The organism is Limosilactobacillus sp., assembly GCF_051873035.1.
Taxonomy (GTDB): domain Bacteria; phylum Bacillota; class Bacilli; order Lactobacillales; family Lactobacillaceae; genus Limosilactobacillus.
Genome location: NZ_JBJEEL010000043.1, coordinates 1 through 44,228, shown reverse-complemented (window position 1 = coordinate 44,228; position 44,228 = coordinate 1). Strand labels below are relative to the sequence as shown.

Annotated in this window: 40 protein-coding genes and 1 other RNA gene; 32 read left to right on the top strand and 9 right to left on the bottom strand. The window is 47.4% G+C overall.

Translation table 11 applies throughout. The features are described 5' to 3' along the window. Positions 1-474: 474 nt before the first annotated feature. Genes ACI31H_RS03980 through cydC form a run of 4 tightly spaced genes read left to right on the top strand, consistent with a single transcriptional unit; the run spans position 475 to position 6,382 of the window. Positions 475-1,908 (top strand): cytochrome ubiquinol oxidase subunit I, encoded by a 1,434-nt coding sequence (locus ACI31H_RS03980; RefSeq protein WP_439770704.1) that lies wholly within the window; start codon positions 475-477, stop codon positions 1,906-1,908. Beyond that, positions 1,909-2,925, top strand: coding sequence for a cytochrome d ubiquinol oxidase subunit II (gene cydB / locus ACI31H_RS03975; RefSeq protein WP_439770703.1), 1,017 nt, complete (start codon positions 1,909-1,911; stop codon positions 2,923-2,925). Beyond that, positions 2,925-4,634, top strand: coding sequence for a thiol reductant ABC exporter subunit CydD (cydD, locus tag ACI31H_RS03970; protein ID WP_439770702.1), 1,710 nt, complete (start codon positions 2,925-2,927; stop codon positions 4,632-4,634). Before cydB ends, cydD begins: the two co-directional genes overlap by 1 nt. Beyond that, positions 4,634-6,382, top strand: coding sequence for a thiol reductant ABC exporter subunit CydC (gene cydC, locus ACI31H_RS03965; protein WP_439770701.1), 1,749 nt, complete (start codon positions 4,634-4,636; stop codon positions 6,380-6,382). Before cydD ends, cydC begins: the two co-directional genes overlap by 1 nt. Positions 6,383-6,690: 308 nt before the next feature. Here the strand turns inward: cydC and ACI31H_RS03960 are convergent, their stop codons facing one another. Continuing rightward, positions 6,691-6,774, bottom strand: a complete 84-nt coding sequence (locus tag ACI31H_RS03960; protein WP_439770707.1) for a polyprenyl synthetase family protein — start codon at positions 6,772-6,774, stop codon at positions 6,691-6,693. 200 nt (positions 6,775-6,974) lie between these two features. On the opposite strand from ACI31H_RS03960, the gene ACI31H_RS03955 reads away from it, so the two are divergent. From ACI31H_RS03955 to ACI31H_RS03945, 3 genes are all read left to right on the top strand, one after another. Continuing rightward, entirely contained in the window at positions 6,975-8,195 is a 1,221-nt protein-coding gene (locus ACI31H_RS03955) for an NAD(P)/FAD-dependent oxidoreductase (protein WP_439770700.1), read from the top strand. A 642-nt stretch (positions 8,196-8,837) separates the two neighbouring features. Beyond that, complete coding sequence (gene deoC, locus ACI31H_RS03950; RefSeq protein WP_439770699.1) at positions 8,838-9,479, top strand: deoxyribose-phosphate aldolase; 642 nt, start codon at positions 8,838-8,840, stop codon at positions 9,477-9,479. 160 nt (positions 9,480-9,639) lie between these two features. Further along, positions 9,640-10,578 carry a sugar-binding transcriptional regulator gene (locus ACI31H_RS03945; protein WP_439770698.1) on the top strand — a complete coding sequence of 313 codons (939 nt, stop codon included), beginning with the start codon at positions 9,640-9,642 and terminating at the stop codon, positions 10,576-10,578. A gap of 134 nt (positions 10,579-10,712) precedes the next feature. On the opposite strand, the gene ACI31H_RS03940 is transcribed toward ACI31H_RS03945, so the two are convergent. From ACI31H_RS03940 to nrdH, 6 genes are all read right to left on the bottom strand, one after another. Further along, the gene (locus tag ACI31H_RS03940; protein WP_439770697.1) at positions 10,713-11,003 is read right to left on the bottom strand and encodes a hypothetical protein; all 291 of its coding nucleotides are present in this window, start codon (positions 11,001-11,003) and stop codon (positions 10,713-10,715) included. Positions 11,004-11,172: 169 nt separating this feature from the next. Further along, positions 11,173-11,544 (bottom strand): large-conductance mechanosensitive channel protein MscL, encoded by a 372-nt coding sequence (gene mscL, locus ACI31H_RS03935; protein ID WP_439770696.1) that lies wholly within the window; start codon positions 11,542-11,544, stop codon positions 11,173-11,175. Between the two features lie 279 nt (positions 11,545-11,823). Further along, complete coding sequence (gene adhE, locus ACI31H_RS03930) at positions 11,824-14,457, bottom strand: bifunctional acetaldehyde-CoA/alcohol dehydrogenase (RefSeq protein WP_439770695.1); 2,634 nt, start codon at positions 14,455-14,457, stop codon at positions 11,824-11,826. A 420-nt stretch (positions 14,458-14,877) separates the two neighbouring features. Further along, positions 14,878-15,897, bottom strand: coding sequence for a class 1b ribonucleoside-diphosphate reductase subunit beta (gene nrdF, locus ACI31H_RS03925; RefSeq protein WP_439770694.1), 1,020 nt, complete (start codon positions 15,895-15,897; stop codon positions 14,878-14,880). An 86-nt stretch (positions 15,898-15,983) separates the two neighbouring features. Next, a complete protein-coding gene (gene nrdE, locus ACI31H_RS03920; protein WP_439770693.1) occupies positions 15,984-18,155 on the bottom strand; it encodes a class 1b ribonucleoside-diphosphate reductase subunit alpha in 2,172 nt (723 codons plus the stop codon). A 91-nt stretch (positions 18,156-18,246) separates the two neighbouring features. Continuing rightward, positions 18,247-18,468, bottom strand: a complete 222-nt coding sequence (gene nrdH, locus ACI31H_RS03915) for a glutaredoxin-like protein NrdH (protein WP_439770692.1) — start codon at positions 18,466-18,468, stop codon at positions 18,247-18,249. A 271-nt stretch (positions 18,469-18,739) separates the two neighbouring features. Between nrdH and tadA the strand changes: the two genes are divergently transcribed. The 19 genes from tadA to tsaD all read left to right on the top strand — a co-directional run bounded on the left by tadA (position 18,740) and on the right by tsaD (position 34,954). Continuing rightward, the gene (tadA, locus tag ACI31H_RS03910) at positions 18,740-19,213 is read left to right on the top strand and encodes a tRNA adenosine(34) deaminase TadA (RefSeq protein WP_439770706.1); all 474 of its coding nucleotides are present in this window, start codon (positions 18,740-18,742) and stop codon (positions 19,211-19,213) included. A gap of 41 nt (positions 19,214-19,254) precedes the next feature. Beyond that, positions 19,255-19,341, top strand: an RNA gene (ffs, locus tag ACI31H_RS03905) — signal recognition particle sRNA small type. A 156-nt stretch (positions 19,342-19,497) separates the two neighbouring features. Further along, complete coding sequence (dnaX, locus tag ACI31H_RS03900; protein WP_439770691.1) at positions 19,498-21,336, top strand: DNA polymerase III subunit gamma/tau; 1,839 nt, start codon at positions 19,498-19,500, stop codon at positions 21,334-21,336. A gap of 22 nt (positions 21,337-21,358) precedes the next feature. After that, complete coding sequence (locus ACI31H_RS03895) at positions 21,359-21,667, top strand: YbaB/EbfC family nucleoid-associated protein (RefSeq protein ID WP_439770690.1); 309 nt, start codon at positions 21,359-21,361, stop codon at positions 21,665-21,667. Between the two features lie 4 nt (positions 21,668-21,671). Continuing rightward, positions 21,672-22,271, top strand: coding sequence for a recombination mediator RecR (gene recR / locus ACI31H_RS03890; RefSeq protein ID WP_439770689.1), 600 nt, complete (start codon positions 21,672-21,674; stop codon positions 22,269-22,271). Positions 22,272-22,273: 2 nt separating this feature from the next. After that, a complete protein-coding gene (locus tag ACI31H_RS03885) occupies positions 22,274-22,522 on the top strand; it encodes a YaaL family protein (protein ID WP_439770688.1) in 249 nt (82 codons plus the stop codon). A 10-nt stretch (positions 22,523-22,532) separates the two neighbouring features. After that, positions 22,533-23,192: a dTMP kinase gene (tmk, locus tag ACI31H_RS03880; protein ID WP_439770687.1), complete on the top strand. Its 660-nt coding sequence runs from the start codon at positions 22,533-22,535 to the stop codon at positions 23,190-23,192. Between the two features lie 5 nt (positions 23,193-23,197). Then, positions 23,198-23,521, top strand: a complete 324-nt coding sequence (locus ACI31H_RS03875; RefSeq protein WP_439770686.1) for a cyclic-di-AMP receptor — start codon at positions 23,198-23,200, stop codon at positions 23,519-23,521. Between the two features lie 17 nt (positions 23,522-23,538). Next, entirely contained in the window at positions 23,539-24,552 is a 1,014-nt protein-coding gene (gene holB / locus ACI31H_RS03870; protein ID WP_439770685.1) for a DNA polymerase III subunit delta', read from the top strand. Positions 24,553-24,565: 13 nt separating this feature from the next. Further along, positions 24,566-24,925, top strand: coding sequence for an initiation control protein YabA (locus ACI31H_RS03865; RefSeq protein ID WP_439770684.1), 360 nt, complete (start codon positions 24,566-24,568; stop codon positions 24,923-24,925). A 5-nt stretch (positions 24,926-24,930) separates the two neighbouring features. Continuing rightward, on the top strand, positions 24,931-25,800 hold the full coding sequence (gene rsmI / locus ACI31H_RS03860; protein WP_439770683.1) for a 16S rRNA (cytidine(1402)-2'-O)-methyltransferase: 870 nt from the start codon (positions 24,931-24,933) through the stop codon (positions 25,798-25,800). 2 nt (positions 25,801-25,802) lie between these two features. Then, entirely contained in the window at positions 25,803-26,579 is a 777-nt protein-coding gene (locus ACI31H_RS03855) for an acyl-[acyl-carrier-protein] thioesterase (protein WP_439770682.1), read from the top strand. A gap of 130 nt (positions 26,580-26,709) precedes the next feature. Further along, positions 26,710-28,224 carry an exopolyphosphatase gene (locus ACI31H_RS03850; protein WP_439770681.1) on the top strand — a complete coding sequence of 505 codons (1,515 nt, stop codon included), beginning with the start codon at positions 26,710-26,712 and terminating at the stop codon, positions 28,222-28,224. Between the two features lie 2 nt (positions 28,225-28,226). Then, positions 28,227-30,482 carry an RNA degradosome polyphosphate kinase gene (locus ACI31H_RS03845; RefSeq protein ID WP_439770680.1) on the top strand — a complete coding sequence of 752 codons (2,256 nt, stop codon included), beginning with the start codon at positions 28,227-28,229 and terminating at the stop codon, positions 30,480-30,482. Then, positions 30,466-31,410, top strand: a complete 945-nt coding sequence (locus tag ACI31H_RS03840; protein ID WP_439770705.1) for a Ppx/GppA phosphatase family protein — start codon at positions 30,466-30,468, stop codon at positions 31,408-31,410. Before ACI31H_RS03845 ends, ACI31H_RS03840 begins: the two co-directional genes overlap by 17 nt. Positions 31,411-31,528: 118 nt before the next feature. Next, the gene (gene galE, locus ACI31H_RS03835; RefSeq protein WP_439770679.1) at positions 31,529-32,524 is read left to right on the top strand and encodes a UDP-glucose 4-epimerase GalE; all 996 of its coding nucleotides are present in this window, start codon (positions 31,529-31,531) and stop codon (positions 32,522-32,524) included. Positions 32,525-32,653: 129 nt separating this feature from the next. Further along, on the top strand, positions 32,654-33,379 hold the full coding sequence (tsaB, locus tag ACI31H_RS03830; RefSeq protein WP_439770678.1) for a tRNA (adenosine(37)-N6)-threonylcarbamoyltransferase complex dimerization subunit type 1 TsaB: 726 nt from the start codon (positions 32,654-32,656) through the stop codon (positions 33,377-33,379). Beyond that, complete coding sequence (gene rimI / locus ACI31H_RS03825; protein ID WP_439770677.1) at positions 33,363-33,929, top strand: ribosomal protein S18-alanine N-acetyltransferase; 567 nt, start codon at positions 33,363-33,365, stop codon at positions 33,927-33,929. Before tsaB ends, rimI begins: the two co-directional genes overlap by 17 nt. Further along, entirely contained in the window at positions 33,929-34,954 is a 1,026-nt protein-coding gene (gene tsaD / locus ACI31H_RS03820) for a tRNA (adenosine(37)-N6)-threonylcarbamoyltransferase complex transferase subunit TsaD (protein WP_439770676.1), read from the top strand. Before rimI ends, tsaD begins: the two co-directional genes overlap by 1 nt. Positions 34,955-35,012: 58 nt before the next feature. Here tsaD and proC read toward each other — a convergent pair whose 3' ends face one another. After that, the gene (proC, locus tag ACI31H_RS03815; protein WP_439770675.1) at positions 35,013-35,783 is read right to left on the bottom strand and encodes a pyrroline-5-carboxylate reductase; all 771 of its coding nucleotides are present in this window, start codon (positions 35,781-35,783) and stop codon (positions 35,013-35,015) included. A gap of 385 nt (positions 35,784-36,168) precedes the next feature. Here proC and ACI31H_RS03810 point away from each other — a divergent pair, with 385 nt between their 5' ends. From ACI31H_RS03810 to ACI31H_RS03800, 3 genes are read left to right on the top strand one after another with little or no spacing between them, the layout of a single operon-like run. Next, a complete protein-coding gene (locus ACI31H_RS03810) occupies positions 36,169-36,954 on the top strand; it encodes a carbon-nitrogen family hydrolase (RefSeq protein WP_439770674.1) in 786 nt (261 codons plus the stop codon). A 21-nt stretch (positions 36,955-36,975) separates the two neighbouring features. Beyond that, complete coding sequence (locus ACI31H_RS03805; RefSeq protein ID WP_439770673.1) at positions 36,976-38,154, top strand: pyridoxal phosphate-dependent aminotransferase; 1,179 nt, start codon at positions 36,976-36,978, stop codon at positions 38,152-38,154. A gap of 22 nt (positions 38,155-38,176) precedes the next feature. Beyond that, the gene (locus tag ACI31H_RS03800; protein ID WP_439770672.1) at positions 38,177-39,139 is read left to right on the top strand and encodes a ketopantoate reductase family protein; all 963 of its coding nucleotides are present in this window, start codon (positions 38,177-38,179) and stop codon (positions 39,137-39,139) included. Positions 39,140-39,336: 197 nt separating this feature from the next. On the opposite strand, the gene ACI31H_RS03795 is transcribed toward ACI31H_RS03800, so the two are convergent. Next, on the bottom strand, positions 39,337-41,277 hold the full coding sequence (locus tag ACI31H_RS03795) for an ABC-F family ATP-binding cassette domain-containing protein (RefSeq protein ID WP_439770671.1): 1,941 nt from the start codon (positions 41,275-41,277) through the stop codon (positions 39,337-39,339). 263 nt (positions 41,278-41,540) lie between these two features. Here ACI31H_RS03795 and ACI31H_RS03790 point away from each other — a divergent pair, with 263 nt between their 5' ends. The 3 genes from ACI31H_RS03790 to groL form a co-directional block, all read left to right on the top strand. Further along, positions 41,541-42,188, top strand: coding sequence for a redox-sensing transcriptional repressor Rex (locus ACI31H_RS03790; RefSeq protein WP_439770670.1), 648 nt, complete (start codon positions 41,541-41,543; stop codon positions 42,186-42,188). A gap of 251 nt (positions 42,189-42,439) precedes the next feature. Beyond that, positions 42,440-42,724 carry a co-chaperone GroES gene (gene groES / locus ACI31H_RS03785; RefSeq protein ID WP_439770669.1) on the top strand — a complete coding sequence of 95 codons (285 nt, stop codon included), beginning with the start codon at positions 42,440-42,442 and terminating at the stop codon, positions 42,722-42,724. Positions 42,725-42,787: 63 nt separating this feature from the next. Next, positions 42,788-44,228, top strand: a 1,441-nt coding sequence (gene groL, locus ACI31H_RS03780) for a chaperonin GroEL (protein WP_439770668.1), incomplete at its 3' end; no start/stop codon positions are given.

Here is a 44,228-nt window from a genome sequence, read left to right as displayed (position 1 = left end):
CCTTGATGGGTTTTTCCGTCCACTTAATGTTCAACTTAAATTTTACAATCTGCCGAAAGTAAAAGGGGCGTCGGGCCTGGATAGCTATCCTGGTAAACTGAATAGTCATCTTTTCAAGCAACCAAATGCTCCTTCAGCACAAGCCCAATTTTGGGTACTTAGGTTTATCAAGTAACTTTCTTAGTTTTAACTTATCTTACTCCTAAAATTGAATGTGATCGTGCATTTACTTATAGACCGTTATCCATTGATTGATTGACTTTAACATTAATCAGCCTTTACTGCCTTATTTTATAATGCTTTATCAAGTCCATTTGTTATAAGAACCATATAATAATTAATTAAATTAAGGCCAATTGATGCAAAAACTAATTGGCCTTGAAAGAAAGCGCTTCAAGATGTACACTAAGCTTGTAAATAGCAATTATCGTTGAACACGTGATAAATGAATTACTTGCTGGGAGGGGATTAACAATGGATATTGTTAGTTTAGCTCGTTTCCAGTTTGCAATGACAACGGTTTTTCACTTTTTCTTTGTTCCGTTTTCAATCGGAACAGTGTTTGTCGTTGCAGTGATGGAAACGATGTATGTCCGTACCAAGAACGAGTCATACAAGAAGATGACCAAGTTCTGGGGTAATATTTTTATGCTGAGTTTTGCGGTTGGTGTTGTTACCGGGTTAATTCAAGAGTTCCAATTTGGAATGAATTGGTCTGATTATTCACGGTTCATGGGAGACATTTTCGGTGCCCCACTGGCCTTTGAAGCACTTCTTTCATTCTTTATCGAATCGACCTTTATTGGACTCTGGGTTTTTACCTGGGACCGGGTTAAGAAGGGACTCCACCTCTTCTTTATCTGGATGATCGTCTTCGGGACGATGACTTCAGCCCTGTGGATCTTGACCGCCAATTCCTTTATGCAACATCCAGTTGGCTTTACCATTCGTAATGGTCGGGCCGAAATGGTTAACTTTGGTGCCTTGCTTTCTAACCCACAGGTGATTTTTGAACTGGGTCACGTTTTAATGGGTGCTTTATTGACTGGTGCCACGATTATCGCTGGCTTGACCGCCTTCCAGTTACTAAAGAAGCGGCCTTTGTCGGATGAAAACAAGACAATCTACCACAAGACAATGCGGGTTAGCTTATGGCTGATGCTAATCTTCTCACTGGGTTCCATTACGGTTGGTGATATGCAGATGCAGTACCTAATCAAGGAACAACCGATGAAGTTTGCTGCTACTGAAGCAGTTTATAAGACCACCAAGAGTCCTGCACCATGGACGGTAGTTGGGATTGCCGACTCCAAGACCCATCAAGTCGATGGTAAGGTTGAAATTCCAATGATGTTAAGTGTCCTTTCCTACCATAAGACTTCCGGCTCAGTTACCGGGATGGAAGAGGTTAATGCTCAACTAGAAAAGAAGTACGGCACCCATATTGATGGCCACAAGATGAACTATTACGTTCCAGTTAATACCCTGTTTTGGAGTTTCCGGGTAATGGCCGGTTTTGGTGCGCTATTAGCGCTAGTATCAATTGTTGGCCTGATCATGACCAGAAAAGGCAAGGAGACCCTGTACAACCACCGGTGGGCTTTGTGGGTAATGGCCATTTTGACCTTTGCCCCATTCCTCGCTAATACTGCCGGCTGGCTGATCACTGAGCTTGGTCGGGCGCCATGGACCGTCTATGGTTTATTTACGATCCAACAAAGTGTTTCGCCAAACGTCTCTGTTGCATCGCTATTAACTTCAAATATTATTTACTTCGTTCTCTTTGCCAGCTTAGCGGCTATCCTAATTTATCTGATTATCCGCTTCCTGCGGAATGACCCGGTTGAATTAGAAGCTGCTCAGGCCGACAAAAAGGCAACGGATCCGTTTGCAAAGGGGGCCTTCTAAATGTCATTTCTACAAGCCTTATGGTTCTTATTAATTGGCGTGCTATTTTCTGGCTTCTTCTTCCTCGATGGATTTGACTATGGTGTCGGAATGGCAGTTGGTACGCTTGCCCATAATGAAGGCGAACGTTCCCAGATTATTAGGACGATTGGTCCGGTGTGGGACGGTAATGAGGTATGGTTAATTACCGCCGGTGGTGCCATGTTTGCCTCCTTCCCATACTGGTATGCAACCTTATTTTCTGGTTACTACTTAATCTTGCTATTTATCTTGGTTGGCCTAATTCTGCGGGGTGTTTCATTTGAATTTCGGGCAAAGGGTCCCAATTCTAAGAAGCCAATTTGGGATAAGATTCTAGCATTTTGCAGTTTTTTAGTACCATTCCTCTTTGGGGTAATGTTCATCTCCATGATTAAGGGGATGCCGATTGATGCCGCTGGTAACATCCACGCCCACTTTTTTGACTACTTCAACTGGTTCTCAATTGTTGGGGGGATTGCACTGGCACTGCTAACTTACCTCCATGGTTTAAACTACATTACCCTGAAAACTAAGGGGCCGGTTTCTGAACGGTCACAAAATTACGCCCACGCCTTCTACTGGGTACTATACCTTGGTGAAATTATTTTTGCGCTATTACTACTATTCCAGACCGACTTTATTAAGGTTCACCCGGTCGCAACATTACTTTGCTTAGTATTAATTGTTGGCTTTTCAGTTTGGGCCCACGTCGCAACCTTCCAAGATAAGCAGGGCGTTGCCTTTGCTGCTAGTGGGTTGACGCTGGTTTCACTGGTTGCATTGATCTTCTGTGGACTTTTCCCACGGGTAATGATTTCTTCAATCAGCAGCAAGTTTGACCTGGTAATTCAGAGTGCATCATCATCAAATTACACTTTAATTGTAATGACGATTGCGACTGTTATCTTAGTACCATGTGTACTTGCCTACACAATTTGGGCGTACTGGATTTTCCGAAAACGGATTGAGATGCCTAAGGTTGGGGAGGCTAATTAATGATTGATCCAGAGCTATTTCAACTCGCGGGAGCTAAATCAGTCAGCAAAAGGCTTGCGGGACTTGATGTTCTGCAAGCTTTTTTGATTATTGGCCAAGCACTCGCGTTAAGTGCAGTTGTTACCCATTTGTGGGCGGGGCACCCACTCAACTGGCCAATGCTAGTCGCGTTTGCGGCCTGCTTTACGGGCCGGCAATTATTAGCCTGGCTTAGTGATCGGTGGTTGGATAATTATGCCGGAAAGACTGCCCAGAACTTACGGCAGGCACTTCTTGAAAAACTATTTAAACTAGGACCGGCCCTCGTCCAAAAGCAGGGGACCGGTAGTATGATCACGATGGTCCTCGATGGAATTAGCGAAGTCCGTGAATACATCAAGCTAACCTTCTCAAAGGTGATGACGATGATGATCGTCCCGCTCCTCGTACTAATTGCGACCTGCTTTTTAGACTTACGGTCAGCGGTCATTTTACTGATTATGTATCCGTTAATTGTGATGTTTATGATTATTCTGGGAAAAGCGGCCCAGGCGAGGGCAGAAAAGCAGTTTGGTAACTTTCAGAAATTATCTAATAACTTTATTGATTCGTTACGGGGGATTGATACGTTAAAGTACCTTGGCTTGAGTAAGCGGTATTCGAAGAGCATCTTTACTTCCAGTGAAACTTTCCGGGAGCGGACGATGCGGGTCCTTAAGGTTGCTATGCTATCAACTTTTGCCCTTGACTTCTTCACCACCCTATCAATAGCTGTCATTGCCGTCTATCTTGGCTTTGGCCTGATTAACGGTAAAATCACCCTTTTCCCGGCCCTCGCCGTTTTAATCTTGGCGCCAGAGTACTTTTTACCAATTCGCAACTTTGCGGGTGACTTTCACGCTGCTTTAAATGGGAAAAATGCTTTTAAGCGGATTCACCATCTAATCAATGAGCCAGCAGTACCAGTTGCTGACGTAGAAGTGCACGAATGGCAACCAGATGACCAGCTCCAGCTAACTAACCTTCAATTTAAGTACCCCAATGGGGTGGCAATTAAGCCCCTTTCGTTGCGGATCAAGGGAAATCAAAAAATTGGGATTATCGGGATGAGCGGGGCTGGGAAGACCACTCTTATCAACTTGCTCAGTGGATTCTTAACGCCGACAGCGGGGAAAGTTAGGATCCAGGGACGGTCAACCACGACGTTAGATATTCCTGCTTGGCGGCGTCAGCTACTTTACATTCCCCAAAATCCGTATGTTTTTACCGCCACGTTGCGGGAAAACATTGCCTTTTACACCCCGGACGTCAATGATGACCAGGTATTGAAGGCAATCCATGTTGTTGGCTTAGACGACCTGCTGAAAGACTTGCCGGAGGGCCTTGATACCGTTATCGGTAGTGGCCGCCGGGTACTATCTGGTGGGCAGGCGCAGCGAATTGCATTAGCCCGGGCCTTCCTTGACCAGCAACGGCGGGTGATGATCTTTGATGAACCAACCGCCCACCTCGATATTGAAACAGAAATGGATTTAAAGGAGCGGATGCTGCCGTTAATGGATCACCGGTTAGTCTTCTTTGCTACCCACCGTCTTCACTGGATGAAGCAGATGGACTACATTTTAGTAATGAATCATGGTGAGCTAGTTGAACAGGGGACCTTTGCAGAATTGCAGAAAAAGAATGGTTACTTTATGCGGTTAATGAAGAAAATGCGGGGTGAAAATTAATGTTTAAAAAGGTCCCATTATTACGAGCACTCAGGCATGACCAGTGGGTACGGCCCTACTTACGGCATTACCGGAAAACACTAATCCTCGCAATTACGATTGGGGTGGTGACGTTTGTCTGTGGTGCCGGCTTGATGTTTAGTGCCGGCTTCTTGATTAGCAAGTCAGCCATGCGCCCCGAAAACATCCTCCTGGTTTACGTGCCAATTGTTTTGACCCGGGCATTTGGGATTGCCCGGCCGGCCTTCCGGTACTTAGAGCGGATTATTAGCCATAACTGGGTTTTAAAAATGACCTCCCGACTGCGGCAGAAGTTATATGATACGCTGGAACACGATGCAACGTCATTTAATAGTAAGTACCAGCTGGGTGACATCCTGGGGCTACTGTCAGATGATATCCATCATATCCAGAATCTATACCTCCGGACAATGTTCCCCATGTTTGTGAGTTGGGGATTGTACGCAATCATTGTGGTCGCCCTCGGTATTTTGTCACCATTGATGGGGTTATGGATGCTAGTGGTATTTGGCCTAATGATTTTTGCCATCCCACTATGGTCTGTTCTGGTCAATGGTGCCCGCCAGTCGTATGAAAAGGAAGTTAAGGACCACCTCTATGTTAACCTGACCGATAACGTACTGGGGGTTGCGGACTGGGTCCTGGCCGGTCGTAGTAAGAGCTACCTCCAGTTGCATAATGATAATGAGCAACAATACTTGGCCACTGAACGGGCGATGCATAAGTTTGAACGGTTCCGTGATTTTCTGGTTCAAATGATGATCCTATTGTTAGTCGTTAGTCTTATTATTTGGGGAGCAGGTCGGCTTGGTGGCCAGCCTGGTGGTGCCGCAAACTGGATTGCGGCATTCGTCTTAGCGGCCTTTCCGCTGATTGATGCAATCGCACCGTTGCCCGCGGCTGCCCAGGAAACGAATGTTTATACGGATTCCTTGACCCGGCTAAATAACTTGGACCAGGTGACCACCGCAAGTGAAGAGGTACCAGCAATAAGTGCTCCCTACCAGGTAACTGTTAAGGATCTTCACTACACCTACCCTGGGACGACCCGAGAGGTATTGAAGGGGATCGACCTAACAATCAAACCTGGTGAAAAATTAGCAATCCTTGGACGAAGCGGTGCCGGCAAGAGTACCCTCGCCGCGCTTCTCCGTGGTGACTGGGTACCGACAGGTGGTTCGGTAACCTTAAACGGTATTGATACTAGCAAGTTCCACGACCAGATTACCGACTATATAAGTGTGATTAACCAGCAGCCGTACTTATTCAATACGACCATTGCTAACAATATCCGGCTTGGTAATGAGGAAGCAGCCGATGACCAGGTCTGGGATGTCCTTCGCCGGGTAGGACTGGAAAAAATGGTTAAGGACTTGCCGAATGGGATTGAAACGAAAGTGGATGAAGCCGGATTGCGGTTTTCTGGTGGCGAACGGCACCGGTTAGCACTAGCGCGTATTTTACTTAAGGACACGCCAATTATCCTGCTTGATGAACCAACCGTTGGGCTAGACCCCATCACGGAACAAGCAGTTATTGACACGATTCTTACGCAATTAGCCGGGAAAACGTTAATTTGGATAACCCACCACCTGCAAGGAATTGACCAGGTTGACCAGGTAGTCTTTATAGAAGATGGTCGGCTGGCAATGCAGGGAACCCCAGGTGAATTATGGAAAAATAACCGGCGCTACCAAGAACTAAAAAAGGCCGACCAGGGACGTTAAGTCTGATCAGGCCGCACCATTAAATTGTTTGGTTAAGGAATTTTAGTTATCTTCGTAAGGAAGCGCCGTGACGGATAATCCGACCAGGTAGCCAAGCAGTCGAGTGCCTTTTAGGCGTACCGTCCTGCCAGCTGATGACTTTGCTCTACCGTACCGGTACCTACTGCATATCTTCTACGGTAATTTGGTAACGCTTGGCCAGGAATAGTTGTAAATTTGGAGCAACGATCGTACCCTGTAAGGCTAATAAAAGTAGTGGGGAAGTAGACTACGGCTGTGAGGCCTTTCATTACCGGCTTGTTTAATTACTAACCACCGGTGTAATCAAAAATATCATCGAGTATTTGGAAGGCAATGCCGAGATTTCGGCCGAAGTTGGCGGCAGCAATCACGCGATTTTTAGCAATTGCACCCTGGACCGTTTAATGGTCACTAATTATTTTACCGTTTACTTATCAACAGAATAAGTTATGGATTCATAGGCAGGTGAAGCGGGAAGCGTTAGGCTATGGCGTGTTAATAGGGTCACTGGCTTCGATGATTACTTACTGGGTTGGCGCTTTATTATCAGAAAAAAATTGGAGGGAGAAAAATGAAAAAAATTGTTGTACTTGGTGCTGGTTATGCAGGCCTAAAAACAGTTGTTGAGTTGCAAAAGAAGTTACGGGGACAAGTCGAAATTACCCTTGTTGATGAAAACCCATACCACTATGAGGCAACGGACCTCCATGAAGTTGCGTCTGGTAACTTACCAGCAAGTAAGATTACTTTCCCCATTACGGATGTCTTAAATCCGCAAATAACTACCTTGATTTTGGATCATGTTGACAAGGTTGATCAGGATAAGAAGGTAGTGGAATTAAGCAATCACCAGCCACTGTCTTATGACTACTGCGTCTTTGCGCTCGGCTTTGTATCCGAAACTTTTGGGATCAAGGGGGCAGAAGAAAATAGCCTGCCAATGACCAGTGTCAAGGAGGCTGAAGCAATCCATAGCCACATTATTACCCAGATGAAGGATTATCAAGTAACTAAGGATCCTAATGATCTCAAGATTATCATCTGTGGTGCCGGCTTTACCGGGATTGAATTAGTAGGAGCACTAGCGGATGCCCGGCCACGTTATGCTAAGTTAGCCGGTGTTACGCCAGAGCAAATTGAGCTTCACATCATCGATGCCTCTAAGCGCCTGTTACCAATGTTTAATGAGAAACTAGCAGATTATGGGATTAACTTACTGAAGAAGTTAGATGTTAAGATTACAACTGAGGCACTGATTCAGGAAATTCAACCGGAGACGGTTTTGTACCAATTAGCGGGCGATACTGATGACGGTTCGCTCCACAAGGTTGAAGCAAACACAATTATTTGGACGACCGGGGTCAGTGGTAGCCCGGTGGTTGCCAAATCAGGACTTCAAGCCCGTCGTGGACGGGTAATGGACAGTGAGCATTTAACTGCTCCAGGCAATGATGACATGTACATGGTCGGGGATGTCGCCGCGGTGATGCCACCGGATGGTAAGCGGCCATATCCAACTACTGCCCAGATTGCCCTGTCAATGGCTAATTACGTGGCAAGGGACCTCACCGCCCGGGTAAAGGGGACCGCACGTCCGGCAGTGTACACCTACAAGTCACTAGGGACCGTTGCCTCCGTTGGGAATACCCGTGCCTTTGGGGAAGCCCTTGGTCATTCGTACAAGGGTTATCCTGCTTCAGTCCTTAAGAAGATGATTATGAACAAGTCACTGATGGAACTGGGAGGCTTTAAGGAGCTCTTGGCTAAGGGGCGGTTTGACCTTTACCACTAGAGTTAAATACACATATTAAACGGCGAAGAGAGTGTGGTTTAAGTCCGTTATCTGGCTAAAAATCAACAACGCGGTACACGACTGGGGGGAGTGTGACAGAAGTCGGTTACGACTTCGTCTTCACACCCCCGCGAGCACAAATAGAGGTCCAGAGTTCGGCTTTGCCGGGCTCTGGACCCCATTTGTGTACCGCGTTGTTCGCTTTTGATCTATATAGAGGGATTTATGTCACGTCCCCCCTATTTGTACTCGCGGGGGTGGCAGATAGGACCGCTATCACACTCCCCTTTACCGCTTTACTTTATCAATTATGGTAATTTAGGCGTTTAAGTCTTTCATTGATGTTCAAGCAATGAAAAGCCACGACGCTAGTTACTTTAGTATGGTTTAAATTAAGCTATGTAGAAATAGTTTGAGGAGCTAAGTGGGGACAATGACTATAACGCAGAAAGCAGAGAATATAATCAAACTGGTCAATTATTGTCCGCCTAATATTATATATACATCCTTGGCGCTAACCATATTTTGGTAAAGGAATAGGAACGACCCTCGCAAAAATATTTTACAATATTTCATATAGTATTGAACAATTGTAAAATAAATGTTATGATCAAAATGGAAAAAATAAGGAGATGAACCACAATGAAGTTAAACCAATACATTGATCATACATTACTGAGCCCTGAAGCAACCGAAGACCAAGTCGCGACCGTTATTCAGCAGGCGATTGAAAATCATTTCCATACGGTAATGATTAACCCCTACTGGGTGGCTAAGACCCACCAGGCCTTAAAGGGGACCGACGTGGTAACGGCGACCGTAATTGGCTTCCCACTCGGGGCCACGACCACGGCCACCAAGGTCTTTGAAACCCAGCAAGCAATTAAAGACGGGGTGGACGAGGTCGACATGGTAATGAACATCGGTGAAATGAAGGCCGGCCATTTTGATAAGGTGGCTGCTGATATCCAGGCAGTGGTTAAAGTTGGTCACGAGGCTCACAAGGTGGTTAAGGTAATCATTGAAACGGCCCTCTTGACTGATGAAGAGATCACCAAGGCATCGGAAATCGTTGCTAAGGCTGGTGCAGACTTCGTTAAGACCTCCACTGGCTTTTCCACCTGGGGCGCCGCGGTTCACGATGTTGAATTAATGTCAGCCGCGGTTGCGGGGACTGCTACCCAGGTAAAGGCTTCTGGTGGAATTCACAGTGCAGAAGAGGCAGTGGCGATGATCAAAGCTTTAGGGGTAAGCCACAGTATGCAAGTAATCGGTAAAGAATAATAAAATGGAAGAAGACCATGCGTTAAGGTCGGTAGCATGATAAATTGGCACCAGGTGTTCGAAGAATCAGAATATCTGGTGCCAATTTGCGTATGCGGGATATGAGGAGTTTTTGCCCCAGCTGTTTGCTATACTAGTTAAGATGAGAGGAGTTAAAAAGATGGATAGTGAAAAACAAATTCGACAGGCGGTAGCGGTTAGTAAACTATACTATCTTGAAGGGGCTACGCAGGCAGAAATTGCGGCTAAGTTAAAGATTTCCCGGCCAACGATTTCTCGGGCACTGCAGTATGCACGTGACCACCAAATCGTCCGGATTCAAGTTACCGATCCCTTTGCCGATGTTACTACGCTAGCCCGGCAGTTGGAAAATAAGTATGGTCTAAAAAAGGTGGTCATTGCGACACCCAAGAGTGCGGATGAGAAGGATATTTTAGCGGCGTTGGGCCAGGCAGCGGCGACTTATTTGCCAGCGGTAGTGGTTGATAACGACGTTTTAGGAATAAGTTGGGGTCGCACACTCGACGCGGTAGCCACCCACTTAACGGAAAGTGAACGGCAGGGCGTCAAAATCACCTACCTCAAGGGAACCGTTGCTAACTCAACCCGGAATAACTACGTCGTTGACGTTACCAAGCACTTTAATAAGAGCTTTCATACCCAGGCCCAGATTTTACCGTTACCAGTTATCTTTGCCAACCGGCAGGTGAAGGAAATGGTTACGCAGGACCGCTTCATTAATGCCGTTCTAACTACTATGATGAGCACGACCGTGGCCCTATTTACTGTGGGTACCACGGCCCCCGACGCCACCCTCTTTACCCTCGGTTACTTATCGCCGCAAGAAGTTGAACAGCTCCGTCAAGCAGCAGTGGGCGATATTATTTCCCAATTTGTGGATCCGAAGGGGCAGCTAGTTGATAAGGACCTCACGGCGCGGACCATGGCAATGCCACTTGACCACTTGCGAAATATTCGGGAGTCAATTCTAATTGCCGGTGGCGTAAAAAAATTACCGGCAATTCGGGCGGCCTTAGCGGGGCAGTATGCGAATACCCTCGTTACTGACCTCAACAATGCTCAGCGACTGTTGAAATAACCTAAGTGTTCCTATTTCGTCATACCGTAACAGCGTTACTTAATGTGAATATGTGAAATAAAAAGAAGAGGCTAGGAAAATTTATCTTTTCCTAGCCTCATCGTCTTTATCGGCTTGTCTATGAGTAATACTTATTAGTGACTGCCAGCATGGTGAACGTTGCTACCAACGGAATTGGACCGGTATCCGTAGTAGAATTGCAGGATTGCAACTACGATATTGATCCAGTTGATGGCCGTAAACCAACCGGTAACCCCACCACTTGCATGGTCTGATAGGTATAATACCAAGAAACCGATAACAATTGCGCAAACGTTAATCCAAGCAAAGGTCTTTTGTAAAGATTGATCATCGAGTCTAAACCACATCCAGACAACATTAATAACAAACCAGATGGCCAGAATCCAGAATACAATGTTAAACATAAGACATCCCTCCTTAGATCAGATTGCAACCAATGATTAATAAAATTATAGTGTTATATAATTTTATTAATCACCTTAAGTATAACAAAAGCATTTATGAACGCAAGGGTTCTAACTAAACATGGTAAAAAAGATTGCCTAATTGGGTCACCGTATTAAACGGGAACCACTATTTTTGTTCCTGCTTTTTTAGGAGGCTCACAATCTCTTTAAGGTACTGCTCTTCAGCACTAGGGGCCTCAGCGGGCGTTGCTTTTTTATGAAATTGATTAATCCCCTTAACCAGGAGGAAGACCACAAAAGCAATAATTAGGAAGTTAATAACGGCATTGAGGAAAAGGCCGTATTTAAACTGGGCGTCACCAACGGTAAAGACTAGTCCCGTTAAGTCAATTTTGCCGATGAAAAGGCCGATAAGCGGATTGAGCAGGTTATCGACGAGGGACTTAACAATTGAGGTAAAAGCGGCACCGATGATAATCCCCACGGCCATGTCCACAACGCTGCCGCGGGCAATGAAATCCTTAAATTCTTTGAGCATGTAATGATCCTCCTATATTAGTTTTAGTAACTAAATTTTATCAGTTGGGATTGGTACAGCTCAATTTCCCGGACCATCCTTAATGTAATATTAAAAGGGGATAGAAGTCATTTATGATCACTATAGACCGGCTACTACCGTAAAACATAAAAAGGCGGCCAGCGTTCAGATATTCCGAATGCTGGCTGCCTTTTGTGTCGTCTACCGGCAACTTGTTAGTCATAGAACGGACCTAAGTCACCGTTCATTTAAAACTGGGTTGATTGATTTGGTAATTAGTTAGTTTTCTTCAACTCCGGTACCATCGTAGCAGCGTTCAAGGAGTTCCTTGAGTTGGCTAACTAGTGGTTCAACCGGGTTGGTAGTTGTACATTGATCCTCGTAGGCTTCAACGGCCAGTTGGTCAACGACCTTATCGAATTGTTCACGGGTAACACCGTTGGCCTTTAGGCTAAGGGTGACACCACATTCGTGAGCAACGTCGATGTACTTTTGGGCATATGCTTCAGCCAATTCTTCGTCAGAGTTACCCTTCAGGCCGATGAACCGTGCTAAGTCCGCATAGTCCTTAGTTGCGTGGTAAGTTTCGTAGTGTGGCCAGAGGGCTAACTTTTGTGGCCGTTTAGCGTTAAAGCGAATTACTTGTGGCATGGCGATGGCAATCAGCAGACCGTGCGGCAGGCCAAAGGCACCACCCATCTTGTGGGCCAAGGAGTGGTTAATCCCCAGGAAGGCTTGACCAAAGGCCATTCCGGCCATCGTGGAGAAGTTGTGCATCTTTTGCCGTGCGTAGAGGTCGCCCTTAACCGACTTTGGTAGGTATTCCATGGCACCCTTAACGGTTTGTAGTGACCAACCACGAGTGTAGTCGGTGGCCATTACGGAAACGTACGATTCAGTGGCGTGGCAGATAACATCTAACCCCGTGTAAGCAGTCGTCTTTGCCGGAACAGTTTCGACGAATTGGGGGTCGACGATGGCGATGTTAGGTGTCAGGGCGTAGTCAGCTAATGGGTACTTGATGTGGGTCTTAGAGTCAGTAATAACCGCAAATGGTGTTACTTCAGAACCCGTACCGGAAGTAGTCGGGATCCCAATCAGTTGTGACTTTTCTGGCTTCTTAATTTGGTAAGCCCGCTTCCGAATATCCAAGTACTTTTGCATAACCCCGTACCAGGAAGTTTCGGGGTGTTCATAGAACATCCACATTGCCTTGGCGGCATCCATCGGTGAACCACCACCGAGGGCGATAATGGTGTCCGGCTTGAAGTCGTTCATCATGGCAACACCCTTTTCAACGGTGTTCGTAGATGGGTCTTCTTCGACGTCATCAAAGACGAGGAACGGTGTTTCGTTTTGCCGCAGCCGTAACTGGTCGATGACTCGTTGGACGTAACCACGCTTGCTCATTCCAGGGCCGGTAACAATGAAGGCCCGATTAATGTTTGGAATGTCGCGCAATTCTTTTAGTGAATTCCGCTGAAAGTATACTTTTGGGGGAATCTTAACCCATTGCCGGTTTTCACGCCGCTTAGCGATCACCTTGATGTTTAAGAGGTCCCAGTCGGTCACGTTGTGGGAAACCGAGTTACCACCATAAGAACCGGTACCAAGGGTCAGGGATGGGGTCATGTTGTTGTAGATGTTACCAATCCCACCGATACCAGATGGTGAGTTAACGATAATCCGGGAAGCCCGCATTTCCAGCCCGTACTTGGTTGCCAGGTCATCATTAAGGGTGTGGATAGCCGCGGTGTGACCTTCACCACCGTAGTGGAGCAATTGTCGGCAGATATCAAAGGCATTTTCTTGTGAGCTAGCCCGGTACATGGTCAAAACGGGGGAAAGCTTTTCGGCCGACAGTGGGTAATCGTCACCAACACCGTCGATTTCGGCGATTAAGACCTTGGTGTTATCCGGCACGTTCTTCAGACCACACATTTCGGCAATGGCGTTAGCGGAACGACCAGCGATTGGTCCCCGTACTTGGTGCCGCTGTGGGTCAATGAAACCGTCGGAGAAGGTTTGCAATTCATCCGGTTTAACGAAGTAGCAGTTCCACTTCTTAAATTCTTCCTTAACTTGGTCATAGATTTCATCATCAACCACGACCGAGTTTTCAGAAGCACAGATCATCCCGTTATCAAAGGTCTTGGAAAGGACGATGTCGTAAACAGACCGTTCGATGTTAGCAGTCTTTTCAATGTAGGCCGGACCGTTACCAGGACCAACCCCTAGTGCCGGATTACCGGAACTGTAGGCAGCCTTAACTAAGCCTGGGCCACCGGTAGCCAGAATGGTGGCGATGTTTGGATGTTGCAGCAGGGCATTCGTATTTTCACGGCTGCATTGTGGGATCCATTGGATCATGTTCTTTGGAGCACCGGCCTTTTCAGCGGCTTCCTGAAGAATCTTAGCGGTCTTGACCGAAGATTCAAATGCTTGTGGGTGGAAAGAGAAGATAATCGTGTTCCGGGTCTTAGCGGAGATGATAGACTTAAAGATCGTGGTCGAAGTGGGGTTGGTAACTGGAACCACGCCCGCAATGATCCCCAGTGGGTCAGCGATCGTAATCGTTTGGTCTTCGTCATTGTCCTCGATGATACCAACGGTGTGGTCATGGCGAATGTTGTTCCAAATGTATTCACTGGCGTAAATGTTCTTAATAGCCTTATCTTCGGCGACCCCACGGCCAGTCTCCTTCGCGGCGTCCACGGCTAGATCCATGTGATGCTCTTCCGCTGCCAGGGCCATTTCCTGGCAGATCTTATCAACTTGTTCTTGTGTAAAGTTACGCAATTGGTCAAAAGCAACTTGGCTCTTTTGAACTAGTCCGTTGATTAGCTCTTGGGCTGCTTGTTGCTTATCTTGCTCGGTTTGTTGTTCAACTTGATGCTTTTTTGAAGTTGCCATAATCAAGTTTCTCCTTCGTCTCTTAAGAATGCTTGTTAACTTTTGAACATGCTTATAATACAACGAGTGGGAGCCCTTTGCAACAGTTTTGTGATCACGTGAACAATGGTTGCAATTAATGAAGGCGTTTCCAATTAAGTGCTATCAATACTGCAATGACAACAAAAAAGATTGGTATAAATTTGGACTATGCCAATTTTGAGCAAACGGTTGCACAAAGCAAAAATTATCAGGTGTTCACAATAATTAAATAGGCCCTAAAAAGGAATGAATGACTTCGTAGTCATGCCATGTAGCTCGCCACCTTACGAGCATAAATAAGCCCCAAGCATTCGGCCTTCCGAGTGCTTGGGGCTATTTGTGTATTAACTTTTAATCGATATAACCGACTTGCGCCAGTATCGCTTATTTATTATGGCCTTAGTCACGGGTATTCGGATCCTTGCCAGCGTTTGGATCCATAATGTGGTAATCATCATCCTTCATCGCTTCAACTTTACCAAGCCGGTAACCATTACCGACCTGACTAAAGAAGTCGTGGTTAACGGTAGAGGTGGAAATCCCGTTCATAACGACGGGGTTCACATCAGCAGCCGTGTCGGGGAATAGTGGGTCTTGTCCCAGGTTCATCAGGGCCTTGTTGGCATTGTAACGGATAAAGGTTAAGACGTCATCAGTCCAGCCAATTTGGTCGTATAACAGGTGGGTGTACTTTTCTTCATTATCGTAAAGGTCGTAAAGGAAGTTGTACAGCCAGTCTTTCATGTCCTGTTGTTGTTTTTCGGTTCGGTCGTGTAAACCAAGTTGGAACTTGTAGCCGATGTAGGTCCCGTGGACTGATTCGTCCCGCAAGATTAACTTAATAATCTCGGCAACGTTGTTTAACTTGTTGTGTCCCAGGTAGTACAGGGGCGTGTAGAAGCCAGAGTAGAAGAGGAAGGTTTCCAAAAAGACGTTGGCCACCTTTTTCTTGAGTGGGTCCTCATCAGGGTCAAGGTACATATTGGCAATCTTAGTAGCCTTATTTTGTAAGAACTCTTCGGTATCTGACCAGTTAAAAATCTCGCTAATTTCGTCAGGGGTATTTAGCGTTGAGAAAATGGTGGAATAACTCTTGGCATGGACTGATTCCATGAACTGAATATTATTCAGCACCGCTGTCTCGTGCGGGGTCCGAACGTCTTGCTTTAATGCCGTTAACCCGGCTTCCGATTGAACGGTATCTAGCAGGGTTAGACCACCAAAAACGTGACCAACCGTCCAGCGGTGGTCATCATCTAACTCCCGCCAGTCATCCAAGTCGTTGGAGACAGGGATTCGGGTATCTAGCCAGAACTGCTCCGTTAATTTTTCCCAAGTGGCCTTATCGATCATATCGGAAACTTCATTCCAGTTAATGGCCTTATATTGCTCTAATGGTTTAAATTTTTCAAGTTTCATTTAATTAGCCTGCTCCTTAAAATAACTAACTAATTTTTTAATGGTAAAAAGATGCATTCAAATTCTAGCAATGATTTATCGCAAAATCAAATTACACAGCTTTCGCACTGGTTAGCACCAATCTCGTCGTTGTCATCAGTAAAGGTCCGGATGTAGTAAATCGACTTGACCCCATGTTGGTAAGCGTAGTGCCGTAAGATATTTAGGTCCCGGGTGGTCATCTTGTTAGTCCGCCCGTTTTTCCATTCATATAAACCAGCCGGGATGGTTGACCGCATGAAAAGGGTCATTGACATGGACTGGTCGACGTGTTCCTGAGCGGCAGCGTAAGTATCGATTACCTTACGCATGTCGATGTCATAGGCGGATTGGTAGTAAGGCATCGTGTCGTTTGAAAGGTATGGTGCTGGGTAGTAGATTTTACCGATCATCTTTTCCTGGCGTTCTTCAACCCGGTTGATGATCGGGGTCAAGCTTGCCGTGGAGTCATTAATGTAAGAGGTGGAGCCATTCGGGGCGACGGCCAGCCGGTATTCATTGTAAAGACCATCTTTCATGACATCAGCGCGCAGCTTTTGCCAATCAGCGGGGCCAGGAATGAAGATCCCCTTGAAGAGGTCCTTAACCACGTCGGAGTGTGGGCCCCAATCCTTATTTACGTACTTATCAAAGTAAGAACCGTCAGCATACTTACTTTTCGCAAAGTTATGGAAAGTTTCCTGCCGTTCACGGGCAATTTCATTAGAAGCAACTAATGACCAGTAGTTTAGCAACATGAAGTAGACACCGGTAAATTCAATGGCGACGGGGCTCCCGTATTGAATGTGGTTCTTAGCAAGGTAACTGTGGAGCCCCATGGCACCGAGGCCGACCGAGTGGGCGAGTGCGTTGCCCCGTTTGATACTTGGGACCACGTCCAGGCTTTCGACATCACTAATGTGGGTTAGTCCCCGCATCATTGCGCGGATGGACCGACCAAAGTCAGGGCTTTCCATCATGTTAGCAATATTAGTGGACCCCAGGTTGCAGCTAATGTCGGTTCCCAAAGTTTCGTAAGATTGGTCATCGGCAACCTTGGAAGGTACCTGAACCTGGGCAATTTCGGAACAGAGGTTACTCATCACGATCTTACCGTCAATCGGGTTAGTCCGGTTTTCGGTATCAATGTTAATGATGTAAGGATAACCGGATTCCTGCTGGAGTTTACTGATTTCATCCTCCAGGTCCCGGGCATTAAGCTTCTTCTTGTGGATTTCGTCATTAGCAACCATGTTGTCATATTCCTTAGTAATGTCGACATAGGAGAAGGGGACGCCATAGACCCGTTGGACATCATAGGGACTGAAAAGGTAGATATCTTGATCCTTTTCGACTAACTCGTAGAACTTATCAGGGACGGTGATTCCTAGTGAGAGGGTCTTAAGACGAATCTTTTCATCAGCATTTTCCTTTTTTGCACCAAGAAATTCGATGATATCAGGGTGGAAGACGCTTAGGTAGACGACCCCGGCCCCTTGGCGCTGCCCTAGCTGGTTAGAATAGGAAAAACTATCTTCGAGCAGCTTCATTACGGGAACGACCCCGCTGGCCGCACCTTTAATCTTCTTAATCGGCGCCCCGGCCTCCCGGAGGTTACTGAGGTTAATCCCCACACCGCCACCGATTTTCGAAAGTTGTAGGGCGGAATTAATGGTCCGGCCGATGGTGTTCATGTCATCAGTCGTCTGGATGGCAAAACAGGAAACAAATTCCCCCCGCCGCTTACGACCAACATTAAGGAAGGTTGGGGTTGCCGGTTGGTAGCGCTGGTGAACAATTTCATCAGCGAGGTCCATCGCGAGGTTCTCATCACCATCAGCCAGGTAGAGAGCATTCATTGCTACCCGGTCAATGTAGTTTTCCAGATAGTATTCCTTATCATTAGTTCGAAGGGCGTATTGAGCATAGAATTTATAGGCGGCCATGAAGGAATGAAAGTGAAAATCCTGCGCCTTAAGGTAGTCATAAAGTTTTTCGATGAAATGAAAGTCATATTGGTTAATAAATGCTTCTTCGATGTAGTCGTGATCAATTAACCATTCAAAACGTTCCTTTAAGGAAGCAAAGTGCTTTGTGTTAGGGCGGACGTTATGTTCGATAAAGTCACTTAAGGCCTCCTTATCTTTATCAAGTTGAATTTTACCGTCGCGGGGAATGTTGACTTCGTTATTAAGGTCGAAGTATTTTACCTTGGTAATATCAATATCGGATAAGGCCATGTTAAAAACTCTCTTTCTAAATTATCCATAATTAAACCAGGCTAGTAGCGAAAAAACGGCGAAGCCTGGTTCAAGACGTAAATTAAAGTTGTTAAGCAAGCTGTTGAAGACGGTCAGGACGGAAGCCGGAAAAGGCGTTACCATCTGGCAACTGGACGACCGGGGTGGCCATGAAGCCAGCAGCCTTCAGTTGAGAAACATATTCCGGTTGTTCATCGATGTTATGTTCAACGAACTTAATTTGGTGTTGTTGTAAGAACCGCTTGGTCATCTTACATTGGATACAGTTATTTTTGGAAAAGACAGTGACCATTTTGAACCCTCCTTCTTGTTAAATTAACCGTAGTTGATGTTTCTTAGTATAGGCGAAAAATAGTAAAAATCAATCTAAAAAAGCACCATATATTGTGCTTATAATTAGTGAAACACAATATATAGTGCTAACGATGCGGATTGATCGTGTGAAACTTTTTTCTTCACGGATTGAATAAGTTTGGAAGAACCGGTTAATTATTATACACTGAATGGTGAATGATGAAAAAGGAAAATGGAGATTGGATTTGAGTAGACAAGTGGACAAGCAAATGATGGCGGCCGCATTGGCCGAAGCGCGGCAAGCCGGAATACTAAATGAAGTACCGATTGGGGCCGTGGTGGTTAAAGACGGTCAGATTATCGGCCGGGGATACAATATGCGGGAACACTTTCAAGACGTTACCTACCACGCCGAAATGTTGGCAATCATGGAGGCGTGCGCAACACTCCACAGTTGGCGTTTGGAAGGGTGTGACCTCTACGTGACCTTGGAGCCGTGCATCATGTGCAGTGGGGCGATCATTAACGCCCGAATTGACAACGTGTACTATGGGGCCAAGGACCCGAAGGCGGGTGCCGTTGATAGCCTTTATCACCTATTAGGTGATTCGCGACTAAACCACCAAGTTAATGTAACCAGTGGTCTCTTGCAAGATGAGTGTAGCCAGCTTTTAAAAGACTTTTTCCGGGCAATTCGGAAGCGGCGGAAGGCGGCACGAAAAAAACGTCGGTCGAAAGACTAGCATTTGAATCAAATTTAGTGTAATATACTAATTGCCGTAAGGCCTTAGAGCAAGGGTGCGCTTACGAACCGTGTCAGGTCCGGAAGGAAGCAGCACTAAGTTTGATGTACCTTGTGCTCTAAGTTTGAGTGAATTTAAGGGGACGTGGTTAGTTAACCACGTCTTTTAATTTTTAAATTACGGATTAGCAATTATTTTACCAGCCTTTCGTATCGAAAATTTGGGGAAAGCTAGTATAATATTTAAGAGTAACGATTAAATTAATAAGGAAAGGAAGCGACGTGATGAGTTACCAAGCACTATACCGGGTTTGGCGTCCCCAACGGTTTGATGAGCTAGTCGGTCAACAGGTGGTTACCCAAACACTCAAGAACGCCATCATTACTCACCAGATTAGTCATGCCTACCTTTTTGCGGGACCGCGGGGTACTGGTAAAACATCCGCTGCTAAGATCTTCGCCAAGGCGGTTAATTGCCACCACCTTAAGGATGGTGAGCCTTGTAACCAGTGTGACATTTGTAAGGCCATCACTAATGGTCAGCTAAATGACGTGATTGAAATCGATGCCGCGTCTAATAACGGTGTCGAAGAAATTCGTGATATTCGGGATAAGGCCAAGTACGCGCCGACGCAGGCCGACTACAAGGTCTATATCATCGATGAAGTTCACATGCTCTCGACCGGGGCCTTTAACGCGTTATTGAAGACGTTGGAGGAGCCGCCTGCTAACGTGATTTTTATCCTAGCAACGACGGAGCCTCATAAGATCCCGTTGACGATTATTTCGCGGGTCCAACGCTTTGACTTTCGCCGGATTTCGGCCCAGGATGCCTTTGACCGGATGAAGTATATCCTAGACCAAAAGCAGGTCCACTATGAGGAAAAGGCCCTTTGGGTAATTGCCAATGCGGCCGAGGGGGGAATGCGGGATGCCTTAAGTATCCTGGACCAAGTACTTTCCTTTAGTGATAACCAGGTTAAATTGGCCGACGCCCTGACGGTAACGGGGAGTGTTACTAAACAACTGCTTGAAAAATACTACTTTGAGGTAACCGGTCACCAAAGCGCTGCGGCCCTGGATACAATGAAGGATATCCTTGGACAGGGGAAGGACGGTCAACGCTTTATTGAAGACCTCATCTCATTTATCCGGGACGTCCTTTTATACCAGGAGTCACCCAAGCTAATCTTAGTAGCTAGTACGGGATTGAGCGATGAGGACTTTCAAAAGATGGCGGCAGCCGTACCGGCCGAGACCCTCTATCAGATGATTGATGAGTTGAACAATATCCAAGAGGAGATGCGCTTTACCACCCACCCAGACGTTTACCTGGAAGTACTGACGGTAAAACTAGCGCAGATTGGCAAGCAACTGACTACTAAGCCGCAGTCGGCACCAGCGGTTCATGATACCGCGAGTGCTTCCCAACAAGAGATTGCAGACTTAGAGGCGACGGTTAAACAGCTACAGGCAACGGTTAAGGAATTACAAGCACGACCAGCCGCGGCGGCCCAACCTGCCAAGACAGTTAGCCAACCCCGTGTTCAGCAACGGAAGGTGGCGGTAAAACTTAGTCAGATTAACCCAGTCCTTGCAAAGGCAACTCGTAAGGACCTGGTGGAGATTCAGGGCTTGTGGCAAGAGTTATTGTCAAAGCTTAGTGTGCCACAACGTTCACTCCTGCACGTTTCCAAACCCGTCGCGGCCAGCACGGATGGCGTAATCGTTGCCTTTGACTACGCCTTCTTATTCCAGCAGGCAATGGATGATTCGGCCCTCTTAGCCAGTATGGAACAGGGCCTCCAAGAGTTAACTGGTAATGAGCGGCGCGTAGTGTTTGTGCCCAAGGATAAGTGGCCCCAAATTCGGCGGGAGTACATTAAAGAGCACGGGCTCGATAAGCACCGGCCGACCCGGCAGCCAGCCGCTGCTACGGCACCACAGGCACCAGTCACCCAGGCAACTAACGCTAATAGCGAGCCACCGGTAAAAAGTGATGCTAGTGAGCCACCGCTGCCACCGGAGCCAGCGTCCCCAGCACCGGCTGCTAGTGAGCCGGATACGGTAGCTAAGGCGCGGGAGCTTTTCGGCAATGACATTGTTAAGGTAGAAGATAATTAAAAGAGAAAAGGATGATGGAATTATGATGCGTGGAATGAATATGCAACAAATGATGAAGCAAGCTAAGGCAATGCAAAAAAAGATGATGGCTGAACACGAAGAATTAGCCAAGCAAGAGTTTGTTGGTAAGGCACCGGATGACATGGTAACGGCCAAATTTAATGGTGATAAGACCCTGCTGGATTTAAAGATTAACCCAGCGGCAGTTGACCCGGACGATGTTGACATGCTCCAAGATTTACTGGTAGCAGCAATTAACGATGGGTTAAAGCAGGTCGACGAAGCAACGCAACAAAAACTTGGTAAGTATACCCGTGGTATGGGGATGTAATTAAATGCAGTACCCAGAACCACTAGCAAAGTTAATCGAGAGCTATACTAAGTTACCGGGAATTGGGCAAAAAACGGCCACCCGCTTGGCGTTTTATACGTTAGGCATGCAGGAAGACGACGTAACTAATTTTGCTAAGTCCCTGTTGGGGGCCAAGCGGGACCTTCATAATTGCAGCATTTGCGGTAACATAACTGAAGATGACCCCTGCCCAATTTGCCGCGACAAGAGTCGTGACCGTTCTAAGATCCTAGTAGTTGAACACTCACAAGACATTATGGCATTAGAACGGATGCATGAATATCACGGTCTGTACCATGTCTTAAATGGGGTAATTTCGCCAATTGCGGGGACTGGCCCCGAGGATATTAACATTGCCAGTCTTCTTAAACGGCTGCAGAAAAATGAAGAGGTAAAAGAAGTGATCATTGCCACGAACGCCTCGTCAGATGGTGAGCTAACCGCTGGCTACCTGGCTAAGTTGATTAAACCGGCACAGATCAAGGTCACCCGGTTAGCGCATGGTCTTTCCGTCGGTGCCGACATTGATTATGCCGATGAAATGACCTTGTTTAAGGCAGTTCAGGGACGAACGGAGATGTAGCAATGCTATTTAGTCATCCAAAGAACCAAGTTGAACAAGAACGTAACCAGCGTTTGTTAGATACTATTTATGACACTAAGGCTAGTTGGGACCATGCACAGGAGACCCAGGTGGCGGTATATGAGGCTAACATCAGTACTGAGTTACGCGATCGGACCAAGATCCAGGAGCAAAAGTACCTGTACCTCTATAAACTGGCCAAGAAGTACCATGTCCATGGTCAGTTAAATAAGGGCGTCATCAGTCATTAGGAGTTAGAGTATGGTAGGAAAATTTATTTCATTTGAGGGACCGGATGGTGCAGGGAAGACCAGTGTCCTTCGGCAAATTAAAGCGGATTTAGAAAATGAACTAGGCACCGAGCAGGTAATGTATACTCGCGAGCCCGGTGGTAATCATATTTCTGAGCAAATCCGTCAGGTACTCTTTAATCCGGAAAATACGGATATGGATGGGCGGACAGAAGCGTTGCTATTTGCGGCTGCCCGGCGGCAACACATTGTTTCTGAGATTGTCCCCGCACTCCGGGCCGGTCAGGTAATCTTATGTGATCGCTATGTTGATAGTTCAATTGCCTACCAGGGAGCCGGTCGCCAGTTAGGTGAAGATGCTATTTGGCAAATGAACCAATTTGCTATTGACGGACTGCTCCCGCAATTAACGGTCTACTTAGATATCGAATCAGAGATTGGCTTACGGCGAATTGCTGAGCACCGGGCTGACCAAGTTAACCGGTTAGACAAGGAGAAGCTTTCCTTTCACCGGACCGTTCGGCAGGCCTACCTCCGCTTATACCACCGTTATCCAGAAAGAATTAAACTAGTCGATGCTAGTCAGCCGTTAGCTAAGGTGGTGGCCGATGTTCGCCAAACAATTCATGCCCGGTTCCCCGACCTGTTCGTAGAAGAAAGTAAGAGGTGATTGTCATGAAAATGATCATAGCAATTGTTCAATCCAAAGACAGCAACCGGCTAAGGAAGGCCTTTAATAAGGCTGAAATTCAAGTAACGCAGCTGTCGACGACGGGAGGCTTTCTCCGTGAGGGGAACGCCACTTTCCTTATTGGGGTTAAGGATGAACGGGTTGATGATGTTTTAGAGATCATTAAGAAGAATGCAGAATCACGGGAGCAATACGTCACTTCCCAAATGCATATCGATGTTGAGGGTGGTTCAGCCTTTCCGGTTAACGTCCGGATTGGTGGTGCCACGGTCTTTATTTTACCGGTTGAAAAGTTCTTGAAGTTTTAAGCAGGTGAGTGATTAAGGTGGCTAAGGGACAAGTAAATCGTGCTGAACAGCTCCAGCCGGACCTAGTGAACCGCTTGAAAAGGGTGATTGATAACCACGAACTAGCCCATGCATACTTGCTAGTTGGCCCAAGTGGGGCGGGTAAAACTGCCGTTGCCCGGTGGCTGGCATTACGGCTTTTTTGTTTACATCCCCACAATAACGAACCTGACCTGACCTGCCCAGAATGTCAACGGATCCTCAGCGGAAACCACCCGGATATCGTGGAAGCGGCTCCGGAGGGACGGCAGATCAAGGTTGACCGGATTCGTTACCTAAAGAGTGAGTTTACCAAGAGTGCCATGGAGGGGAGCCAAAAGCTCTTTATCATTAAAGAAGCTGAAAAGATGACGACCAGTGCGGCTAATAGCCTGTTGAAGTTCATCGAGGAGCCTGGTCCAGGGACCTACATTTTGATGCTAACGACCAATAAGAGTGCGATCCTTCCCACGATCCAGTCCCGGACCCAGGTGCTAGAGCTGGCACCGCTTAACCGGCAGGACCTATTAAATGTGATGGCAGATCATGAAATTAGTTCTGGGCAGGCCCAGGTAGCGGTGGGGTTAACGGATTCAGTGAGTGACGTTGAACGCTGGTGTGAGGATGACTGGTTTGGCAAGGCCCTACAGGGAGTTGCCCAGTGGTTCCGGCATGCTAGTGCGGGGCAGATGATGGCCTTTGTCGATGTCACTACTTCCCTGGTAAAGTTAGCCAACCGGGAACGGGAGCGACAGCAGGTGCTCTTAGACCTAATTGCACTAATCTGGCGGGATACCCTGTTAAGTGCGAATGGAATTCGGGATGCCAGTCGACGACACTTTATTGCGGAACAGCAGTTGGTTGATGAGGTCGGTCAGCGTTATTCGATGGAGCAGCTACTGGCCGTCAGTCAACTGACCCTCCGGACACGGCATGAACTAGAGCAAAATATTAGTTTTCAAAACGTAGTCGAAGAGTTAACGATTAGGATTGTAAAAGTATTGACGAATTGAGGGAGGCACGGTCATGAACGGTGACCAACAACGAAATGGTATTTATGATAACCTGGCCCGGCTTGGCGCTCACCTCACGGAGATGGGGGATGAACTGGCGGCACTAAAGTCACAGTTAAACGTTGCCCTGGCGCAAAATGCTGAACTGACGATTGAGAATAAGCACTTGCAAGAGGCAATTAAGAAGCTACGTGATGAACGTGGTGAACAACAACTGACGACGGGCCGGCGGACGCTAAATGAGCTTTACCATCAGGGCTTTCATGTCTGCCGTAAGCACTTCGGTGAGCGGTTGGCACCCCACGAAAGCTGTATTTTTTGTGATGAGGCCATCTTTAGTGGGATGGATGGACAGAAAGGTAAGCAGGAATAGTTAATATGCAGCAAATTAGTAGTTTTAAACCGGTGGAGACCGGTCGTTTATACCTTGTACCAACCCCGATCGGTAACTTAGATGATATGACGATGCGGGCGATCAAGACGCTAAAGGAAGTTGACCTAATTGCGGCCGAGGATACCCGGCATACGCAGCAATTATTAAACCATTTTGGTATTACTACTCGGCAAATTAGCTTCCATGAACATAATACCGAACAGCGGATCCCGGAATTAATTGCCAAGCTAAAGGCGAACGTATCGATTGCCCAGTGTAGCGATGCGGGGATGCCCTCCATTTCTGACCCCGGAAAAGAATTAGTTGCGGCGGCGGTTAAAGAGGGGATCCCGGTTGTTCCTCTTCCGGGGGCTAACGCCGGATTAACCGCCCTGATTGCTTCCGGATTAGTTCCCCAACCCTTTTACTTCTATGGCTTTTTAGAGCGGAAACACCAGCAACAGGTAACCGCGCTGCAGGAATTGGTGAACCGTCCCGAAACCTTGATCTTTTATGAGGCCCCTCACCGCCTTAAAAAGACTTTGACAACGATGGCGGAGGTATTTGGCCAGGACCGCCCAGCTGTTTTGGCGCGGGAGCTAACGAAGCGGTATGAGGAATTCAGTCGGGGGACGCTTCAGGAACTTCGCGATTATTTCAATGACCACCAGGCGCGGGGGGAATTTGTCGTCTTAGTGGCCGGCAATGACCACCCGGTGACCGAGCAGGCGGCGAGTGAGCAAACACCGCTTGAGCAGGTTGACGCGGAAATCGTTAAGGGCCTGTCAACGAACGCGGCGATTAAATTAGTAGCTAAGCGCAACCAGCTAAACCGCCAGGAACTATACCGCCAGTACCACCACATAGGAGAATAACTTTGACAGAATTAAAACAGGACGCTAATTGTTACGAAATGCAGCACCAGCTGGCATACTATGAATGTACCGACTCGGGTCACCCCAGCATGAGTATGGTCTTTAGCATGATGACAATGGTTTCGGACGCCCATTCAATTGCCCTGGGCTTGAACCATGACGTTGTTACCGTGACGGGGGGAGCCTGGGTAGTAATTGGTTACGAAGGGCACTTTGCTAAAGAGCAGCCGACCTTTGGTGACCAAATTATTATCGGTACCCGGGCAATTGCCTACAACCAGTTCTTTGCCCTACGGGAATTTTGGCTCTGTGACCCCGAACACCGGCACGACTTTGTTCGCCTACGCGCGATGTTTGTAATGATGAATCTGACCAAGCGGCGCTTAATGCGGATCCCCGAACAACTCATCACCCCCTTTAATTCCCCACTCAAGAAGCGGTTGCCACGGTTGGAAACACCGACCGAGTTGGGGGATGACTTTACGAGTCAGGATTACCGTGTCCGGTATTTTGATATTGATATTAACCACCACGTTAATAATGCCCGTTACTTTGACTGGCTGCTTGACCCACTAGGTGCGGACTTTCTACGGCGCTACCAGCCGGAGACGCTTAAGATCAGGTACGAAGAAGAAGTCCAGGAAGGGGCAATGGTGGAAAGCCGGTACCGGATTGAACACCGGTCGGACCAGCAACTTACCACCATTCATGAGATCTGGTCCGCGGGTAAATGCTGTACGGCGGCAGAAATTAGCTGGCAATTATTGCCAAAGTCATAATTTAAAACCTCGTCTAACTAGTTTAACTAGTAGGACGAGGCTTTTTTAATCTGTTCAATAAATCTTTAGCCGAGTTTAATCTTGGGCTATAATAAAGAAAATAATATGTGCCATGTAGAGGAGGGGTACAATGACTAAATCATTAGCCGCCGTAATCTACCTGGAGCCTGACCAGGTAAGTTTACGGATTATTGAGCAGCCCAGTTTAAAAGTCGTTAATAATGTCCAGTCAGGTGCCATGATGGTCGGTACCAAGCAAATTGCTAACTATGCTGAGAACATGGCAGCAATCGTGAATAATATTGAAGGCTTTAAGCAACTCGTGAAAGATTATCAAGTAAAGAAGATTTCTTTTTACGGGGCACTAGAAGACCTCGATGAGATTACCGCGCAGTACGTTGCCGACCAGTTGGAGGTTCGCACCGGACTAAAGATTCACTGGCTAAACAATAACCAGCTGATGGCGCAATCGATGAGCTGTGTCGTGTTAAAACTAAAGGAGTTTCGGAAATTAAGTAAGCACTGCCTATACCTGGTAAGCCTGGGGCTTGATACGATGACCCTGGCCTTTTTCCATCACGGCAACTTTGAAACTTTGTGGGAACTTGACCTAGGTGGTGCTCAGATCAGTCACCTTGTCGACCGTCTGCGGCAGACCACGACTAATCCGCAGGAAATAATCCAGGATTACATTAGTAGTAAATTTGGCTACATTGCACCGGAGCTGATCCAGAAGAAGAAGACAACCCTGTTGATTCAGAATGCGCCGACCCTTGCTAACCGTTATATTAAGAAGGGGGACCACCTAGGAGAAATCCCCCGGTCGATCTTTAACAACCCGATTGACCAAATCGACCTGCTAGCACCGGCCGAACGGATGTGGGATGAGTTTACGATCGATGATCGTCAGCAACACCTGCTGGTGCCTAACTACCTGGTCATTGCCCGGGCCGAAGAGTTGATCAACCCAACGAATGTTTACGTCACTGACATTTCGGTAATGGACGGGCTAACAAACGGGATTGCGGTGCAAAATGACCAGTCCCGGCAGCAAATTCAGAAGATGATTCGGACATCAGCGGATGATTTGGCCCAACGTTACGGTGTTAATAGTGCCCATAAGCAGTTTGTTACTAAGTTTGCGCTACAATTTTTTGACCAGTTACGGCCAATTCACCGCCTGGGTAATCACGAGCGACTGCTACTAGAGATTGCTTGCAAGATCGATGACATCGGTAACTTTATTAACCAGAGCGGTCACTACCGCCATTCGGCCTATATCTTACGGGCCAACTCCATGATCGGGTTATCAGATGAGGATAACCAGATTATTGCGGAAGTGGCCCGTTACCATAGTACGGAGTCACCAACGGCCCTTCAGCCGCATTATCGCCACTTGGATGACGATATTCAATTGACGATTGCTAAACTGGCCGCCATCCTGCGGGTGGTTGACTCACTCGACGACTCACGCCAGCAAAAGATTAAATCAATTAGCTTGAAATTAACACGTGATGGCCGGTTAAAGATCCAGGCCTCCGCCACTGACGATTTAGTCTTGGAAAAATGGTCATTTAGTTCTAAGGCCAGCCTGTTTAAAGATGTTTATGGAATTCAGCCGGTTTTAGTTGAGAGGAGCAATTAAGGATGTACAAAGATTTTTACAAGCCAGAAAACTATGTGAACCGGGAGCTCAGTTGGATTGACTTTAACGGCCGAGTCCTGGAAGAAGCGACGGACAAGGGGAACCCCTTACTCGAGCGGGCTAATTTTCTAGGAATTACCCAGAGTAACGTGGATGAATTTTTCATGGTGCGGGTGGCTTCACTCCACAAGTTAGCAGCAGCCAACGTGACCACGACCGATGCTTCCGGTTTGACTCCGGAAGAACAGTTAAATGCAGTTAACCGTAAGGAACACCGGATGGTAACAAAACGTTATGAGATTTATAACCAGCAGGTGCTCCCCCAGTTGGCCGCTCAGCAAATTAACATTTTGCACGTTAAGGATTTAAACCAAAAGCAATATGAGTTTATCCACCGGTACTTTAATGACGAATTGATGCCAGTCTTAACACCGATGGCTGACGACAGCTCGCGCCCGTTTCCGTTTATTTCGAATAGCTCGTTGAACATTGCCGTTCAGCTGCGGCGTGATCCAGAGGCCAAGACCGTCCTTAGGCATGAAACCCTGGAAGGTGACCAGGAAGTAGACCGGGAGCAGGCTGAACCGCACGATGACCGGCAAGAACCGGATATCAAGTTTGCGACGGTCCGGGTGCCAGAAATTTACAAGCGCCTGGTCCGCCTGCCTGGTGAAAATAACTTTATCTTAATTGATGACGTTATTAAGGAATTCATGAATTTCCTCTTCCCGGGCTACCAGATTTTAGCGAGTGCCACCTACCGGGTAATGCGTGATATGGACCTTGACGTGGCCGAAGAAGATACCTCTGACCTCCTACGGGCGGTTAAGCACCAGCTCCGGGAACGGGAACACGGTCAGGTAATGCGGCTTGAAGTGGAACATGACATTGCCAGCTGGCTAGAGGACCAGCTGATTGACAACCTACACGTTAGCGAACGGTCGATTTACCGGGTTGATGGGCCGGTGGACCTGACATTTCTCAAGAAACTTTCGGGAATGGTCGACGGTCATGATGATTTGCGGTACAAACCGTTTAAGTCCTACCTTAACCCGGCTCTCGATATGGAACACAACATCTTTAAATCAATTCGGCAACGTGACTACCTGGTCCAGCACCCTTATGACAACTTTGATGCCGTGGTTAACTTTATTCATCAAGCGGCCACTGATCCGGCGGTTTTGGCGATTAAGATGACCCTGTACCGGGTTTCGGGAAATTCACCGATTATTAAATATCTCGGGATGGCGGCCCAACAAGGAAAACAAGTGACCGTCTTGGTGGAAGTCAAGGCCCGGTTTGATGAACAGAACAATGTTCGTTGGGCACAACGACTGGAGCAAATGGGCTGCCACGTTATCTACGGTCTGGTTGGGCTGAAGACCCACTGTAAGGTTGCCCTAGTAATCCGGCGTGATGAAGATGGCCTCCGTCGTTACATGCACCTGGGAACCGGGAATTACAATGATGTCACTGCCCACTTCTACACTGACATGGGGATGTTTACCTGTGACCATGAACTCGGGGTTGATATGACGAACCTCTTTAACATGCTCTCCGGATTCGCCCGGCCACCATACTTTTACAAGTTGCGGGTATCACCAAACGGGATCCGTAATTTTATCAACGAGAAGATTGATGACCAGATCAAGGTTGCTAAAAGCGGCAACCCGGCCCTAATTCGGATGAAGATGAACTCATTATCTGATAAGCAGATTATCGCCCACCTTTATGACGCGGCTGCTAATGGGGTGAAAGTGCAGCTCCTGGTTCGGGGGATTACCTGCCTGCGAAATGACTTGCCAGAACTGCACGACAACATTGAGGTTCACTCGATTGTTGGCCGCTTCCTTGAACACTCCCGAATCTACTACTTTGCTAGCAACGGGCACGAGGAGATTTACTTAGCCAGTGCTGATATGATGACGCGGAACCTCAACCGGCGGGTAGAAGAGCTTTACCCCGTTACCCAAGACGATACGAAGGCGCGGGCTATTCAAATCTTTAACATTATGTGGAAGGATAATGTGAAGGCCCGGATCCTGGTGGGGGACCACTATGAACGGATTGATCGTGGGGATGCGGCGCCATTTAACTCCCAAGAGTACTTTGTCCATGAAGCAATGGAACTAAACCGGGAAGATAGTCACCAGCAAAAGGCCCGGCGTCATTTTCCAACAGTCTTTGAAACCCTCTCAAAACACGTTCCGGTGTTACACTTAAAGGAGAGGGGAGACGATGATAACGAAGGCAAGTAAATTTGCGGTAATCGACCTGGGTTCCAATTCAGTGCGGTTAAAAATTAGTACTATTATGGCAGATGGTTCAGTGGTGACGGAGCAGTACCTAAAACGGTATGTCCGCCTGTCATCAGAAATGGGGCCGGAAAAGATCCTTAAGGATAAGCCCATGGCCCGGACATTGGCGGCCCTGCAGGAATTTCGGACGGTTTGTGACCAGTATGATCATTTAAAAATTATGCCCGTTGCGACGGCCGCGGTGCGGCAGGCTAAAAACCAGCAGGAGTTCTTACAACGGGTTAAACAGACAACCGGATTTGATATTAAGGTAATCTCAGGTGAGCAAGAAGCCTACCTTGACTATGTCGGGGTTGCTAATACCTTGCCGGTCAAACACGGTCTGATTATCGATACTGGTGGTGCCAGTATGGAATTAATTGGGGTTGATAATGGCGCGGTCGAGGAAACGGTTAGTATTCCGCTGGGATCAGTGATCTTATCACAGCATTATCAACTAGGTGATCAAATCAACCCGGCAAACCTCTTTGACGCAATGGTAGAAGTGGATGAGGCCCTCTCCCATCAACAATGGTTAAGCCGCTTCCGGCGGACCAATATCATTGCCCTGGGGGGATGTAACCGGGCGCTGGCTAAAATTTATCGGTGGCGAAACGCCGTTGATAATACCCCCGCACCCATTCATGGTTTAACCCTGTCATCCGGGACCGCTTTTGGCATCATGCATGAACTCTTAGAGCGTAGTCGCGAAGAGCGGGCCACTATCCGGGGAGTGAATAAGGAGCGGGCAGACGTAATTGTTGGTGGCCTGTTACCGATGCTGGCCCTCATGCGGCAGCTAGCGATTGATGAAGTTAAATTTAGTAATAGTGGTTTACGGGAAGGGCTACTATTCAAGTACCAAGAGCAGTTGCTGGACTTCGACTAACTTTTACTTAATTTTACTAAAATTTACTAATTTTTTTAGTTAGTCTGTGCTACAATCAAGATGAATGAAATGTAAGCGCCATTATTAATGGTGGTCGCTGTAGCAAGGAGGAAACAAGATGGCAATTCTGGTTGCTGGGGGAGCTGGTTACATTGGTTCCCACATGGTTAAGAATTTAGTTGAACATGGTGAAGACGTTGTGGTAGCGGATAACCTATCTACGGGCCACCGGGCAGCAATCAACCCCAAGGCCAAGTTTTACGAAGGCGATATCCGTGATCGGAAGTTTTTAGATAAGATTTTTGATAATGAAGATATTACGGCGGTGGTTCACTTTGCAGCCTTCTCAATTGTTCCTGAGTCAATGAGTAAACCACTGAAGTACTTCGATAACAACACTGGTGGGATGATTACCCTGCTAGAAGCAATGCATGATCACGGGATCAAGTACATTGTCTTTAGCTCTACGGCGGCTACTTATGGTGTTCCTGAACACATGCCAATTAAGGAAACTGATCCCCAGAAGCCAATTAATCCATACGGCTTAAGTAAGCTGATGATGGAAAAGATGATGGCCTGGGCAGATAAGGCTTACGGGATCAAGTTTGTCGCACTGCGTTACTTTAACGTAGCCGGGGCTGCTCCTGATGGGACAATTGGTGAAGACCACGGTCCAGAAACGCACCTGGTACCGATTATCCTGCAAGTTGCTCAAGGGAAGCGGCCAGAACTGTCGATCTTTGGTGACGATTACAACACTCCAGACGGCACGAACGTCCGTGATTACGTTCACGTAATGGACCTGACCGACGCCCACATTTTGGCGCTCAAGTACCTTGAAGCGGGCAACAAGAGTAACGCCTTTAACCTTGGTTCTTCGACCGGTTTCTCTAACAAGCAGATGTTGGAAGCCGCTCGTGAAGTTACTGGTAAGCCGATTCCTGCCAAGATTGCACCACGGCGTCCCGGGGACCCCGACTCACTGGTTGCCGCTAGTGACAAGGCCCGGGAAGTACTCGGCTGGAAGCCAAAGTACGATGATGTCCACGATATTATCGCCACGGCTTGGAAGTGGCACTCTACCCACCCAAAGGGCTATGATGACCGCGACTAGTAATTAAAAATACCTAACAATAAGAAGCGACCACGATGACCAGGATGGTTATTGTGGTCGCTTTTACGGTTTAGTATCCAAAGTGGAACGGGTGTGATAAGATGTTAATGATTGAAAGGATGATTGATAATGAAAGTACTTGCCATTGATACCTCAAACCATCCAATGAGTGTGGCACTGGTTGAAGATGACCAACTTTTAGCAACGACAACACTGAATATGGTCAGAAATCACAGCATCTACCTGCTGCCCACCATTAACCGCTTGTTTGAACTAGTAAAGTGGCAACCGACAGACATTGACCGGGTGGTAGTAGCCCAAGGTCCCGGTTCATACACGGGAATTCGGATTGCCGTCACCACTGCTAAGACACTCGCGGATAATCTCAAGATTGAGCTAGTTGGTGTTTCTAGTCTGGCAGTAGTTGCAAGAAATGTTGTACCGACAACCGCTCAAGTGATTGTTCCCTTCTTTGATGCCCGGCGGGGGAACGTCTTTGCTGGTGCTTACCAGTGGCAGGCTGGCCAACTGGTTAACCTAATTGCTGACCAACACCTAGCAATGACCACCCTACTAGACCAACTAGCGAAGGTCGATCGACCAGTGACGTTGGTTGGTCACATGACCAAGCGGATTAAGGACCAGTTTGAACAATTGCCGGCTAATGTTTCTTTGGCACCGCGTGCTTACGGAATTCCGTCGACCTATCAGTTGGCCCTGGCCGGAGAAAAGTTACCAGCTGTTCAAGAAATCGACCCATTTGTTCCTCACTACTTACGAATTACAGAAGCGGAAGCCAATTGGCAAAAATTACATCCGGGAGAAACTAAAAAGAACTATGTTCGAGAAGTTTAAGTCATGGTACCGTTGTAATGTCAATGCTCGTCACCAGCCTATTTTAGACTATAGTCGGCGTCTGATAATGATTAACGGGCACCACTATACCGTACGTCAGGCACGTGAAAGTGATATTAATGAACTGGTGACCATTGAGAAGCAAATTTACGGTACAGCACCATGGAGTTACGCGGCCTTCCAGTTAGAATTAGGGCGCCGTCATGACCGCTTGTACATTGTTGTGGAGCATCATGACCGGTTGGTAGGCTTCCTTGGGATGGCAGTGGATTGGTACCGGTTAGACCTGCATATTACTAATATTGGGATTGCGCCTGTTTGGCAAAAATGTGGGGTCGGTACCTATTTGATCAAGACCGCCATTGCCTATGCCCGCCACCTGCAACTCCATTCCTTAAGTTTAGAGGTCCGGGTTCACAACCTGGTGGCCCGGCATCTCTATGAGCAAATGGGCTTTCGCGAACACCATATTAAGCGGCGGTACTACCTAGATAACCATGAAGATGCCGTCGATATGCAAGCAGATTTACTGAGTAGAGGAGAGTACTAATGGCAGAACGAAATTTAATTCTGGCCTTTGAGACAAGTTGTGATGAGACCAGTGTGGCGGTAATTGAAAATGGCACCAAGATCTTGAGTAATATTGTGGCCACCCAAATCGATAGTCACCAACGCTTTGGGGGGGTCGTTCCAGAGGTGGCCAGTCGTCACCATATTGAGTGGATTACCCGCTGCATTGACCAGGCCCTTGCTGAGGCCGGAGTTGGTTATGATGACCTTACCGCGGTAGCGGTAACGTATGGGCCGGGCTTAGTCGGTTCACTATTAGTGGGGGTAACTGCGGCTAAGATAGTAGCCTGGTCACACCAGCTACCGCTTATTCCGGTTAACCACATGGCGGGGCACTTGTATGCGGCCCGGTTTGTTGGGGAGTTTAAATACCCACAGATGGCCCTGCTCGTTTCCGGGGGACATACGGAATTAGTCTACATGCCGAAAGAACATGAGTACCAGATTATTGGTGAAACCCGTGATGATGCGGCTGGTGAGGCCTACGATAAGATCGGTCGGGTACTTGGTGTTAACTACCCAGCCGGTAAGACGATTGATGAGTGGGCCACCCAGGGGCATGACGCCTTCCACTTCCCCCGGGCGATGGAAAAAGAGGACAACCTTGATTTCAGCTTTAGTGGACTTAAGAGTGCTTTCATTAACACCGTTCACAATGCGGACCAACGGGGTGAAAAGCTGGATAAGTATGACCTGGCGGCTAGCTTTCAGCAGAGTGTTGTTGATGTCTTAGCAGAAAAGACAATGCGGGCACTGGATGAGTACCCGGTTAAGCAGCTAATTTTGGCTGGTGGGGTAGCAGCCAACCATGGCCTGCGTAGTCGTCTCGAGCATGACATGCACCGCTACCACCCAACGGTCGCAATGTTACAGGCACCGCTGAAGTTATGTGGTGATAACGCGGCAATGATTGGTGCGGCCGGCTATGTTAACTACCAACATGGTGATCGTGCTGCCTGGGACCTGAATGCGGAACCCGGTTTAATGTTTGAACGGATGAAGTAATGGATACTGAGACATAAAAAGAAGCTGGGGAGTTCTCCCCAGCTTCTTTTTATATAACTTAGTTATTGTTAGCCTTGTTGACGGCGTCAATCACGGCGTAACGGAATCCGGCCTTTTCCAGGGCCTCAACCCCCCGGATGGTCGTACCACCTGGTGAAGTAACCTGGTCGCGGAGTTGACTAGGTGTGAGCTTGCTTTGGGCGGCAAGGGTACCACTCCCCTTAACCATACTAGCGATAAGTTGGTAGGCAGTGGTCCGATCAAGTCCATATTTAACGGCCGCATCACTTAACGCATCCATAAAAACGTCAACGAAAGCTGGGGCACAACCACCGACAACCCCGATAATGTCAAGCTGACTTTCAGGGACGGTGATCAGGTCACCCAGTTGGTTAAGAACATGGTGGATCCGGTCATAAGCCGGGGCCGGCAGCTCGTGAGGATATGCTAGACCGATTGTACCGGCACATACAGCAACCGGCGTGTTGGGGATGATGGCTGCGATTGGGTTCTGGGGAAGGAGTGCAGTAATGTCGGCCAGCCTAATACCAGCAGCGGCCGAGATTACTGCTGTCTGTGGATCTAAGTCACCGAATGACCTAATTACATCCAGGGTGACTGGCGCAGGGGTAGTTAAAATTACCACGTCTGGGTGTTGGCTGATGACCTCTTCGGCGGTGTGGTAGAGGGGGAATCCGTTGGCTGCAGCAAAGGTGCTGACGCGAGGATTGACTGGATTCATTCCGGATACCGAATCCTGCTTGCTCATTAAAAGACCCTTTATAATGGCCGATCCCATGTTACCGACTCCGATTACCGTGACTTTCATATCTTAATAACCTCCTTGCTAATAGTTTAATTTTACAATAGATCGACCGTCTTTTAAAAAATCTAAGAAAATATTGACATAAAATTAGAAGCAGATTAGAATATCGTTAAATGATATTGAACGAACAGTAGATGAGTACTTATTTGATAGCTTTCAGAGAATCCCTGTTTGGTGAGAAGGGATAAGCAAAAATGAGGAAGATGGTCTACCATTAGTTTTCACTGGCGAGCAATGGTTAGTCAGTGACGGCCCGATTCCGTTAGCAATCCGAAGTTCTGAACTTACTAAGGCTACTACTGCGAAGTAGTAGTAAATTAAGGTGGTAAAACGGGTAGCCCTCGTCCTTTGTGGACGGGGGCTTTTGTTTTTTATGAGGTGGTTATTGATGAAAATTAAAGTAGCACTAGCACAGTTTAATATTCAATTTGCGGATCCGGCGGCCAACCAGCAACGGGTTGCTGAGTTGACGGCCGAGGCCGCGAAGGGTGGTGCAGATGTGATCATTTTTCCCGAGATGTGGAATACCGGCTACGCACTAGACCAGCTTGACCAACTGGCCGATGAGGGTGGTAAGACAACGGCCCAACTCTTTTACCGCCTCGCCCGGCAAAACCAGATTGGTATTGTGGGCGGATCGGTGGCGGTTAAAGACAACGGTCATTTTTACAACCGGACGTTAGTGGTGGATCCACTTGGTCAGGTTGTTGGTCAGTACGATAAGGTCCACCTCTTTCGGTTGATGAATGAACACAAGTACCTGACAGCGGGAGACCAGGAAAACTACTTTCGCTTGGCGGGGGTACCGGGGGCAAGTTTCATTTGCTATGACCTCCGCTTTCCTGAGTGGGTCCGGACCGTTGCCCGGCACGGTGCTGCGGTCCTGTACTTTCCAGCCGAATGGCCAGCCGTCCGGATTCCCCAATGGGAGCTGATGCTTAAGGCCCGGGCGGTTGAAAACCAAGCCTTTGTCGTGGCGGTTAACCGGGTCGGGGATGATCCAGATAACCACTATAATGGTCACTCACTAGCAATCGATCCGTTGGGTAACGTAATCGCTGATGCTGGCGAACAAGACGGTATTACCTATGCCGAATTGGATCTCGACCAGTTAGCGACGGTGCGGGGACCAATTCCCGTGTTTGTTGACCGGCGACCAGATTTGTATAAATAGAAGAGAAAAGGGGAGATTGAGATGGAATTTCAACAGTCAAAATTACTTGATACTTTACCAAAACAGTTTTTTGCTAACTTAGTAGCGAAGGTTAACCAAAAGATCGCCGCTGGGGTCGACGTAATTAACCTTGGTCAAGGTAACCCGGACAAACCCACACCGGACTATATCGTTAAGGCGACGCAAAAGTGGGTGGCCGATCCGGCTACTCATAAGTATTCACCGTTTCAAGGGCTGCCGGACTTCAAACAGGCAGCGGCCGACTTTTACGCTGAAAAATACGGGGCCCACTTTGATCCGGTAAAGGAAGTAGCCATTCTCGGGGGCTCTAAAATTGGCCTGGTCGAACTACCATGGGCTTTGATGAATCCGGGTGATACCTACCTTCTGCCCGATCCCGGCTATCCAGACTACTTTTCTGGCGCCGCCCTGGGTGGGGTAAAGTTTGAGACCGTTCCGTTACTGGCGGAAAATAACTTTTTGCCGGATCTCAAGGCAATCCCAGCGGCGGTGGCTAAGCGGGCCAAGTTTTTCTACCTAAATTACCCTAATAACCCAACCGGAGCGGTAGCAACCAGGGAGTTTTACACGGAACTCGTGGCCTGGGCCAAGAAGTACCACGTGGGTATTATTAGCGATTTTGCATACGGAGCGCTAGGCTTTGATGGCCAGGCACCGGTAAGTTTCATGGAGATACCCGGGGCCAAAGAGGTCGGGATCGAATTCTATACCTTCTCGAAGACCTTTAATATGGCAGGCTGGCGGATTGCCTTTGCGGTCGGCAATGAGGATATCATTTCCGCCATTAACCTAATCCAGGACCACCTCTTCGTGAGCCTTTTCCCGGCTTTGCAACGAGCAGCAATTGACGCCCTCCAGGACCCCCAGCGGGACGCCGAAATTGCTAAGATTGTTGCCCGTTATGAGAAACGACGGAATGCTTTTGTCGATGCGGCCGCTAAGATTGGCTGGCACGCCTTTGTTCCTAAGGGGACCTTTTATGCTTGGATGCCGGTACCGGCGGGCTATAGCAGTGAGTCCTTTGCCGACCTACTGCTAGATAAGGCCGGCGTGGCCGTAGCCCCTGGTAACGGCTTTGGAAAGCACGGTGAAGGTTATGTCCGGATTGGGCTGTTGATTGCACCAGAACGGCTGGAAGAGGCTGTCGCACGGATCGCAAAGTTGCACCTATTCGATTAGAACCATAAGGAGGAAGAGAATTATGGCATTAAAGTATACAGTATTGGGCGCTGGCGCAATGGGACTACGCTTTGGGGTATTACTCCAAGAATTAGCGGGTGCCAAAGTTGACTTTGTTGATAACTGGGCGCCGCAAGTTGAAACGATTCAACAACAGAGAGGCGTTTATGTTTCCCGGGACCACGAAAACCGTCACTTGGTACCGGTCAACATTTATTCACCGGAGGACTACCAGGGGGATCCAGATGTCTTTATCGTTTTTGCTAAGCAGATGACACTGGATGATCTTTTAAAGCGTAGTGCCCATTTCTTCCATCCTGATCACCAGTATGTTTTTTCAGGAATGAATGGGATGGGGCACATCGAAAAGATTAACCAGTATTTCCCTAAAGAGCACGTGGTAGCAGGGACCTGCCTAATCGGAACGGTATTGAATAAGGCTGGTGATGTTGACTTTATCGGTAAGGCCGGGGCTGGTTCAATTAACCTGGCGGCCCAAACGGAAAAGGCCGATGAACGGGTCCAACAAATTGTGGCCGACTTTACCACGGCCAATATTAACCCCCATTTAAACAATAACTTCTTGGGAACCCTAATGACGAAGGTAGTCTTTAATTCCGTTATTAACACGATCTGTACACTGTTTGAAATTCAAATGGGACAATTTATTGATTATTCTGGTGCGGAAAAGCTGGGCAAGCAACTGATTAATGAGGCCTTTGACGTGGCTGAACGGGCTGGGATTCAACTACTAAGTACCCGGGAGGAAGAGTGGCAAACGATTAAATACGTTAGCGAAGTTACGAACCCCCTGCACTACCCATCGATGTACCAAGATATGACCAAGAACCGGCCAACCGAGGTTGACTACATCAATGGTTATATCTATGACCTGGGTAAAAAGTACAACTACGAGGCCAGCACGCATGACTTCTTGCGGAACCTGGTTCACCTGGCCGAAAATACCCGGAAATTCCGGAAGTAATAGTTTAAGGTTAATCATGTGGTATATAAACAGCTCCAGGGAGCTAGACAGAAGCCCCCGTGGGGACAAAACGAGGCCCAAAGTGCGGATTTCACCGGACTTTGGGCCTCGTTTGTGTATCGCGTTATTCGTTTTGATTGATATAAAGGGACTCGTGTAAAACTAGCTCTATGTCAAGGTGGGGAATTAACGCCGCTTTAATTTTGCTGATCAAATTCCTCCAGCTTTTCAGCGGCCGCGGTCCAAGCCAGCTCGACCTCATCTGATTGCGCTTGGAGCTGATCTAACTGCTTTTGGAGATCGGTTAATTTACCGATATCGGTAGCAATCTCAGGTTGGCTCATCTGCTCTTGGATAGCGGTTTGTTGATCTTCTAACTTGCTCATCTGCTCTTCTAGGTCGTCAACTGCCCGTTGGAGTTTCCGCCGGGCTCGCTGTTGGTCCTTGCTATGTTGGTAGGAACGCTTTCCTTGTGAACTAGTCGTCTTCTTACCGGTTGATTCACCACCGGTGCTCGGCGTTGGCCCCGTGCTAGCGGTAGCTGTCAGGTAGTCGTCATAGTTGCCGTCGTAGTGCTTAATACCATCAGCGTGCATGTCTAGAATGTCCGTCGCCACCTGGTTAATGAAGTAGCGGTCGTGGGAAACGAAGAGAACGGTGCCCGTAAATTCATTGATGGCACTCTCAAGGACTTCACGGCTGTCGATGTCCAAGTGGTTGGTCGGTTCATCAAGAATCAGAAAATTAATCGGTTTAAAGGATAACTTGGTTAACTCCAACCGGGCCTTTTCACCCCCCGACAGTTCATGAACGACCTTGTAAACGTCGTCGCCGACAAAGAGAAAGCTTCCCAGGAGGGAACGGATATCTTTTTCCGGAACTTCAGGGTGTTCATCCCAGACCTCATCTAAGACCGTCTTGTCAGGATGCAATTGCTGCTGCTCCTGGTCATAGTAACCAATTTCAAGGTTAGCACCCAGCTTAACCGTTCCGCTAATTGCCGGAATCTTATGGAGGAGTGTTTTCAAAAGGGTGGACTTACCAATCCCGTTTGGCCCGATAATTCCCACCCGTTGTGGTTTGCGGACCGCAAAGGAAAGCGGTCCGGCCAGGACCTGGTCATCATAGCCGACTTTTAATTGGTCGACATCTAAGACCTCATTACCGCTATCCTTATCACTATGAAAGTGGAAGTGGATTGACTGGTCATCGCTAGTGGGCCGTTCTAGGCGGTCCATTTTGGCAAGTTGCTTGCGCCGAGCCTGGGCCTGTTTAGTAGTTGAGGCCCGGACAATATTACGGTTAACGAAGTCTTCCAATTTAGCAATCTTTTTTTGCTGTTGGTCATAGTGCTTCCACTCGGCCTTAAGTCGTTCCTGCTTATGTTGAACGAACTGGGTGTAGTTACCGGTATAGTGGCGGAGTGTGCGGTTATCAAGATCATAAACATCCTTTACCACGTGGTCTAAGAAGTACCGGTCGTGGGAAACCACTAAGAGAGCGCCACTGTAACCTTTCAGGTAGTCTTCTAGCCAGGCGAGCACGCCCATATCCAGGTGGTTAGTGGGTTCGTCCAAGATTAGTAGGTTGGGCGCCTGTAAAAGAATCTTGGCCAGGGCGAGCTTGGTCTTTTGACCACCGGAAAGATCGTTGACCGGGGTGTCGTAATACTCCTCACTAAAGCCAAAGCCGGTGAGAATCCCCCGCATTCGGGACTCGTATTCAAAGCCCCCCTCTTTTTTAAACTTGGTTTGTAGGCGGTCGTATTGCTCCAGTACTTGTTGGTAATGGTCGGTGCTGGAATCAAGGGTGGCCAATTGTTGCTCTAGGTCATGAATCGTGGCCTCTTCTTGGTGGAGAGGGGCAAAGACCGTATCGAGTTCTGCCCAAATGTTATTTTGACTATCCAGCCCTTGATCCTGGGCCAGGTAACCGATGGACAGGTTCTTGACCTTGCTGATTGTTCCCTCATCGGGGGTGGTAATGCCAGCAATCATCTTTAAAAGGGTCGTTTTTCCGGCCCCGTTTCGGCCAACCAGTGCGGTCCGGCCATGATCTTGGATCTGTAAATTAATATTATGGAATAAGACGTCAGCGCCGAAGCGGCGTTCGACGTCGTTTGCTTGCAAAAGAATCATCTTGAAACCTCGCTCAATATATTCTGTTACTATTCTAGCAGATTTTACTCCACCACCAGCGACTAAAGTCACGGGATTTTCGTTTCGGTATTATTAAATTTTACTGAAAAGGTAAAATTATATTGTATATCACTTCACAAAAAGATGATAAATTGCTAGAATAGGTTGGAACTAAATTTCACAAGGCTAGTGTGCTTTATCTTTCTATCAAGTGAACCGTTTGTGATTGATGAGCAATAATAATTTACGAAAGGAACAAAAAAATGGCTACAAAGAAAATACCACGAGCAACCGCACGCCGGTTACCAATTTACTACCGCTATTTAACAATTTTATTAAATGCAAAAAAGGAACGGGTTTCATCCACTGAATTATCAGAGGCTGTCCAAGTGGACTCAGCAACTATTCGTCGTGATTTCTCCTACTTTGGAGAACTTGGTAAGCGGGGATATGGTTATGATGTTGCCAGCCTGCTTAAGTTCTTCAAGGGAATCTTACACCAGGATTCCCTAGTAAGTGTTGCATTAGTTGGGGTAGGGAGCCTTGGGAGTGCCCTGCTAAACTTTAACTTCCACCAGGATACTAATTTACGGATTAGTGCCGCCTTTGACACCAAGCCAGAACTGGCTAATAAGATCAAGAGTGGGATCCCGGTTTACCCGGCGAGCGACATTAAGAAGCAGCTACAGGAACAACAGATTGACATTGTCATTCTGACCGTCCCTGGTGAACACGCTCAGGCAGTTGCCGACCAGCTGGTTGAAGCTGGCGTCCGTGGTATCTTGAACTTCTCACCGGTTCGTCTGTCCGTACCAAAGGGAGTGCAAGTCCAAAATATTGACCTGACGAATGAGCTCCAGACCCTGATTTACTTTATTAAGAACTATGGGCCTGATGGTAATAAGAAGTAATTCGCAACGCCTATCATCTTGATAAGACGAGGGACTGTGACCGAAGTCATTGACGGCTTCAGTCACAGTTTTTTTAGTTTAACGGTCCGGGCAAACCGGTTCGCAGTAGTATTCCAGACGAAAAGTCAAAATTAGTCAAACTTTATTATTGCTTTTTAGGGGGAAGATGGTATAGTAGTAAATGTGGTTAGCACTTAAGACATGAGAGTGCTAAAGCTAAAAATTATAATTAACAAGATGGAGGGATTAACGTGTTAAAACCATTAGGAGACCGCGTTGTTCTTAAAGCTGAAACTGAAGAAGAAAAGACAGTTGGCGGAATTGTCCTTGCTTCCAATGTAAAGGAAAAGCCAACTACTGGTAAGGTTATTGCCGTTGGTGAGGGTCGGACCCTTGATAACGGTCAAAAGCTCACTCCAGCTGTTAAAGAAGGCGACCGGGTAATCTTTGATAAGTACGCCGGTAATGAAGTTGAATATGACGGTGAAAAGTACTTAGTTGTTCACGAAAAGGACTTAGTAGCAATCGTCGACTAGTTATCTAGTTATTAAATACGGAATAAAGAGAGAATTTAGTAAATAATTTTGAGGTGACAATTAATGGCAAAAGACATTAAATTTGCAGAAGATGCTCGTAGTGCCATGCTTGCTGGTGTTGATAAACTGGCTGACACGGTTAAGACGACGATGGGTCCCAAGGGCCGGAACGTTGTTTTGAGTCAAAAGTACGGTAACCCAACCATTACGAATGATGGTGTTACGATTGCCAAGGATATTGAACTGGAAGACCCATTTGAAAACATGGGTGCCAAGTTAGTAGCAGAAGTTGCTTCGAAGACTAATGACATCGCCGGTGATGGTACGACGACTGCCACTGTTTTGACGCAAGCAATTGTTAATGCCGGAATGAAGAACGTTACTTCTGGTGCTAACCCAGTTGGTATCCGTCGTGGGATCGACAAGGCTACTAAGGCAGCCGTAGAAGCTTTGAAGAAGATGTCACACGATGTTAAGACCAAGAGTGACATTGCACAAATTGCTTCAATCTCTGCTGCTAACCCTGAAGTTGGTAAGTTAATTGCCGACGCGATGGAAAAGGTTGGTCACGATGGTGTAATCACGATTGAAGATTCACGTGGTGTGGACACCAGCGTTGACGTGGTTGAAGGGATGAGCTTCGACCGTGGCTACATGTCACAATACATGGTTACTGACAATGACAAGATGGAAGCCGACTTGGACAACCCTTACATTTTGATTACTGACAAGAAGATCAGTAACATTCAAGATATCCTTCCATTGTTACAAAGTGTTGTACAACAAGGCCGGGCACTCTTGATCATTGCCGATGATATTACTGGTGAAGCTCTTCCAACCCTTGTTTTGAACAAGATTCGTGGTACCTTCAACGTATGTGCCGTTAAGGCTCCTGGCTTTGGTGACCGTCGGAAGGCTCAATTACAAGATATCGCCGTTCTGACCGGTGGTACGGTTATTTCTGATGACCTCGGCATGAACCTGAAGGACGTTACGATTGATCAATTGGGTCAAGCTAACAAGGTTACTGTTACGAAGGATGCTACGACCATTGTTGATGGCTCCGGTGCTAAGGAAGCCATTGCCGAACGGGTTGACCAAATCAAGCAAGCCATCGCTAAGACGACTTCTGACTTTGACAAGGATAAGCTGCAAGAACGTTTGGCAAAGCTTTCTGGTGGTGTGGCCGTTGTTAAGGTCGGTGCCGCTACGGAAACCGAATTGAAGGAAAAGAAGTACCGGATTGAAGATGCTTTGAACGCTACCCGGGCTGCTGTTCAAGAAGGTTTCGTTCCTGGTGGTGGTACGGCCTTGGTAAACGTTATTCCAGCACTAGAAAAGGTTGAAGCAACTGGTGACGAATTAACGGGTGTTAACATTGTTAAGAACGCCCTGGAAGCACCGGTTCGTCAAATTGCTGAAAATGCTGGTGTTGAAGGTTCCGTTATCGTTAACGAACTGAAGAGCCAAAAGGAAGGTGTTGGTTACAACGCTGCCGATGGCA

Excerpts from the sequence above, each read along its gene's own strand:
- nrdH (WP_439770692.1), bottom strand. The coding sequence starts at position 18,468 with ATGGTCACTGTCTTTTCCAAAAATAACTGTATCCAATGTAAGATGACC.
- ACI31H_RS03895 (WP_439770690.1), top strand. The coding sequence starts at position 21,359 with ATGATGCGTGGAATGAATATGCAACAAATGATGAAGCAAGCTAAGGCA.
- dnaX (WP_439770691.1), top strand. The coding sequence starts at position 19,498 with ATGAGTTACCAAGCACTATACCGGGTTTGGCGTCCCCAACGGTTTGAT.
- tmk (WP_439770687.1), top strand. The coding sequence starts at position 22,533 with ATGGTAGGAAAATTTATTTCATTTGAGGGACCGGATGGTGCAGGGAAG.
- cydC (WP_439770701.1), top strand. The coding sequence starts at position 4,634 with ATGTTTAAAAAGGTCCCATTATTACGAGCACTCAGGCATGACCAGTGG.
- ACI31H_RS03875 (WP_439770686.1), top strand. The coding sequence starts at position 23,198 with ATGAAAATGATCATAGCAATTGTTCAATCCAAAGACAGCAACCGGCTA.
- ACI31H_RS03940 (WP_439770697.1), bottom strand. The coding sequence starts at position 11,003 with ATGTTTAACATTGTATTCTGGATTCTGGCCATCTGGTTTGTTATTAAT.
- ACI31H_RS03980 (WP_439770704.1), top strand. The coding sequence starts at position 475 with ATGGATATTGTTAGTTTAGCTCGTTTCCAGTTTGCAATGACAACGGTT.
- deoC (WP_439770699.1), top strand. The coding sequence starts at position 8,838 with ATGAAGTTAAACCAATACATTGATCATACATTACTGAGCCCTGAAGCA.
- tsaB (WP_439770678.1), top strand. The coding sequence starts at position 32,654 with ATGAAAGTACTTGCCATTGATACCTCAAACCATCCAATGAGTGTGGCA.
- cydD (WP_439770702.1), top strand. The coding sequence starts at position 2,925 with ATGATTGATCCAGAGCTATTTCAACTCGCGGGAGCTAAATCAGTCAGC.
- tadA (WP_439770706.1), top strand. The coding sequence starts at position 18,740 with ATGATGGCGGCCGCATTGGCCGAAGCGCGGCAAGCCGGAATACTAAAT.
- proC (WP_439770675.1), bottom strand. The coding sequence starts at position 35,783 with ATGAAAGTCACGGTAATCGGAGTCGGTAACATGGGATCGGCCATTATA.
- rsmI (WP_439770683.1), top strand. The coding sequence starts at position 24,931 with ATGCAGCAAATTAGTAGTTTTAAACCGGTGGAGACCGGTCGTTTATAC.
- ACI31H_RS03805 (WP_439770673.1), top strand. The coding sequence starts at position 36,976 with ATGGAATTTCAACAGTCAAAATTACTTGATACTTTACCAAAACAGTTT.
- tsaD (WP_439770676.1), top strand. The coding sequence starts at position 33,929 with ATGGCAGAACGAAATTTAATTCTGGCCTTTGAGACAAGTTGTGATGAG.
- ACI31H_RS03865 (WP_439770684.1), top strand. The coding sequence starts at position 24,566 with ATGAACGGTGACCAACAACGAAATGGTATTTATGATAACCTGGCCCGG.
- ACI31H_RS03795 (WP_439770671.1), bottom strand. The coding sequence starts at position 41,277 with ATGATTCTTTTGCAAGCAAACGACGTCGAACGCCGCTTCGGCGCTGAC.
- ACI31H_RS03945 (WP_439770698.1), top strand. The coding sequence starts at position 9,640 with ATGGATAGTGAAAAACAAATTCGACAGGCGGTAGCGGTTAGTAAACTA.
- ACI31H_RS03790 (WP_439770670.1), top strand. The coding sequence starts at position 41,541 with ATGGCTACAAAGAAAATACCACGAGCAACCGCACGCCGGTTACCAATT.
- ACI31H_RS03885 (WP_439770688.1), top strand. The coding sequence starts at position 22,274 with ATGCTATTTAGTCATCCAAAGAACCAAGTTGAACAAGAACGTAACCAG.
- rimI (WP_439770677.1), top strand. The coding sequence starts at position 33,363 with ATGTTCGAGAAGTTTAAGTCATGGTACCGTTGTAATGTCAATGCTCGT.
- ACI31H_RS03845 (WP_439770680.1), top strand. The coding sequence starts at position 28,227 with ATGTACAAAGATTTTTACAAGCCAGAAAACTATGTGAACCGGGAGCTC.
- ACI31H_RS03850 (WP_439770681.1), top strand. The coding sequence starts at position 26,710 with ATGACTAAATCATTAGCCGCCGTAATCTACCTGGAGCCTGACCAGGTA.
- cydB (WP_439770703.1), top strand. The coding sequence starts at position 1,909 with ATGTCATTTCTACAAGCCTTATGGTTCTTATTAATTGGCGTGCTATTT.
- ACI31H_RS03810 (WP_439770674.1), top strand. The coding sequence starts at position 36,169 with ATGAAAATTAAAGTAGCACTAGCACAGTTTAATATTCAATTTGCGGAT.
- galE (WP_439770679.1), top strand. The coding sequence starts at position 31,529 with ATGGCAATTCTGGTTGCTGGGGGAGCTGGTTACATTGGTTCCCACATG.
- ACI31H_RS03800 (WP_439770672.1), top strand. The coding sequence starts at position 38,177 with ATGGCATTAAAGTATACAGTATTGGGCGCTGGCGCAATGGGACTACGC.
- ACI31H_RS03955 (WP_439770700.1), top strand. The coding sequence starts at position 6,975 with ATGAAAAAAATTGTTGTACTTGGTGCTGGTTATGCAGGCCTAAAAACA.
- recR (WP_439770689.1), top strand. The coding sequence starts at position 21,672 with ATGCAGTACCCAGAACCACTAGCAAAGTTAATCGAGAGCTATACTAAG.
- nrdF (WP_439770694.1), bottom strand. The coding sequence starts at position 15,897 with ATGAAACTTGAAAAATTTAAACCATTAGAGCAATATAAGGCCATTAAC.
- mscL (WP_439770696.1), bottom strand. The coding sequence starts at position 11,544 with ATGCTCAAAGAATTTAAGGATTTCATTGCCCGCGGCAGCGTTGTGGAC.
- adhE (WP_439770695.1), bottom strand. The coding sequence starts at position 14,457 with ATGGCAACTTCAAAAAAGCATCAAGTTGAACAACAAACCGAGCAAGAT.
- nrdE (WP_439770693.1), bottom strand. The coding sequence starts at position 18,155 with ATGGCCTTATCCGATATTGATATTACCAAGGTAAAATACTTCGACCTT.